This window comes from Nocardioides sp. (assembly GCF_030655615.1).
In the GTDB taxonomy this organism is placed as follows: domain Bacteria; phylum Actinomycetota; class Actinomycetes; order Propionibacteriales; family Nocardioidaceae; genus Nocardioides.
This window is the reverse complement of sequence record NZ_JAURVJ010000109.1, coordinates 1-49,025: the sequence shown is the minus strand read 5'-3', so window position 1 is coordinate 49,025 and position 49,025 is coordinate 1. Positions and strand designations below refer to the sequence as shown.

The 49,025-nt window shown below is 72.5% G+C and carries 53 protein-coding genes; 27 read left to right on the top strand and 26 right to left on the bottom strand.

What is annotated here, in order from left to right:
• The coding region (locus Q7T52_RS20635; RefSeq protein ID WP_370692312.1) for an AraC family transcriptional regulator at positions 1 to 246 on the top strand (246 nt) is incomplete at its 5' end.
• On the opposite strand, the gene Q7T52_RS09260 is transcribed toward Q7T52_RS20635, so the two are convergent.
• A complete protein-coding gene (locus tag Q7T52_RS09260) occupies positions 133 to 1,335 on the bottom strand; it encodes an MFS transporter (protein WP_304801704.1) in 1,203 nt (400 codons plus the stop codon). The genes Q7T52_RS20635 and Q7T52_RS09260 overlap by 114 nt on opposite strands.
• A 95-nt stretch (positions 1,336 to 1,430) precedes the next feature.
• On the opposite strand from Q7T52_RS09260, the gene Q7T52_RS09255 reads away from it, so the two are divergent.
• Complete coding sequence (locus tag Q7T52_RS09255) at positions 1,431 to 3,161, top strand: DUF429 domain-containing protein (protein WP_304801702.1); 1,731 nt, start codon at positions 1,431 to 1,433, stop codon at positions 3,159 to 3,161.
• Here Q7T52_RS09255 and Q7T52_RS09250 read toward each other — a convergent pair.
• The 3 genes from Q7T52_RS09250 to Q7T52_RS09240 all read right to left on the bottom strand — a co-directional run bounded on the left by Q7T52_RS09250 (position 3,113) and on the right by Q7T52_RS09240 (position 4,875).
• The gene (locus Q7T52_RS09250; RefSeq protein WP_304801700.1) at positions 3,113 to 3,574 is read right to left on the bottom strand and encodes a hypothetical protein; all 462 of its coding nucleotides are present in this window, start codon (positions 3,572 to 3,574) and stop codon (positions 3,113 to 3,115) included. The two genes, Q7T52_RS09255 and Q7T52_RS09250, sit on opposite strands and share 49 nt — an antisense overlap.
• A 178-nt stretch (positions 3,575 to 3,752) precedes the next feature.
• A complete protein-coding gene (locus Q7T52_RS09245) occupies positions 3,753 to 4,385 on the bottom strand; it encodes a hypothetical protein (RefSeq protein ID WP_304801698.1) in 633 nt (210 codons plus the stop codon).
• A 10-nt stretch (positions 4,386 to 4,395) separates the two neighbouring features.
• The gene (locus Q7T52_RS09240) at positions 4,396 to 4,875 is read right to left on the bottom strand and encodes a group II truncated hemoglobin (RefSeq protein WP_304801695.1); all 480 of its coding nucleotides are present in this window, start codon (positions 4,873 to 4,875) and stop codon (positions 4,396 to 4,398) included.
• A gap of 35 nt (positions 4,876 to 4,910) precedes the next feature.
• Between Q7T52_RS09240 and Q7T52_RS09235 the strand changes: the two genes are divergently transcribed.
• Positions 4,911 to 5,408: a DUF664 domain-containing protein gene (locus Q7T52_RS09235; RefSeq protein ID WP_304801693.1), complete on the top strand. Its 498-nt coding sequence runs from the start codon at positions 4,911 to 4,913 to the stop codon at positions 5,406 to 5,408.
• A gap of 255 nt (positions 5,409 to 5,663) precedes the next feature.
• On the opposite strand, the gene Q7T52_RS09230 is transcribed toward Q7T52_RS09235, so the two are convergent.
• From Q7T52_RS09230 to Q7T52_RS09215, 4 genes are all read right to left on the bottom strand, one after another.
• Positions 5,664 to 6,173, bottom strand: a complete 510-nt coding sequence (locus Q7T52_RS09230; protein WP_304801691.1) for a hypothetical protein — start codon at positions 6,171 to 6,173, stop codon at positions 5,664 to 5,666.
• 96 nt (positions 6,174 to 6,269) lie between these two features.
• Positions 6,270 to 7,760: an SDR family NAD(P)-dependent oxidoreductase gene (locus Q7T52_RS09225; RefSeq protein ID WP_304801689.1), complete on the bottom strand. Its 1,491-nt coding sequence runs from the start codon at positions 7,758 to 7,760 to the stop codon at positions 6,270 to 6,272.
• Between the two features lie 22 nt (positions 7,761 to 7,782).
• Positions 7,783 to 9,075 carry an MFS transporter gene (locus Q7T52_RS09220; RefSeq protein WP_304801687.1) on the bottom strand — a complete coding sequence of 431 codons (1,293 nt, stop codon included), beginning with the start codon at positions 9,073 to 9,075 and terminating at the stop codon, positions 7,783 to 7,785.
• Positions 9,072 to 9,632 carry a gamma carbonic anhydrase family protein gene (locus Q7T52_RS09215; protein WP_304801685.1) on the bottom strand — a complete coding sequence of 187 codons (561 nt, stop codon included), beginning with the start codon at positions 9,630 to 9,632 and terminating at the stop codon, positions 9,072 to 9,074. Before Q7T52_RS09215 ends, Q7T52_RS09220 begins: the two co-directional genes overlap by 4 nt.
• Positions 9,633 to 9,716: 84 nt before the next feature.
• Here Q7T52_RS09215 and Q7T52_RS09210 point away from each other — a divergent pair, with 84 nt between their 5' ends.
• From Q7T52_RS09210 to Q7T52_RS09195, 4 genes are read left to right on the top strand one after another with little or no spacing between them, the layout of a single operon-like run.
• Complete coding sequence (locus Q7T52_RS09210) at positions 9,717 to 11,372, top strand: peptidoglycan-binding protein (protein WP_304801683.1); 1,656 nt, start codon at positions 9,717 to 9,719, stop codon at positions 11,370 to 11,372.
• Entirely contained in the window at positions 11,351 to 12,079 is a 729-nt protein-coding gene (locus tag Q7T52_RS09205) for a hypothetical protein (protein WP_304801681.1), read from the top strand. Before Q7T52_RS09210 ends, Q7T52_RS09205 begins: the two co-directional genes overlap by 22 nt.
• Positions 12,066 to 13,631 (top strand): hypothetical protein, encoded by a 1,566-nt coding sequence (locus Q7T52_RS09200; protein WP_304801679.1) that lies wholly within the window; start codon positions 12,066 to 12,068, stop codon positions 13,629 to 13,631. The genes Q7T52_RS09205 and Q7T52_RS09200 overlap by 14 nt, the downstream gene beginning before the upstream one ends.
• On the top strand, positions 13,631 to 14,080 hold the full coding sequence (locus Q7T52_RS09195) for a YbjN domain-containing protein (protein WP_304801677.1): 450 nt from the start codon (positions 13,631 to 13,633) through the stop codon (positions 14,078 to 14,080). The genes Q7T52_RS09200 and Q7T52_RS09195 overlap by 1 nt, the downstream gene beginning before the upstream one ends.
• 10 nt (positions 14,081 to 14,090) lie before the next feature.
• On the opposite strand, the gene Q7T52_RS09190 is transcribed toward Q7T52_RS09195, so the two are convergent.
• A complete protein-coding gene (locus tag Q7T52_RS09190) occupies positions 14,091 to 14,603 on the bottom strand; it encodes a hypothetical protein (protein WP_304801675.1) in 513 nt (170 codons plus the stop codon).
• A gap of 71 nt (positions 14,604 to 14,674) precedes the next feature.
• Here Q7T52_RS09190 and Q7T52_RS09185 point away from each other — a divergent pair, with 71 nt between their 5' ends.
• The 4 genes from Q7T52_RS09185 to Q7T52_RS09170 all read left to right on the top strand — a co-directional run bounded on the left by Q7T52_RS09185 (position 14,675) and on the right by Q7T52_RS09170 (position 16,763).
• Complete coding sequence (locus Q7T52_RS09185; protein WP_304801673.1) at positions 14,675 to 15,022, top strand: DUF4287 domain-containing protein; 348 nt, start codon at positions 14,675 to 14,677, stop codon at positions 15,020 to 15,022.
• Positions 15,019 to 15,336, top strand: a complete 318-nt coding sequence (locus Q7T52_RS09180) for a DUF1905 domain-containing protein (RefSeq protein ID WP_304801671.1) — start codon at positions 15,019 to 15,021, stop codon at positions 15,334 to 15,336. Before Q7T52_RS09185 ends, Q7T52_RS09180 begins: the two co-directional genes overlap by 4 nt.
• Before the next feature lie 127 nt (positions 15,337 to 15,463).
• Entirely contained in the window at positions 15,464 to 15,979 is a 516-nt protein-coding gene (locus Q7T52_RS09175; RefSeq protein WP_304801670.1) for a DUF427 domain-containing protein, read from the top strand.
• 154 nt (positions 15,980 to 16,133) lie between these two features.
• Positions 16,134 to 16,763, top strand: a complete 630-nt coding sequence (locus Q7T52_RS09170; RefSeq protein WP_304801668.1) for a hypothetical protein — start codon at positions 16,134 to 16,136, stop codon at positions 16,761 to 16,763.
• Between the two features lie 18 nt (positions 16,764 to 16,781).
• Here Q7T52_RS09170 and Q7T52_RS09165 read toward each other — a convergent pair whose 3' ends face one another.
• Together Q7T52_RS09165 and Q7T52_RS09160 are read right to left on the bottom strand one after the other, a co-directional pair.
• On the bottom strand, positions 16,782 to 17,138 hold the full coding sequence (locus tag Q7T52_RS09165) for a hypothetical protein (protein ID WP_304801666.1): 357 nt from the start codon (positions 17,136 to 17,138) through the stop codon (positions 16,782 to 16,784).
• 10 nt (positions 17,139 to 17,148) lie between these two features.
• A complete protein-coding gene (locus Q7T52_RS09160) occupies positions 17,149 to 17,745 on the bottom strand; it encodes a maleylpyruvate isomerase N-terminal domain-containing protein (RefSeq protein ID WP_304801664.1) in 597 nt (198 codons plus the stop codon).
• Between the two features lie 147 nt (positions 17,746 to 17,892).
• Between Q7T52_RS09160 and Q7T52_RS09155 the strand changes: the two genes are divergently transcribed.
• A complete protein-coding gene (locus Q7T52_RS09155; RefSeq protein ID WP_304801662.1) occupies positions 17,893 to 18,261 on the top strand; it encodes a YciI family protein in 369 nt (122 codons plus the stop codon).
• A 23-nt stretch (positions 18,262 to 18,284) separates the two neighbouring features.
• Positions 18,285 to 19,499 carry an RNA polymerase sigma factor gene (locus Q7T52_RS09150; protein ID WP_304801660.1) on the top strand — a complete coding sequence of 405 codons (1,215 nt, stop codon included), beginning with the start codon at positions 18,285 to 18,287 and terminating at the stop codon, positions 19,497 to 19,499.
• 62 nt (positions 19,500 to 19,561) lie between these two features.
• Here Q7T52_RS09150 and Q7T52_RS09145 read toward each other — a convergent pair whose 3' ends face one another.
• On the bottom strand, positions 19,562 to 19,894 hold the full coding sequence (locus tag Q7T52_RS09145) for an antibiotic biosynthesis monooxygenase (RefSeq protein WP_304801658.1): 333 nt from the start codon (positions 19,892 to 19,894) through the stop codon (positions 19,562 to 19,564).
• A 33-nt stretch (positions 19,895 to 19,927) separates the two neighbouring features.
• On the opposite strand from Q7T52_RS09145, the gene Q7T52_RS09140 reads away from it, so the two are divergent.
• On the top strand, positions 19,928 to 21,868 hold the full coding sequence (locus tag Q7T52_RS09140; protein ID WP_304801655.1) for a M3 family metallopeptidase: 1,941 nt from the start codon (positions 19,928 to 19,930) through the stop codon (positions 21,866 to 21,868).
• 90 nt (positions 21,869 to 21,958) lie between these two features.
• Positions 21,959 to 22,963: a diguanylate cyclase gene (locus Q7T52_RS09135; protein WP_304801652.1), complete on the top strand. Its 1,005-nt coding sequence runs from the start codon at positions 21,959 to 21,961 to the stop codon at positions 22,961 to 22,963.
• 18 nt (positions 22,964 to 22,981) lie between these two features.
• Here the strand turns inward: Q7T52_RS09135 and Q7T52_RS09130 are convergent, their stop codons facing one another.
• Positions 22,982 to 23,938, bottom strand: coding sequence for a helix-turn-helix domain-containing protein (locus tag Q7T52_RS09130; RefSeq protein ID WP_304801650.1), 957 nt, complete (start codon positions 23,936 to 23,938; stop codon positions 22,982 to 22,984).
• 166 nt (positions 23,939 to 24,104) lie between these two features.
• Here Q7T52_RS09130 and Q7T52_RS09125 point away from each other — a divergent pair, with 166 nt between their 5' ends.
• Positions 24,105 to 24,965, top strand: a complete 861-nt coding sequence (locus Q7T52_RS09125; RefSeq protein WP_304801648.1) for an alpha/beta hydrolase — start codon at positions 24,105 to 24,107, stop codon at positions 24,963 to 24,965.
• Positions 24,966 to 25,279: 314 nt separating this feature from the next.
• On the top strand, positions 25,280 to 26,479 hold the full coding sequence (locus Q7T52_RS09120) for a PQQ-binding-like beta-propeller repeat protein (protein ID WP_304801646.1): 1,200 nt from the start codon (positions 25,280 to 25,282) through the stop codon (positions 26,477 to 26,479).
• 151 nt (positions 26,480 to 26,630) lie between these two features.
• Here the strand turns inward: Q7T52_RS09120 and Q7T52_RS09115 are convergent, their stop codons facing one another.
• Together Q7T52_RS09115 and Q7T52_RS09110 are read right to left on the bottom strand one after the other, a co-directional pair.
• Positions 26,631 to 27,866, bottom strand: coding sequence for an HNH endonuclease signature motif containing protein (locus Q7T52_RS09115; protein WP_304801644.1), 1,236 nt, complete (start codon positions 27,864 to 27,866; stop codon positions 26,631 to 26,633).
• Positions 27,867 to 27,941: 75 nt separating this feature from the next.
• Positions 27,942 to 28,634 (bottom strand): DUF6461 domain-containing protein, encoded by a 693-nt coding sequence (locus tag Q7T52_RS09110; RefSeq protein ID WP_304801642.1) that lies wholly within the window; start codon positions 28,632 to 28,634, stop codon positions 27,942 to 27,944.
• 302 nt (positions 28,635 to 28,936) lie between these two features.
• Here Q7T52_RS09110 and Q7T52_RS09105 point away from each other — a divergent pair, with 302 nt between their 5' ends.
• Entirely contained in the window at positions 28,937 to 29,560 is a 624-nt protein-coding gene (locus Q7T52_RS09105) for a PadR family transcriptional regulator (protein WP_304801641.1), read from the top strand.
• Positions 29,557 to 29,958: a DUF1707 domain-containing protein gene (locus Q7T52_RS09100; protein ID WP_304801639.1), complete on the top strand. Its 402-nt coding sequence runs from the start codon at positions 29,557 to 29,559 to the stop codon at positions 29,956 to 29,958. Before Q7T52_RS09105 ends, Q7T52_RS09100 begins: the two co-directional genes overlap by 4 nt.
• Here the strand turns inward: Q7T52_RS09100 and Q7T52_RS09095 are convergent.
• Entirely contained in the window at positions 29,900 to 30,877 is a 978-nt protein-coding gene (locus Q7T52_RS09095; RefSeq protein WP_304801637.1) for a superoxide dismutase, read from the bottom strand. The genes Q7T52_RS09100 and Q7T52_RS09095 overlap by 59 nt on opposite strands.
• Positions 30,878 to 30,965: 88 nt before the next feature.
• Between Q7T52_RS09095 and Q7T52_RS09090 the strand changes: the two genes are divergently transcribed.
• Together Q7T52_RS09090 and Q7T52_RS09085 are read left to right on the top strand one after the other, a co-directional pair.
• Entirely contained in the window at positions 30,966 to 32,180 is a 1,215-nt protein-coding gene (locus tag Q7T52_RS09090; RefSeq protein WP_304801635.1) for an acyl-CoA dehydrogenase family protein, read from the top strand.
• A 155-nt stretch (positions 32,181 to 32,335) separates the two neighbouring features.
• Positions 32,336 to 33,928 carry a hypothetical protein gene (locus tag Q7T52_RS09085; protein WP_304801632.1) on the top strand — a complete coding sequence of 531 codons (1,593 nt, stop codon included), beginning with the start codon at positions 32,336 to 32,338 and terminating at the stop codon, positions 33,926 to 33,928.
• Positions 33,929 to 34,027: 99 nt separating this feature from the next.
• Here the strand turns inward: Q7T52_RS09085 and Q7T52_RS09080 are convergent, their stop codons facing one another.
• The gene (locus Q7T52_RS09080) at positions 34,028 to 34,660 is read right to left on the bottom strand and encodes an alpha/beta family hydrolase (protein ID WP_304801630.1); all 633 of its coding nucleotides are present in this window, start codon (positions 34,658 to 34,660) and stop codon (positions 34,028 to 34,030) included.
• 94 nt (positions 34,661 to 34,754) lie between these two features.
• Between Q7T52_RS09080 and Q7T52_RS09075 the strand changes: the two genes are divergently transcribed.
• Entirely contained in the window at positions 34,755 to 35,411 is a 657-nt protein-coding gene (locus Q7T52_RS09075; protein ID WP_304801628.1) for a hypothetical protein, read from the top strand.
• Between the two features lie 56 nt (positions 35,412 to 35,467).
• On the opposite strand, the gene Q7T52_RS09070 is transcribed toward Q7T52_RS09075, so the two are convergent.
• Both Q7T52_RS09070 and Q7T52_RS09065 read right to left on the bottom strand, forming a co-directional pair.
• Positions 35,468 to 37,006, bottom strand: a complete 1,539-nt coding sequence (locus Q7T52_RS09070) for a lysyl oxidase family protein (protein ID WP_304801626.1) — start codon at positions 37,004 to 37,006, stop codon at positions 35,468 to 35,470.
• Between the two features lie 109 nt (positions 37,007 to 37,115).
• The gene (locus Q7T52_RS09065) at positions 37,116 to 38,117 is read right to left on the bottom strand and encodes an LLM class flavin-dependent oxidoreductase (RefSeq protein WP_304801624.1); all 1,002 of its coding nucleotides are present in this window, start codon (positions 38,115 to 38,117) and stop codon (positions 37,116 to 37,118) included.
• 65 nt (positions 38,118 to 38,182) lie between these two features.
• Here Q7T52_RS09065 and Q7T52_RS09060 point away from each other — a divergent pair, with 65 nt between their 5' ends.
• Positions 38,183 to 39,547, top strand: coding sequence for a hypothetical protein (locus Q7T52_RS09060; protein ID WP_304801622.1), 1,365 nt, complete (start codon positions 38,183 to 38,185; stop codon positions 39,545 to 39,547).
• On the opposite strand, the gene Q7T52_RS09055 is transcribed toward Q7T52_RS09060, so the two are convergent.
• The 4 genes from Q7T52_RS09055 to Q7T52_RS09040 form a co-directional block, all read right to left on the bottom strand.
• Positions 39,525 to 40,547 carry a serine/threonine-protein kinase gene (locus Q7T52_RS09055; protein WP_304801620.1) on the bottom strand — a complete coding sequence of 341 codons (1,023 nt, stop codon included), beginning with the start codon at positions 40,545 to 40,547 and terminating at the stop codon, positions 39,525 to 39,527. The genes Q7T52_RS09060 and Q7T52_RS09055 overlap by 23 nt on opposite strands.
• Before the next feature lie 9 nt (positions 40,548 to 40,556).
• The gene (locus tag Q7T52_RS09050; protein WP_304801618.1) at positions 40,557 to 41,513 is read right to left on the bottom strand and encodes a GNAT family N-acetyltransferase; all 957 of its coding nucleotides are present in this window, start codon (positions 41,511 to 41,513) and stop codon (positions 40,557 to 40,559) included.
• A gap of 93 nt (positions 41,514 to 41,606) precedes the next feature.
• Positions 41,607 to 42,173, bottom strand: a complete 567-nt coding sequence (locus tag Q7T52_RS09045) for a YceI family protein (protein WP_304801616.1) — start codon at positions 42,171 to 42,173, stop codon at positions 41,607 to 41,609.
• A gap of 149 nt (positions 42,174 to 42,322) precedes the next feature.
• Positions 42,323 to 42,454, bottom strand: a complete 132-nt coding sequence (locus Q7T52_RS09040) for a hypothetical protein (protein ID WP_304801614.1) — start codon at positions 42,452 to 42,454, stop codon at positions 42,323 to 42,325.
• A 282-nt stretch (positions 42,455 to 42,736) separates the two neighbouring features.
• Between Q7T52_RS09040 and Q7T52_RS09035 the strand changes: the two genes are divergently transcribed.
• The gene (locus Q7T52_RS09035; protein ID WP_304801612.1) at positions 42,737 to 43,000 is read left to right on the top strand and encodes a hypothetical protein; all 264 of its coding nucleotides are present in this window, start codon (positions 42,737 to 42,739) and stop codon (positions 42,998 to 43,000) included.
• Positions 43,001 to 43,031: 31 nt separating this feature from the next.
• Positions 43,032 to 44,849, top strand: coding sequence for a glutamine--fructose-6-phosphate transaminase (isomerizing) (gene glmS, locus Q7T52_RS09030; RefSeq protein WP_304801610.1), 1,818 nt, complete (start codon positions 43,032 to 43,034; stop codon positions 44,847 to 44,849).
• A gap of 12 nt (positions 44,850 to 44,861) precedes the next feature.
• On the opposite strand, the gene Q7T52_RS09025 is transcribed toward glmS, so the two are convergent.
• Positions 44,862 to 45,071: a hypothetical protein gene (locus Q7T52_RS09025; RefSeq protein ID WP_304801608.1), complete on the bottom strand. Its 210-nt coding sequence runs from the start codon at positions 45,069 to 45,071 to the stop codon at positions 44,862 to 44,864.
• A 95-nt stretch (positions 45,072 to 45,166) separates the two neighbouring features.
• Here Q7T52_RS09025 and Q7T52_RS09020 point away from each other — a divergent pair, with 95 nt between their 5' ends.
• Complete coding sequence (locus Q7T52_RS09020; RefSeq protein ID WP_304801606.1) at positions 45,167 to 45,625, top strand: hypothetical protein; 459 nt, start codon at positions 45,167 to 45,169, stop codon at positions 45,623 to 45,625.
• Between the two features lie 15 nt (positions 45,626 to 45,640).
• On the opposite strand, the gene Q7T52_RS09015 is transcribed toward Q7T52_RS09020, so the two are convergent.
• Positions 45,641 to 46,258 (bottom strand): histidine phosphatase family protein, encoded by a 618-nt coding sequence (locus Q7T52_RS09015; protein WP_304801604.1) that lies wholly within the window; start codon positions 46,256 to 46,258, stop codon positions 45,641 to 45,643.
• Positions 46,258 to 46,653, bottom strand: coding sequence for a YccF domain-containing protein (locus tag Q7T52_RS09010; RefSeq protein ID WP_304801602.1), 396 nt, complete (start codon positions 46,651 to 46,653; stop codon positions 46,258 to 46,260). Before Q7T52_RS09010 ends, Q7T52_RS09015 begins: the two co-directional genes overlap by 1 nt.
• A gap of 78 nt (positions 46,654 to 46,731) precedes the next feature.
• Between Q7T52_RS09010 and Q7T52_RS09005 the strand changes: the two genes are divergently transcribed.
• On the top strand, positions 46,732 to 48,531 hold the full coding sequence (locus Q7T52_RS09005) for a DEAD/DEAH box helicase (protein ID WP_304801600.1): 1,800 nt from the start codon (positions 46,732 to 46,734) through the stop codon (positions 48,529 to 48,531).
• The last annotated feature ends 494 nt before the right edge of the window (positions 48,532 to 49,025 follow it).

The following is a 49,025-nucleotide window of genomic DNA, read 5'->3' as shown; positions in this document are numbered from 1 at the left end:
CGCACCGGGTCCAGCGGCGTCGAGCAGGTCGCGCACGCCATCGGCTACGGCTCGTCGGCGGCCTTCAGCCGGGCGTTCACGTCGCAGCACGGCGTCTCACCCCAGGCCTGGCGCGCCGACCCGGGCTCGACGTCAGGCGCGCGCGTCACGCAGCGCCGCGAACACGACGCCGCCCCCGGCCGCGAGCCCGGCCCCCAGGGCGAGAGCCGTCACGACTCCGTGCGCGTCGACGAGCGCGCCTCCTGACGCCGCCCCCAGGGTGATGGCGACCTGGAACGCCGTCACCTGCAGTGCCACGGCCGACTCGGCGTGCTCCGGCTCGACCCGCGTCACCCAGAGCTGGGTCGCGACGGGCACGGCGTTGAACGCCAGACCCCAGACGAAGATGCCGAGCGCCAGCACCGGGACCGTGGTCGCCTGCGCGGTGACCAGCAGGCTCGCGGCGAGCAGGACCGGCGCGACGGCGGCGACGACCCGCAGGTGCGCGGCGAACCGCCCGGCGGTCAGGTTGCCGACGAGCCCGCCCGCGCCCCAGAGCAGCAGCAGCCAGGTGGTGGCGCCGGGGTCGACCTCGTCGATCGCGAGCCGGATGAACGGGTAGGCGGCGAAGTTGCCGAACGCCACGAGCATCACCGCGCCGATCCCGGCCATCAGGTGCCGGTTGGCGAGGGCGCGGCGCAGCATCGCGAACCCGGCGCCCGGGCTGGCCGGCACCGACGGCAGCATCCGGGCCAGGACGAGCGCGCTGACCAGCGACAGCCCGGCCGCGAGGGCGAAGACCGAGCGCCACCCGATGGCGTCACCCAGCAGCGAGCCGAGCGGTACGCCGACGATCGTGGCCCCGGTGACGCCGAGGGCGATCGAGGTGGCGACGACGTGGTCGCGGCCCGGCGAGGCGACGGTGCCGGCTCCGAACGCGAACGACCAGTAGCCGGCGATCGCGATGCCGAGCACCAGCCGTCCGAGGAGCAGGAGCAGGAAGCTCGGGGCCAGCGCGACGGCGAGGTTGGCGACCGCGGCGACGACGAGCAGGCCGACGAGGACGGTGCGGCGGTCGGTCCTCGGCAGCAGCACCGCGATGCTGGGCGCGGTGAACGCCCCGGCGATCGCGGTCGCGGCGACGGCCAGGCCCGCCGTGCCCTCGCTGACGCCGACGTCGGCCGCCAACGACGGCAGCACCCCGGCCGGCAGGAACTCGCTCGACACGAGCACCGCGATGCCGGCGGCGAGCGCGAGGATCGGGCCGAGACCGCCCTCACGGCGGCCGGTCGCGAGGTCCGTCGGGGTCGTCGGGGTCGTGCTCGAGGTGGGCGCGGGGTCGGAGGTCGTGGTCACCCCACCAGCCTGCGATCGGCCGGCGGCACCGGCTTGATCGGATGTCGCGCGCGCATGATCGTTCGGCCAGCGTCGCCGCCCTCTAGGTTGGCCACGTGCACTACGTCGGGATCGACCTCGCCTGGGGCGAGCGGAAGCCCACCGGGGTGGCCGTCATCGACGCCGACGCGCGTCTTCTCCACGTGGGCGCGGTGCTCACCGACGACGAGATCGAGGCCGCGCTGGCGGCGTACGACGGTCCCTGCCTGGTGGCGATGGACGCGCCGCTGGTGGTCAAGAACGCGACCGGGTCGCGGCCCGCCGAGCAGGCGCTCAGCAAGGACTTCCGGCGCTTCGACGCCGGCACCCACCCCTCCAACACGGGGAAACCGGAGTTCGCCAACGGCACTCGCGCGGCCCGCGTCGCCAAGCGGCTCGGCCTCGACATCGACCCGCGGTCCGGGCGCGCGCGACGGGCCATCGAGGTCTATCCCCACCCGGCGACGATCGTGCTGTTCGGGCTCGAGAAGGTCCTGCGCTACAAGGCCAAGCCGGGTCGCGACCTCGAGCTGCTCCGCGGCGAGCTGCTCGCGCTGATGGGCCACGTCGAGGGCCTGGTCGCGACCGACGAGACCTGGCAGGTCCTCCGCACGACGGTCGCCACCGCCACGCAGAAGGCTCAGCTGCGTCGCGTCGAGGACCAGGTCGACGCCGTGCTGTGCGCCTACCTCGCGCTCTTCGCCGACACCCGCCCCGACGAGGTGACCCGCTACGGCGACCTCGAGACCGGCTACATCGTCACGCCGTCGCTGGGGACCGAGCCGGTCGCGCGCCCGCACACCGAGGTCGTCGCCGAGGCCGTGCGCACCTACGGTGCCCGGCACGCCGACCTCACCCGGATCGGGCGCGAGGCCGTCGACCTGGTGCGCGGCATCCTCGACGAGGCCGGCATCAACTACCTCTCCGTCACCGGCCGCACCAAGACCGTCGCGTCGTTCGCCGAGAAGGCCGCGCGCACCGCCGCCGGCCAGCCGCTCTACGACGACCCGATCGCCCAGCTGACCGACCAGGTCGGCGTCCGCGTCATCACCTACGTCTCCGGCGATGTCACCGCCGTCGCCGACGTGCTCGCCGAGCAGGTGACCGTCACCGACGACCGCGACCTCGGCCAGGAGACGGCGATGGAGGGACGGTTCGGCTACGCCAGCCGGCACCTGCTGCTCGATCTCGACCAGGAGCACGGCGGCCAGCTGGTGCAGGTGCAGATCCGCACCGTGCTGCAGCACGCGTGGGCCGAGTTCGAGCACGACATCCGCTACAAGGGCACGGTCCCCGACGAGCACGCGCGCGAGTTCGACCGCCGCTTCACCCTCGCCGCCGGGCTGCTCGAGCTGGCCGACCGCGAGTTCGGCGAGATCCGCGACCGGCTGCGCGGCGTGGCGCCCGAGGTCACCTCCGAGGCCCCCGCCGACGACGACCCGCGCCTCGACCCCCGTGAGCTCGCGGCCTTCCTCGCCGGCCAGTACTCCGACGCCGAGTGGTCACGCGCCGAGCACTACGGCTGGATCGCCGGCCTCCTGCTCGAGCTCGGCGTCACGTCGCTCGAGGAGCTCGGTGGGGTCCTGCGCGACGCCGACGAGCCGCTGATCGCCGAGCGGATGGACTACCGACACCCGCCCGGCGCCGTACGCCGCCTCGACGACGCGCTGCTCCAGGTCTTCGGCGAGCGCTACGTCGCCCTGCACTCCAACGGCCACCGGCGGCCGCTGCTCGAGCAGCGGCTCGGGCGGCTGCGCGGTCAGGCGGGGATGGCGGGGTCGGTCGCGCCCGCGGGCGGACCCTCGTAGGCGCACGCGGTGAGCGTGAACGCCTTGAAGCGCTGGAAGTCCGGTGCCGACTGGTTGGCCTCGACGTAGTCCTCGGCCGGGAGCTCGGCGTAGTAGCGGATCGCGTCGAGCAGCACCCGGGTCTCGTCGGACGGCTTGTCGTCGGCGAGGTCCTCGGCCAGCGGGAGGGCCTCCTCGAACTTGGCGATCGTGCCCTCCAGGTCGCCGACGTTGAACGCGTCGACGCCCTCGCGCACCAGGCCGCAGACGTCGGTGCCGGCGAGGTCGACCGCGTCGGTCTCGCCCCCCTTGTCGGTCGGAGCCGGCGAGAAGGGCCGGGCATCGCTGGCGGTGTCGTCACCGGGTCCGTCGGAGTCGGACCCCGAGCACGCCGCGAGCCCGAGCAGGAGGACGAGCGCCACGAGACCCTTCATCCCGCCGACTGTACGTCGACGCCCACGGCATCCACCCCGAAGCCGAGTCGGCGCAGAGTTCAAGTGAGAAGAGCGCGAGTCGGCGCAGGGACTGAGCAGCAACGCCGACTCGCGTGAATCTGACTTCAACTCTGCGCCGACTCGGCGGGTCGTCTGCTCCCCGGGTCGTCGACTCGCGTCAGGCGACGGCGTCGGCTGCGGTGGCGGCGAGGGCCTCGACCGCGGTGGTGTCGAGGTCGGGGGTGGTGATGATGGTCAGCAGGTGGCCGCCGGAGGCGACGACGGCGAGGGTCAGCGTCTCGCCGGTGAGCCGCGCCGCCCGGTCGCCGGCGGCGACGTCGGCCTCCTCGACCTCGGTGTCGACGGCGAGGCCGCGGTTGACCTCGAGCACGTAGTCGAAGGCGTCGGCCAGCCCGCGGTCGCCGATGTCCTCGGGCCGCTGGGCCGCGACGGTGAACGTCGAGAGCGTCGCCGAGTCGCCGCCGTAGGTGTAGGTGCACTGCGGCGTCTCGGAGTCGGACGCCTCGGCCTGCGAGACCTCGGTGCCGAGGGCGAGGGTGGCGGCGGCCGGGGTCAGGGCGGCGCAGACCTCGTCGCCGGTCAGGGTCACCAGGGGGTCGTCGCCGAGGTCGACCGGCTCGGGCGTGGGGGTGTCGGTGGTGGGCTCGGTGGTGGGCTGGCTGGTGGGCTGGCTGGTGGGCTCGGTCGACACGGTGTCGGCGACGTCGACCTGGTCGGCGGCGACGGGCTCGTCGTCCGAGCCGCAGGCGGTGAGCGCGGCGAGCAGGACCAGGACGACGAGGGACCTCACGCCTCGCACGCTAGCCCTGCCAGGGCGGGGCGACGCCCCAGCCCCACCGCGGGACCGGCGCGTGCTCGGTGAGGTCGTCGGCCCCGGGACGGCTGTTGTGCATGGCGATCCTCGTGCCCCACTCGAGGTAGCCGATGATCGCGGCGCGGAACTCCGGGTCGTCGGGCAGCCGCGCGTCGTCGGCGGCGAGGCTCATCGTCGAGGCGAAGCGGTGGCGCTGCTCCGGGGAGATGTCGAGACCGCGGTGGTGGTCGAGCATCGACTCGTAGCCGCCGAGCTCGTCGGCGTAGCGGGTCGGCCCGCCGAGCACTTCCGCCCACCACGCGGCCACGTGGTCGCGGTGGTGCTCCGAGACCCCGCCCGGGAAGAACCCGGAGAGCAGCCCGTCGGCCTCGACCCGGTCGTAGAACGCGTCGATGAGGCGTCGTAGGGCATCGCTGCCGCCGGCCCATTCGAAGAGCGTGGGCAGGCCGGGTTCGTCGACTCCCATGAGCGGCAGCGTACGCCGCGACGTAGGTTGGCGGGGTGACTCCGACCGACCTGCTGACCGACGCCTTCGGGCGCGTCCACGAGAGCACGCAGGCCGTGCTCGACGGCCTCACCGACGACCAGCTGCGCCACCGCCCCGGACCCGAGGCCAACCCGATCGGCTGGCTGGTCTGGCACCTCGCCCGCGTCCAGGACGACCACGTCGCCGACGTCGGCGGGCACGACCAGGTCTACGACGGCTACGTGGCGCGCTTCGACCTGCCCTACGACGCCGCGGCGATCGGCTACGGCCAGAGCAGCGACGACGTGGCGGCGTTCGCGGCATCGGCCGAGCTGCTGGCGGACTACGCCGCGGCCGTCCACGACCGCACGGTCGCCTACCTCGGCACCCTCGGCGCCGACGACCTCGACCGGGTCGTCGACGACCGCTGGGACCCGCCGGTCACCCTGGGCGCGCGGCTGGTCAGCGTCGTCAACGACGACACGCAGCACGTCGGCCAGGCGGCCTACGTCCGCGGGCTGCTGGGCCTCTAGACCGTCCGTCGGCCGGGTGACCTGGCCGGCGGTCGGGGTGGGCGGTGTGTGAGCCACCGTTCGGCGTGGGTTGGTCGGTGTGTTCGGTGGCTGACTCACCGCCCGTCGGGGTCGGTCGGTGTGGGCGGTTTGTGAGCCACCGTTCGGGGCGACGTCGGCACCGTCTTCGGTGGCTGACTCACCGCTCATCGGGGTCGGTCGGTGTGGGCGGTGTGTGAGCCACCTTTTCGCCAGCCAGCAGCCGCGCGCGGCAGGTCAGTCGAGGCAGTACGTCCTGACCTCGGCCACGCCCTCGACGGTGCCGCCGACCTCGGCGTAGGAGTCGGTGAACTGGCCGGCCGTGGTCGCGTCGCGGAAGAGCAGCGAGGCGACCAGGTCACCGTCGGCGACGTCGACCGAGTCGGTCACGCCGTCGAGGCAGCCCGTGTCGGAGATGCCGGCGGTGAAGGCGAACTTCTGCGCGAGCTCGACCTGGTCCGCGAGCTCGGCCTGGCTGCCGGTGGCCAGCACCACGGCCGTGTAGGTGCCGCCCTGCTGCGGGGCCTGGACGTCGACCGGGAAGATCGGTCCGACCTGGTCCTCGTCGATGCCGGCGTGGAGGTCCTCGTCGTACGCGTCCGCCGGTGCCGACGTGGTGGCGTCGGCGGAGACGGGCTTCGCGTCGGCGGCGTCGTCGCCGTCCGTGTCGCTGCAGCCCGTGAGGGCGAGGACGCCGAGCAGGGCGGGAGTGGCGACGAGCAGGGCGGCGGTGCGCTTCGTACGCATGGGAGGACCTCCGGAGCAGGGGGCGCGCCCTCGTGGCGCGCTCACCAGGGAGATGCGGGGCGGTTGCCGAAAGTTGCGCCGTCGTCGGGCAGGGCCCTACCAGGGGCTGGGTTCGAAGTCCTTGAGGAAGTGGCCGTGCAGGTCCTCGCCGGCCTCGCCGCGGACGACGGGGTCGTAGACGCGGGCGGCCCCGTCGACCAGGTCGAGCGGCGCGTGCCAGCCCTCGGCGGCGATCCGCAGCTTCTCGTGGTGGGGGCGCTCGTCGGTGATCCAGCCGGTGTCGACGGCGTTCATCAGGATCCGGTCGGTCTCGAACATCTCGCCCGCCGAGGTGCGCGTCATCATGTTGAGCGCGGCCTTGGCCATGTTGGTGTGCGGGTGCCCAGGACCCTTGTAGCGCCGGGAGAACTGGCCCTCCATCGCCGACACGTTGACCACGTGCGAGCGCCCCGACGGCGCCGCGAGGGCGGCCGCGGCCAGGGCCGGCCGGAGCCGGGAGACCAGCAGGAACGGGGCGACCGAGTTGCAGAGCTGCACCTCCAGCAGCTCGAGCGGATCGACCTCGTCGACGGTCTGGGTCCAGGAGTTGCTGGTGACGACGTCGGGCAGCAGCCCGCCCGCGTCGACCGCGGAGCCGTCGAGGTGGGCCTCGAGCGAGGCGTGCCCGGCCCGCAGGGCCAGTGCGGTCAGGGACGCCGCGGTGTGGGCGGCGCGCGCCTGCTCGAGCGACTCGCCCTCGTGGTGGGCGACCGGCGCGGCGGCCAGGGCCCCGGAGATGGAGGCCGGGTGCAGCTCGGAGATGCGGTCGAACATGACCATCTCGGGCAGCGGTACGCCGTCGGGCAGCGGCTCGCGCTCGGCCTCGACGAGCGGCGCGTAGGAGCCGGGCTGGCGGCGTACGGTCTGGCAGGCGTTGTTGACCAGCACGTCGAGCGGCCCGGCCGCGGCCACGTCGTCGGCGAGCGCGACGACCTGGGTCGGGTCGCGCAGGTCGATGCCGACGATCTTGAGCCGGTGGATCCAGTCGGCGCTGTCGGCCAGACCCGAGTAGCGGCGCGCGGCGTCGTGGGGGAAGCGCGTGGTGAGGGTGAGGTGGGCGCCGTCGCGGAGGAGCCGGAGCGCGATGTACATGCCGATCTTCGCGCGGCCGCCGGTCAGCAGCGCACGGCGTCCGGTGAGGTCGGTGCCCTGGTCGCGCTTGGCGTGCGACAGGGCGGCGCACGACGGGCACAGCCAGTGGTAGAAGGCGTCGACGAGCGTGTAGTCGTCCTTGCAGATGTAGCAGCCGCGCGGGTTGACCAGCTCGCCGGCGAACTGCCGGCCGCCGTCGGCCGCACTCGACGTCAGCAGCAGCCCCTCGGTCTCGTCGTCGATCCGCAGCGGGCTCCCGGTCGCGGTCGCCTCGGTGACCGAGCGGTCGTGCGCGAGCTCGGCGGCCCGCTTGGAGAGCTTGCGGTCGCGCTTGATCGCCTTGTACATGTGCGACGCCGCCCGCTTGACCGCCACGTGGTCGGGGTCGTCCTCGGGCACCGTGTGCAGCATCCCGAGGACGCGCAGCGTCGTCTCGAGGTCGTCGGGGTGGATCACCGGCCAAGCCTAGGTGGTGGGGCTACAGCTGGGCGGAGGGCCGGGTGACCCGGTAGCGCACGAACGACGGTACGACGAGCGCGGCGACGACCACGCCCACCACGACCAGCACGCCACCCCCCGCTGCCGCGGCCGCGGTGCCCACCGAGGCGGCCGCCGCGCCGTGCGCGACGTCGGCGACGCGCGGGCCGCCCGCGACGACCACGATGAAGATGCCCTGGAGCCGCCCGCGGACCTCGTCGGAGGCGGCAGCCTGGAGCATCGAGGAGCGGAAGGCGGCCGAGGCCATGTCGGCCGCGCCGCCGACCACGAGCATCAGCACGGCGACGATAAGCATGGCGTGCCGCAGCGAGTCGTACTCGCCGCCGAGGCCGACCGCGACGCCGAAGCCGATCATCGACAGGCCCCACAGCACGATGCAGAGGACGACGGCGCGGCCCTGGGCCGAGACCCGCGAGACCCAGCCGGAGAACACGCCGCCGATGACCGAGCCCGCGGGGATGGCCGCGAAGAGGAGGGCGAACGCGAGGCCGCCCTCGGGGTTGCCGGCGAAGCTCTTGTCGGCGATCTCGGGGAACAGGGCGCGCGGCATGCCGAAGACCATCGCGATGATGTCGACGACGAACGACATCATCAGCACCGGCTGGGTCCTGAGGTAGGTGAAGCCCTCGACCACCGAGCGCAGGCCCGGCGCCTTGGCGATGGCGCCCTCGATCTTGAGCGGGGGCAGCCTGATGACCGCCGACAGCGTGGCGACCAGGGTGATCGTGTCGATGAGGTAGAGCCACTCGAGCCCGAACACCGGGATCAGCGCGCCGGCCACGAGCGGCCCGGCGATGCCGCCGGCCATGAAGACCGTCATGTTGAGCGAGTTGGCGGCGGGCAGCAGCTCGGGCTCGAGCAGGCGCGGCAGCACCGCCGAGCGGGTCGGCTGGTTGACGCCGAAGAACGCCTGCTGCACCGAGAACAGGCAGAGCAGCACCCACACGTTGGTGTTGCCGGTCGCGGCCTGCACCCAGAACAGCGCGCTCGTGACGATGAGCCCGGCCGTCGTGCAGACGAGGATGGTGCGCCGGTCGAAGACGTCGGCGAGCGCGCCACCCCACAGACCGAAGACCACGAGCGGCACGAGACCGAAGACGCCGGTGAGCCCGACGTAGGCCGACGACCCGGTGTCGCTGTAGATCTGCGCCGGTACGGCGACGACCGTCAGCTGGGCGCCGATGACGGTGATGATGTTGGCGACCCAGAGCCGCCGGAAGTGGTCGTTCTGGAGCGGGCGCGTGTCCGCGACGAGACCCCGCAGGCGGCTCACTCGGGCTGCGAGGTCGGGTCGGGCACGCCGGGCTCGACGGGCACGATCCCGGCCCGGTGTCTCTGGGCGAGCTCGCGGTAGTAGACCGGGTTGGTCTCGACCCAGAACTCCGACGACGTGCCGCCGATCGGCTTGGTCGGCTTGCACGGGATGCCGGCCGCGACCATGCCGCCGGGCAGCACGGTGCCGGGCGTGACGACCGACCCGGCCGCGACGAGGGTGCCGGGGCCGACGACGGAGCCGTCGAGCAGGGTGCTGCCGTTGCCGACGAGCGCCTTCTCCTCGACGGCCTTGCCGTGGACGACGCAGCCGTGGCCGACGGTGGCGTCGGGCCCGACCTCGAGGGTCTCGCCCGGTGCGGCGTGCAGCACGGAGTTGTCCTGGATGTTGGAGCCGGCCCGGACGACGATCGTGCAGATGTCGCCGCGGAGGACCGCGCCGTACCAGATGCTCGCGCCGGCCTCGACGGTCACGTCGCCGATGAGGGTGGCGGTCGCGGCGACGAACGCCTCAGGGTGCACGACGGGGCGCTTGCCCTCGAACTCGAACAGGTTCACCGGCTCATTGTGGTCCGTGCCCTTTCGGGCACGGTTGACGGGCTGCCGATGCGCGTGTGGCGGCCGCGGTCCTACCGTGAGCAGATGGCCGACCGGGCCCGGCGCAAGCCGCCCTCCCGCGTGCCCGACCAGGAGGAGACGGCCGGGCCCCCCCGGCGCGCGCCGATCGACCCGATCGCGATGATGCAGCGCCAGGTCGGCAACCGGGTGGTGGGCCAGCTCGTCCAGGCCATGACGGTGCAGCGGGTCAAGGAGGGCGACGGCCCCACCCCCGAGGTCGGCCACGTCCAGCAGCAGCTCAACGTGGTCGGGGCCGTCCCTCGCCTCGCGATCACCGGACGGTTCGACGACGCGACGACGGCCGCCGCGAAGTCGTTCCAGAGGAAGCTGATCGCCGAGGGCGTCAAGGGCGTGACGGAGAACGGCGTCGTCGACGGCGTCACCCACGACCAGCTCGGGACGCGGGCGCCGGTGGTGGAGATCAGCAAGCGCAAGGTGGTCGTCGCCGGGCCCGGGCAGAGCCAGGCCGACCTCGACAACCCGGCCCTGGGTACCCACGCGGCGCTCAAGGTGAAGGACCGCGGCGTTGCCGTCAAGGAGCTGCAGGAGCGGCTCAACAACAGCGGCAAGGCCGGCAAGGCGCTGACGGTCGACGGCCGGTTCGGTCCCCTGACCGACGGCGCGCTCAAGCTCTTCCAGACCTCGGTCCCGCTCCCGGCCACCGGGATCGCCGACCCCACCACCTGGGCCAAGCTCGAGACCGCCGGTGCCGCGACGCAGGGCCACGTCGAGTTCGACTGGCACGAGGAGGTCGAGGGGGTCAAGAACGTCGGGACCACGGCGTCGTACGACTGGAAGCTGTCCAAGACCGCGCTGACCATCTCCCTCGGGATCGCCTTCCACAAGAAGTCGGCAGGGGTCGACGGCCGGATCAGCCAGTGGCTGGCCGACATCAAGGAGATCTGGAGCACCTTCAAGGCGGTCAACCAGGACGACCCCAAGAAGCTGAGCATGGACATCGACTTCGAGGCCAAGCGCGGCGCCGGCCACGACGTCGACGTCCACCACCACGACCCCAAGGCCAAGACCAAGGCCCAGAAGGCGGCGAGCCGCTCCAACTCGGGCACCTGGTACACCGTCGACGAGCGCCGCTCGATGGCTCCGCACGAGTTCGGCCACCTGATCGGCCTGGCCGACGAGTACAACCGCACCGAGGAGCACTACCGCCAGGTGACCGGTGAGGAGCCCAACGTCGGCGCGTTCGCCGGCTCGGAGGCGGACGCCACCAAGATGGCCGCCGACATCAAGGCCCGGCTCCCGCTCGACGACGTGGTCGCCGCGCCGGTCAAGGCGTCCAACGACGAGCGCTGGGGCGCCAAGCTCGCTGCGGTCGTCGCGCCGCTCAGCCAGGGCGCGTTCTCCCGGTTCGTCGCCCAGCAGTACGCCAAGGCCAACGGCGGCGCCTCGGTCTACGCCGACATCCAGGCCGCGTTCGCCGCCGTCAGCGTCCCGGGGTTCCAGGGCAACCTGTCGGCGAGCGTGACGCCGTTCCTCTACTCCAACAACGGCCTGATGGGCAACATGGTCACGACGCCCGAGAAGGGTGGCGGTGGTGCGGCCGCCGGCGCGCACGAGCACCCGATCGAGCCGCGCCACGTCCAGCCGTTCGTCAACATCCTGGCCCGCGAGTGGGCCCTGCAGAACGGCAAGGCCGACAAGTGGACCCCGGAGCGACGATGATCCGGTTCACCCGCACCGAGCCCGGACGCCCGCCGCGCACGGCCGGCCTCGAGGTCGACGACGCCGGCGAGGTCGTCGGCTGGGAGACGGCGGGCGACCGGGTCGGCCGCTTCGGCCGGACGCTGCTCGCCGACGAGCTCGAGGCGCTCCGTGGGGCGGTCGAGACCGCGGCCGCCGCGGCGCCGGGCGACCTGGAGGTCGCGGCGCCCGGTGGGGCCGGCGCCTCCGAGCAGGTCAACGCGGACGGCGTCGGGGTCTTCCTGGACGCCGGGGCCGAGCCGCCGGCGCTCGCGGCCGACCTCGTCGCGCTGCTGCGCGAGCTGCACGTCGACCTGCTCGGCCACCCCGTCGCCGCGCTCGAGCTCCACGTGTCTGGCTCCCCGACGGACCCGGGCACCGCGGCGCTGCGGCACCTGGGCGAAGAGGCCCTCGTCGTACGGACGGGCGGCGCGAGCGCCCGGGCGAGCGTCTTCGACGCCGGGAGCGCCGTCGTCGACCAGTCGGCGACGACGGTCGAGGTCGACGTCGACGGCCCGGTCGACCCCGGCTGGACCCACCCCCTCTCCGGACTCGAGGTCGGCGCACCCGTGGCCGGCGGCTTCCGGACGGTCAAGGTCGACGGCGTGGCCGTCGACGTCGACGGCAGCGGCGTGCCGCGGCCGGTCGAGCTGGTGTGGATGGACGGTGACGACGGTGACGACGACTGAGACGACTGAGACGACGACTGAGACGGCTCGCCGCGGCAAGACCATCGGGTCGGTGCTCGGCACGGGCGGCACCGTCGCGCCGGCCGAGCGGCTCTCGCGGTCGAGCCTCTGGCAGCGGCAGCGGGACTTCTACGACCAGGACGCCGAGGGGCTCTGGGGCTCGGGCGCGGTCCCGCACCACATCACCGGCAACCCGGCGATCGCCCACACCTACGCCCGCCTGGCGCTGGAGTTCCTGCGGTCGGTGCCGTCGTCGTACGACGACCGGCCCCACGTCGTCGAGATCGGTGGCGGGTCGGGCCGGTTCGCCTACCTCTTCGTGCGCCACCTCCGCGCCCTCGCCCCGACGCGCCCGTTCACCTACGTGCTCACCGACTTCGCGCCGGAGCGCGTCGCCGCCTGGGCCGCGTGCCCGGCGTACCGGCCGATGGTGGAGGACGGGTTCCTCGACTTCGCCGTCCTGGACGCCGACGACCTGCGGGCCACCGAGCTCGTGGTCTCGGGCCGCCCGCTCGGCCCCGGCTCGCTGGGTGGGCCGGTGGTCGGGATCGCCAACTACGTGTTCGACAGCCTGCGGGCCGACGCCTACCTGGTGCGCTCGGGCGAGCTGCTGGAGGTGCGCGCCGAGGTGCCGACCGATCTGCGGGTCGACGGCATCGGCTGGGAGTCGGCCCCGTGCGGGGCGCTCCCCGACGACCTCGGCCCGATCCTGGAGCACTACCGCGACACGCTCGACGACACGGCCGTCCTCGTCCCCACCGGCGCCCTGGCCTGCCTCGACCTGCTCGACGCGCTCAGCAACGCGCCGAGCTGCGCCCTGGTCGCCGACAAGGGCCACGCGACCGCGCTCGAGCTGTGCTCCCAGCCCGAGCCGGCCGTGGTGCTGCACGGCAGCGGCTTCTCGTTGATGGTCAACTTCGACCTCGTCGCCGAGCACACGCGCCGTCTCGGCGGCGTCGCCGTGCTGCCCCGCGACCCGGCGCACAGCCTCGTCGTCGCGGCCTTCGTGCGCGGCGCGGTCGACGACCCTGCGGGTCTCGCCGCGGCGCTGCAGGACCACCTGGTCGACACCGGGCCCGACAACGCCTTCCTGGTCCGCCCGCTGCTGGGCGCCGCCCGGTCGGTCGAGACGGCGCTGGCCTGCCTGCGGCTGGCCCACTTCGACCCCGTCCTGCTCGTCGAGCTGCTGCCGCTGCTCCTCGAGACGCTGCCGGACCTGCCCGACCAGCGCCGCAGCGAGGTGGAGCGGGTGCTGCTGCGGGTCTGGGACAACTGGTTCCCCATCGGGGAGCCGACCGACCTGGCGCTCTGCGTCGGGCTGGCCCTCTCGGCGATGGACCGGTTCGCCCGGGCCGTCGACTTCCTCGAGATCTCCGTCAAGGAGCACCCCGACAGCGCGCCCGCGGCCTTCGCGATGGGCGTCGCCCGGCGCGGCCTGCGCGACCTGCACGCCGCCCACCAGTGGGCCGAGCGGGCGCTCGAGCTCGAGCCGGGCTTCGCCCAGGCCCGTGCCCTGCGGGCGGTCGTCGCCGACGAGATGGTCGCGCCCTGATGTTCGAGCAGACCCTGCGCTTCCTCACCGACGACGGCTGGCCCGTCGCCCCCGGCGAGCACGACGGCCTGCCGTGCATCGACACCCACTTCCTCGGCACCGACGCCGAGTGGGACTGCCGGGCCCGGCCCTACGACCCGTTCGGGCAGCTCGCGTTCGAGTCGGTGCTGCCGTTCGTCGTGGCGCCCGAGCACCGCCCGGCCGTCACCGAGCTCGTCGTACGCACCAACTGGCGGCTGCTCACCGGCGCCTTCCAGCTCGACCTCGACACCGGCGACGCGGTCTTCCGCACGATGCTCTTCCTCTCCCACGGCGCCGAGCCCACCGACGGGCTGCTGCGCGGGCTGGTCTACGGCAACGTCCTCACCGTCGACCGGTGCCTGGCCGAGCTGGCCGGCGTCGCCGCCGGCGGTGAGCCGGCCGGCGCCCTCGCCCGGCTGGCGCTCTGACCGCTCCGGGCTACCAGGACGACGTACGGGCACGTGCGACCAGGAACCAGACCGGTACGACGAACACCAGCCACAGCTGCATCGTCGGGTCGATCTCCTCGGTGCCGAGGCGGCCGCCCTCGTCGTTCTGGTTGGTCAGCACCCAGAGGACGAACGCCGCGACCAGGGTCGCGCCGGCCGCGCCCAGCATCAGCCCGCCCGGCCAGGCGTCCCGCGTCGCGACCCACCACCGCACCGAGGCGGCGCTCACCACGAGCCCGACGACCACCACCAGCGCGGCGACCGTGATCGCCGTCGTCGGGCCGGTCTCGCCGGGGTCGAGGACCACCCCGAGGAGCGTGGCCTGCTCGGCCGCGCCGTCGATCTCGTCGAGGGCCTCCCCGGCCCCCGTGCCGTAGCGGAACATCGGCAGCACCAGCGCCACCACCGCCAGCGCGGTCGGCACCGCCAGCGAGGCCAGCGCGCCGAGCCGACCGACCTCCTCCTCCAGCCAGAGCTGTCGCCTCTCCACCGTCTCGGCCATGTCGGTCCCCGTTCGTGTGTCGTGCCGTGGTCGTGCCCGTGGTCGTGGTCGTCCGACGGCAGGCTTCCCCGATGAGTTCCCTGGTCACACCCGGTCTGTGCTCCTACCCTCGTCCCACCGCCCCCCAGGAGACCGACATGTCGTTCCAGGCCTACCTCGACAACGCCGAGAAGAAGTCCGGCAGGACCCCGCAGGAGATCGTCGACCTCGCCCACGCGCAGGGCTTCGGGGCCGACACCTTGGCCGGCCCGATCCTCGCCTGGCTGGCCGACGAGCTCGAGATCGGCCGCGGCCACGGCATGGCGCTGGTCCACGTGATCAAGAACGGTCCCGAGATCAGCGCCAAGCACGTCGGTACGACGGGCTCGCACCGCGACGAGTCCGCCCTGCTCCGCCTCGACGGGCTCGCGAACCGATGAGCGAGACCGCGCTCGACCTGACCTTCACCGAGGTCCTGCGGCGCAGCGACGCCAAGGGCGGCTGGACCTACGTCGTCTGGCCCGAGTCGGTCGCCACCTTCGGCACCAAGGGCCGGGTCAAGGTCCGCGGCACCGTCGACGGCGTGGCGTTCGAGTCGTCGTTCATGGCGCTGGGCGACGGCACCCACAAGCTCCCTGTCGCCGGTGCCCTGCGCGTCGACTCCGGCAAGGAGGCCGGTGACGAGGTCCTCATCCACCTGACGGCACGACTCGCCATCCATGGCGGCGCCGGCGCCGCCCAGGCCGCACCCTGACGGCACCGCAGGTGCTTGAGATGCGCCGAGCATGCCGACGCACCCGCGGGCACCGCCAGGGCACGACCTGGACGACGCCTGCATCCGCCAGCGATGGCGAGTCGTGCCGTCGTGCCAGGCTGGGGTAGTGGCCGCCCTTCCCCATCCCCGCCCCAGCCAGCGCACCAAGCCCGGCCCCGGCCAGGAGTCCTGCTGGGACTACCCCCGACCGCCCGCGCTCGAGGTGTCCTCCGAGACGGTCGAGATCGTCGTCGGCGGCGAGGTCGTCGCCTCCACCACGCACTCGTGGCGGGTGCTCGAGACGAGCCACCCCCCGACCTACTACCTCCCGCGCGACGCCTTCGTCGCCGGCGCCCTGCGCGAGGCCGCGGGCTCCTCGCACTGCGAGTGGAAGGGCGCGGCGTCCTACTACGACGTCGTCGGCGGCGGCCAGGTCGCCCCGCGCGCCGGCTGGACCTACCTGGCACCCACCCCCCGCTTCGCCGACCTCGCGGGCGCGGTCTCGGTGATGCCCGGCCAGGTCGACCGCTGCCTCGTCGACGGCGAGGTCGTGCAGGCGCAGGCCGGCGGCTTCTACGGCGGCTGGATCACGTCGCGCGTCGTCGGACCGTTCAAGGGGGAGCCCGGCACCTGGGGCTGGTGACGGTCCGCGGACGAAGTCCGTGGGCCGTCGAGGGTCGTCGAGCATCCGGGTCGCCGACCGAGCTTGCTCGGGCGCGAACCGGTGTCGAGACCTGGTGAGGTCAAGCCACCCGATCACGGTGTGGGCCTCGTGACCCAGGTGGCACCCTGGACCCATGGCTCACCTGTACCAAGCGACGATCACTCCGACCAAGCTCGAGATGCTGGCGGCGTGGGCGCCGCACCGCCCGTGGTACGCCGGCTCGGGCACGCCGACCGTGCTCGGCGCCTACCGCTTCGACGACCCCGCCGGCGAGGTCGGCATCGAGACGTTCCTGGTCCAGGCCGGTGACGGGCCGGTGCTGCACGTGCCGGTCACCTACCGCGGCGCGCCGCTGGCCGGCGCCGAGGATGCGCTGGTGACCGAGATGCAGCACAGCGTGCTGGGGCCGCGGTGGGTCTACGACGGCTGCGCAGACCCGGCGTACGCCGCCGCGCTGGCCACCACGATCCTGAGGGGCGGGCGCGAGGCGACCATGCAGGTCGAGGTCGACGGCGAGCTCACGACCCGCGAGACGACCACGTTCGTCAACGGCAGCGGGCTGGCTGGGGCGCCCGTCCCGGAGATCACCACGGTCGAGCGCCACGAGGTCCCCGGCTGCACGGTCATCGAGGCCGGCGGCCTCGAGCTCACCGTCTGCCGCGTGGTCTCGCCGCCGTCGACGCTCGACACCACGGGCACCCGCACGCTCGTCGGCCGGTGGCCCAACAACAGCACGCCGACGCTGCTCGCGCTGGCTCGCTGAGGGCTGACGGCGGGCGGGTCACTCGATCCCGGCGGCCTCGTCGAGCTCCTGGAGCAGGGAGTGCGCGGCGAGCTCGACCTTCTTGTGCCGCCACTCCGAGGCGCGATAGACGCACGCGATCAAACCGGAGCGGTGCACGCGCCGGAAGTCACCGTAGACGAACGCGAAGCGCGCCTTGGTCTCGTCGTTGGCGCCCTCGGTGAGCCCGAGGTGCCAGGCGCCGTAGTCGTCCCAGCTGTGCCGCTCGAGGTAGCCGTTCTGCACGTCGGCCGACGGCTGGACGTCGCCCCAGTCGCTGTCGAGCACGTACTGGCGCTTGGCGATCAGGTCGCGGGCCCGCTCGACGGCGGGGTCGTTGACGGCGTACCGAGCCATGGCCGGCCCCCTAGCCCCGGCCGGCTGGCGGCACGGGCTGGTCGTCGTCGCGCGGTCCGAAGATGCAGACCGACTCGATGCCGTCGTCGTCGATGCCCCAGGCCTGCATCTGGGCGCGGGAGCGACGCGAGAAGATCCCGCGGAACAGCTCGTAGGGCTCGACCGTGCCGACCAGGTCGGGGGCCTTCATCGGCGCCACCATGTCGAGGACCGGTGTCCACAGGTGGTCGGGCAGCCGGCCGTGCCCGAGTGCCTCGTGGAGGTCGGCGTGGTGGACGGCGATGTCCCAGACGATGGCCGGGCGCGGGTTGTCGACGGTCGAGTGCGCCACCGCGTCGGCGTTGGTCTCGAGCTCCTCGACCAGCGCGCCGACCGGGAGGTGGGCGCGCTCGCCGACGTGGCGGGCGGTCCACTCGGGTGACGGGGCGTCGTCCATCCGGCCGGTCACGGAGTCGGCGGCGCCGCCCGCGAGGTGGGCGAGGAGGTCGCGCACGGTCCAGGCGGGCGTGCCCGGCACGGTGCTCGCGAGCTGCTCGTCGGAGAGGTCGCCGGCGAGGGCACCCACCGCCGCCACGTGGTCGCGGTAGAGCACGGCCCAGTCGGTCATGGGCCGACGCTACTCAGCCACCGGGTCCGATCGCGATAGAAAGATCCGAGAAGTTTTCCCGGAGCTGTCGTAGGGCCGTCGCCTCGTTCGTGGAAGGGGTGTGAGGCAGCCACCCGGGCCGCCGACCCAGATCACGAGGAGCACGTCATGCCGCAGTACTTCCTGGCCGTCAACCACGACGAGGCAAGCGACGCCGAAATGGCCACCAAGACCATGGAGGACTTCCAGCCCATCATCGAGGCCGTCGACGCCTTCAACACCGCGCTGCGGGAGTCCGGCGCGTGGGTCTTCGCCGGCGGGCTGCAGGACCGCGAGTCCAGCACCGTCGTCGACGCCACCGGCGACTCGCCGATCGTCACCGACGGCCCGTTCTCGGAGTCGAAGGAGTACCTCGGCGGCTTCTGGATCATCGAGGCCGCCGACCTCGACGCCGCGCTCGACTGGGCCACGAAGGGCTCGCAGGCCTGCGCCGGCAAGGTCGAGGTCCGTCCCTTCCAGCTCGAGCCCGAGGCCTGAGGCGCCTGGCGTCGGGGGACCGCGTGGACGTGGTCGAGCGGGTCTACCGCGAGGAGTTCGGCCGGGTGGTCGCCTCACTGACCCGGCGCTTCGGCAGCATCGACGTCGCCGAGGACGCCGCGGGCGAGGCGCTCCTGGTCGCGCTCGAGAAGTGGCCGGTGGACGGCGTGCCCCCCAACCCGGGGGCGTGGCTCACCACCACCGCCGCGCGCAAGGCCATCGACAAGATCCGCCGCGAGTCCCACCGCGACGCCAAGCACCAGGCGGCGCTCATGATCGAGGACGACACACCCCACGAGCCCACCGGACCGGTCGAGGACGACCGGCTGCGGATGGTCTTCACCTGCTGCCACCCCGCCCTCGCCCCCGAGGCGCGCGTGGCGCTCACGCTGCGGCTGCTCGGCGGCCTGACCGTCGCCGAGATCGCCCAGGCGTTCCTCGTGCCCGAGACGACGATGGCCCAGCGCATCACCCGCGCCAAGAAGAAGATCGCCGGCGCCGGCATCCCCTACCGCGTGCCGTCGCTCGAGGACCTGCCCGAGCGGGTCGCGGGCGTGCTGGCCGTCGTCTACCTGGTCTTCAACGAGGGCTACCTGTCGTCGGCGGAGGGTACGTCGGTCCGCGACGACCTGACGACCGAGGCGATCCGGCTCGGCCGCATCCTGCGGGCGTTGCTGCCCCAGGTCCCCGAGGTCACCGGGCTGCTCGCGCTGATGCTGCTCACCGAGGCCCGCCGCCCCGCGCGGATCTCGGCCGATGGCACGCTCGTGCCGCTGCCCGAGCAGGACCGGGGCGCGTGGTCGCGTCCTCTCATCCAGGAGGGCCACGCGCTGGTCCGGGAGTGCCTGGCGACGAACCGGCCCGGCCGCTACCAGCTGATGGCCGCGATCAACGCCGTCCACACCGACGCCCGCGCCGCCGCCGACACCGACTGGTCGCAGATCGCGGCGCTCTACGGCCAGCTGGCCGCGATCGACCCCAGCCCGATCGTCGAGCTCAACCGTGCGGTCGCCGTCGCAGAGCTCGACGGCCCCGAGGTCGGGCTGGCCCTCGTCGACCGGCTCAACGGGTCGCTGTCGGGCTACCACCCCTTCCACGCCACCCGCGCCGACCTGCTGCGCCGCCTCGGCCGCTCGGCGGAGTCGCGCTCGGCGTACGACGCCGCGCTGGCGCTCATCGACAATCCCGCCGAGACCGCCTACCTCACCCGCCGTCGCGACCAGCTCGCCCTCGGGTGACGCCGCGATAGTCCCCGACAAACGGGATTCTGGACTGACTCAAGAATCCCGTCGGTGGGGGACTATCGCGCGAAGTGGCTGGCGTAGGAGGTCGTGCCGACGGCGATCGAGTAGGTCTCGTAGTAGTCGGTGACGCCGCGACGCTGGGCCTCGCGGTGGCGGGGGTGGTCGCGCCAGCGGCGGTGGGACGCCTCGTCGACGAACGTCACGATGGTCGCGCGCTCCCCGTCGTCGGCGACGAACGTCTTGGTCTCGACGAACCCGGGCATCTCGCGGGCGAGCGCGGCGACGACGGCGAGCTCGTCGGCGTACGCCGTCCGGGCGGCTGGGTCGTCCCGCAGCCGGTTGCGGAAGACGGTGACCACCTGGCCGATCGAGGGAGGGATGCGCTCCATGGGGCCATTCTCCCCGTCTTCTAGGCTGGAGCGGTGACCCCCGAGACCCTCGAGCCGCTGACCCTGCCCGCCGACCCGGACGCCTGGGACGAGTGGGTGCGGACCCGCGCCGAGACCGGCCTGGCCCGCGCCGCCGAGATCGTGACCGGCCTGCGCGAGGACCCGCCGACGGGGGACTCGGCGGCGATCGAGGTGCTGCGCCGCTGGGACGAGATGTCGCTCCAGCTCGGCAACGTGGCGTCGATGGGGTCGCTGTTCGGCAACGTGCACCCCGACGAGGCCGTCCGCACCACGGCCGAGAAGGCCGAGCAGGACGTGAGCCGCGTGAGCACCGAGCTGTCGCTCGACCGCGGTCTGTTCGAGCTGTTCGCCGGGCTGTCCGAGGAGGGCCTCGACGACCACGCGAGCCGCCTGCTGACCAAGGTGCGCCGCGACTTCACCCGGGCCGGCGTGGACCGCGACGACGAGACCCGCGCCCGGATCACCGCGATCCAGGAGCGGATGACCGAGATCGACCAGGAGTTCAGCAAGGCCGTCCGTGACGACGTGCGCACGATCCGGGTCGCGCCCGAGCGCCTCGACGGGCTGCCGGGCGACTGGCTCGAGGCCCACCCGGCCGACGACGACGGCCTCGTCACCGTCACGACCGACTACCCCGACGCCGTGCCGGTGCGGCAGTTCTGCCACGACGCCGACGTACGTCGCGACATGCTCGACGCCTTCCTCAACCGCGGCTACCCGGCCACCGAGCCGCTCCTCAAGGAGCTCTTCGACCTGCGCCACGAGCTGGCGACCCTGGTCGGCTTCGACGACTGGGCGGCCTACGACGCGCAGGTCAAGATGATCGGCGAGGGCCCGGCGATCCCGGAGTTCATCGACCGGATCGCGGCCGCCGCCGAGGAGCCGATGGCGCGCGACCTCGCGACGCTGCTCGCGCGCTACCGCCAGGACCAGCCCGACGCAGAGCGCGTCACCGGCGCCGACGCGCCCTACTACGAGGAGCTCGTGCGCAAGGAGCAGATGCGCGTCGACTCCCAGCAGGTGCGCACCTACTTCGCCTTCGACAAGGTCCGCACCGGGCTGCTCGCGGTCACCGGCAAGCTGTTCGGGCTGCGCTACGACGAGGTCCCCGACGCCCCGGTCTGGCACGCCGACGTGACGGCCTACGACGTCGTCGACGCCGACTCGGGCGACGGCCTCGGCCGGATCTACCTCGACCTCCACCCCCGTGACGGCAAGTTCAAGCACGCCGCGCAGTTCACCCTCACCGACGGCGTCGCCGGCGCGCAGCTGCCCGAGGGCGTGCTGGTCTGCAACTTCAGCCGCGGGCTGATGGAGCACGACCACGTGGTGACGCTGTTCCACGAGTTCGGCCACCTGGTGCACCACACGCTCGGCGGGCACGTGCCGTGGGCGCGGTTCGCCGGCGTCGCGACCGAGTGGGACTTCGTCGAGGCGCCCAGCCAGATGCTCGAGGAGTGGGCCTGGGACCCGTCAGTCCTCGGCTCGTTCGCCACCGACGAGAGCGGTGCGCCGATCCCGGCCGACCTGGTCGAGGCGATGCGCGCCAGCGACGACTTCGGCAAGGGCGCCGGTGCGCGCACCCAGATGTTCTACGCCTCGATGTCGTACTGGTTCCACGTCGAGCGCCCCGCCGACCTCACGACCCGGATGATCGAGCTGCAGGAGAAGTACTCCGCCTGGCCCTACCTCGAGGGCTCCCACATGTACGCCTCGTTCGGCCACCTCGGCGGCTACTCCTCGGCCTACTACACCTACATGTGGTCGCTGGTCATCGCCAAGGACCTGTTCTCGGCCTTCGACACCGACGACCTCTTCGCACCTGAGGTCGCGCGGCGCTACCGCGACCGGGTGCTGGCGCCCGGTGGGACCAAGGACGCTGCCGACCTGGTCGCCGACTTCCTGGGTCGGCCGTACACGTTCGACGCCTACGCCGCGTGGCTGGCCGGCTGAGCCCGCGCGGCGCCGGGCTCAAGTCGGCCCCGTGAGATGCCGACGAACTAGATGGACGCGACCCCCGTACGATCCGCCTAGGTAGGCTCCATGACGCAGGATGTGGCCCCGTGCCCACCCCCGGCGATGCCGGTGCTGACGCCCGACATGGACTTCGACGCTGCCTCGCACCTGGTGCTCCAGTACCTCGAGGCCCACGTGCCCATGGCGCTGTGGGCGGTGACCCGCGTCGAGAACGAGCGCCAGACCTTCATCCAGCTGAACGCCACCGACGCGTACGCCGTGCAGCGCGGTGGCTCCGTCACGTGGCAGGACAGCTACTGCTACCAGATGGTGTCCGGGCTCGGACCCACCGTGGCGCCCGACGCGCAGTCGGTGCCCGCCTATGCCGCATCCACGTTCAACGACACCTTCACCGTCGGTGCCTACGCCGGCTCGCCCATCCACGAGCCCTCGGGATCCGTCTTCGGCGTCCTCTGCGGCGTCGACCCCACACGCAAGAGCCTCGACGGCGAGCTGTCCCAGGCCGCACCGCTGCTGGCGCTGCTCGGCCAGCTCCTCAGCATGGTGCTCGCCGCCGACCGCACGCGCGACGAGTCGGCGTACGCGGTGTTCGAGGCGACCCTGGCCGCCGAGACCGACGCGCTGACCGGGCTGTTCAACCTGCGCGCCTGGCAGCGGATCCTCGCTGAGGAGCAGGAGCGCTTCGACCGCTTCGCCGACCCCACGGTGGCCGTGGTGCTCGACCTCGACCTGCTCAAGACGGTCAACGACACCCAGGGCCACGAAGCCGGAGACCGCTACATCCAGCTCGCTGCTTCTGCGTTGTCCGGGTCGGTCAAGGACCGCGACGTCGTCGCGCGCCTGGGCGGGGACGAGTTCGCGGTGCTGCTGCGCGGCTGCACCGAGGCGGAGGCCGTCCACGTGGTCGACCGCATCTATGCCGCTCTTGCTGACGTCGGAGTCGCTGGGTCGATCGGCTGGGCGCCGATCTCGGTGCTCCGGGGGTTCCCGGACGCGTTGGCGCAGGCTGATGCGGCCATGTACGCGGCCAAAGCTGTGCGTCGGGAGGCTCGGCTGGCTGGGTCCGTGTAGGACGTGTCCGGTCACGGGTCAGCTGGTACCTGTGCGCCACTCGTGCGGCGTCATGCCGTACTCGGTCCTGAAGACCCGGCTGAAGTGCGAGGGATCGGCAAATCCCCACCGCGCGCTGACCGTCGCGATCGCGACGTGTCGCCGTCGGCCGTCACGCAGCTCGCGACGGCAGGCCTCGAGTCTCTGTCGACGGATGGTGTCAGCCAGCCGGATGTCGGCCTGCGCCATGACCTTGTAGAGCTGGCGCACGGAGACGTGGTGCGCGGCGGCGATGGTCTCCGCGCTCAGGTCGCGATCGCCCAGGTGGTCGGCGACGTAGCGCTGGATACGGAACGCGAGTGACTGGTCCAGGGGCTCACGCGCGAGGTCCTCGTCCTCCACGTGTGCGGCCACCAGCGCGCGAACCAGCTCGAGTGCGGGAGCGACCACCAGCTCCGCCGCCCGCGGCCGGTCGAGGACGTCGCCGCGGCCGAGGGATGCCAGGAAGGGCGTGACCACCGAGGCCAGCGGGTTGTTGTCGGGACCGATGCGAGCGCCGAGGACCTGGTCCAGGGTCCCCTGCGGGAGGGCCAGAGCGGAGCGGGCGACCTGGAAGTAGTGCAGCTCGGTGAGTCCCGGGTTGGTGATCGAGTAGGGGCTGGTCGTCTCGTAGATCGTCACGTCGCCGGGGCGGAGCGTCGTCTGCCGGTCGCCCTGCGAGATGCGCGAGCTCCCCACACCTTGCACTGCGACGAACACGGACGGCTCGTGGTCCGATCTCGCCTGACGCGCCGTGCGCCACAACGCGTTGTCGGAGGATCGCGCCGAGTTGAAGTTGAGCGGACCCGCGGTGGCCAGCCTGCAGTGGAGGTCGATCCGGTCGGCGGGACGGTCCCACCGGATCTCCACCGGGAGGACGCCGGAGCAGATGGCCTCGTGGATCATGGCCTCGCGATCGATGACGGGCATGTCGTCGGAGTTCAACACGACGCTCATGACCGACCTCCGATGCTGGAGCTGTTGCTGGGCAGGAGCCTAGAGCGACGGCGGCCCGGTGTCCCGACCTCCGTGCACAGCCAGCACAGGACCATGCACGCGCAGACCGTCTGGGTCCCGGCCCGGCTCCTACGTTGGCCAGCATTCCCGACGAGAGGCGCACCCGATGTCCGACAGCACCACGACCCCCAAACCGGCCGAGCTCGCCGAGGTGGAGCGCGCCAACGCCTCCGGGAAGCAGCCGGTGGTGCTCGTCCACGGACTCTGGCTCCTCGACTCGAGCTGGGACAGGTGGGCGGCGTTCTTCGAGGACGCCGGCTACACGGCCGTGACCCCCGGCTGGCCCGACGACCCGGAGAGCATCGAGGACGCCCGCTCCCACCCCGACGTCTTCGCCGGCAAGAGCGTCGGTGACGTCGCGGCCTACCAGCAGGCGATCATCGAGCGGCTCGACCGGAAGCCGGCGATCATCGGCCACTCCTTCGGAGGCGTCCTGGTGCAGATCCTCGCCGGACGAGGGCTGTCGGCCGCGACCTGCGCCATCTCGCCGGCGCCCTCACGGGGAGTCCTTCCGCTGCCTGTCAACGCGCTGAAGGCAGCCGCACCGGTCTTGGCGAACCCGGCCAACCGCGCCCGGGCCATCACCCTGACCTGCGACCAGTTCCGGTTCGGCTTCGCGAGCTCGGTCGACGAGCAGGAGGCCAAGGAGCTCTACGAGCAGTTCCACGTCGCCGGCTCGGGTATCCCGCTGTTCCAGGCCGCCTTCGCCAACGTCAACCCCGGCAGCGAGGTGAAGGCCAGGAAGAAGGGCGAGGACCGCGGACCGATGCTGGTCCTGGTGGGGGAGGAGGACCACCAGGCGCCGCCGGCGATCGCCCGCGCGACCTACAAGAAGCAGGCCAAGAACCAACACTCGGTGACCGAGTTCGCCGAGGTCCCGGGGCGAGGACACTCGATCACGATCGACTCAGGCTGGCAGGAGGTCGCCCAGACCTGTCTGGACTTCTTCCGCAAGGTCGGGGTCTGAGCGGGGTAGCTTCCCGAGGCGCGGCCAGCGTGGACCTGCCCTCTGCGTGAGGTGTCCCGGTCGGTGAACCGCCCCTTGCTCGCCCTTGGTGCTGCACCGCTCTGCAGGGCAACGGTGGGAGTGTCCGTGTGCCACACGGCGCCAGGGTCGGGCTCTCACGACTGACTGGCCCGGCACACCGACACCCGCGGCGGTTCTCGGCTGCCCGAGGGCGCCTCGAGCTGCCCACTGCCGGCGGACAGACGCGGGTCGTGCGACTCGCAGAATGGAGACGTCCCCGGTTTGCACCCTGACCCGGTCGGGAAGTGATGGGCATGCAACCCGCGTCCCGGTCCCGCCGTGCCGTCGGCCTGGCCATGGCGATCGGTCTGGTCGTCTCGACGGCGGCGTGCAGCGACGACGAGCCGCCCACGACACCGACGACGCCGACGCCCTCGACTGCGGCGACCGTCATCGAGCCGGCCCCGGCGTTCGAGCCCGGGGCGGCGCAGTGGACCGCCGTGCCCGGGCGGAGGACCGACGTGACCACGGTGAGCGCGACCTCGATCCTGACCTACGAGCTGCGCGGCGGCCCTCGCGCGACGCAGCGCACCACGGCGGTCTACTCCCGCACGACGGGCAAGGAGCTCTGGACCCTCACCGGGTCGCCGTCGCGTCAGATCCCAGGCGGGTACATCTCCTACAGCCTGACTCAGGCCTCCATGGGCACCGGCGGCCGTGACCCGGTGCTGGTGCCCTTCTCCGAGTACACCTGCGACTCCGGGGCGCCCGGGCGTCGGTGCACGGGGGCACGTGAGGAGCACGGCCTAGAGGCCTTCGACCAGTCCACCGGCCGGCCGCTGTGGCGGTGGAGCACCGGCGCCGGCAACCCGATCGTCGTCGTCGCGGCGACCGACGCCGACGCCACCGTCGTGAGCTACGTCGACGACCTCGGCAGGAACCCCCCAGCGCTCGTCGGTCTCGACACGGGCACCGGCGCCGAGCGGTGGCGCACCACCGACGACGAGCCGTACGCAGTGGGACACGGGCGGGTCGTCGTGACCCGGGGGGCGAGCACCGTCGTGCTCGATGAGACCACCGGCGAGGAGACGTGGGTGGGGGCCGATGGACAGGTCCTCCAGGCGATGCTCGACGACGTCCTGCTGGTCTCCGACGAGTCCGGCGACGGCACCGACGTCGTCGACCTGGCGTCGGGAGCCACCGAGCCGTTCGCGACGACGGTGCCGAGCCAGTCTCTCGAGGCAGACCTTCTCGTCTGGTACGACGCTGAAGGTCAGCACACGCTCGCTGACGGTGACCGCGAGCCGGCCACGGTGCCGACGTCGGCGTTCGAGGCCGAGATGGCGGAGTACACCCGGATCGCTACGAGTGACGACTACGTCTTCCACCTCGTCGGTGGGGAGGTCCTTGCGGTCGGTCGGAACGGGAAGGTCGCCGGCACCCACGACGTCGACGTCCCGATCGTGGTCGGGGACGACTACGTGCTCGCGAACGACACCGTCCTCCCCTACTGAAGAGCCCGAGGACCCGCTCGGGGCTCGGGGTCTTCGGCGCCGGCCTGGCGGAGACGGGCACGTGCGAACCCAGCTGCGCGCAGGATGACTGGATCGGGCGACTGCCGATCGGCTCTGGGCTACCGAGTGAGATGAGGCGAGCGCATCAGCCTCACGTCCGCATCGGATCCTCGCCGTCCTCGTGCGCTTTCGCGTGGTGGAACGGGCAGAGCAGCTGCGTCGTACGCAGGTCGGTGCCGCCACCCCTGCTCCACGGAACCCGGTGGTGGGCGTGGCAGAGGTAGCCGGGGACGTCGCAGTCGGGGTGCTGGCAGACGAGCTGCTCGATGATCGCGGCGAGGCGTTGTGCGGGGGTGTGGAAGCGGTGCTTGCGGCCGAGGGCGAGGCACTCGCCGTTGGCGTTCATCCAGGCGGGGATGACGCCGGCGTCGCAGGCCATGCGGAGGAACTCGGTGTGGCTGATCCGCTCGCCGGTCTCGAGGGTGGCGGCCTTGACCTTGCCGTTGAGGATCTCCCAGTCGCCGATGACGACCACGGTCGCTGACAGGCCCCCGATCTTGGGCAGCTGCTTCGGGTCGTAGGTCTCGATCCACTCGACGAACGCCGGCCCCAGGCGCTCGGCGCTGGGAGTCTTCCAGTCGTAGGACCCGGCGCCCTGCTCGGCGCGGACGTGCTTGGGGGCGGCGAGGGCGTGCAGCTGCTTGCGGAACGCGGCGGCCACCGCGGTGGGGAGGGTGAAGCGGCCGTGGGTCAGGCCCTCGCCGTCGTCGCCCATCGACAGCCGCGTCTTCCCGCGGGCCCGGGCCTCCTGGTCCTCGAGCGCCTTGGCCTCGCGCTCCTCGGCGCCCTCGGGGTCGAGGCGCTCCCAGATCGCCTGGCCCAGCTGGGCCAGCGCGTCGGCGTCGTGGCCGCCGGTGGTGGCCTGGTCGAGGAGGAACGCCTCGGCGCGCGCCTGGTCGGGGGCGGGGACGCGCTCGTCATCGAGCTTGGCGACCTGGTGGGCGATGGTCTGGGCCTGCTCGGCGTGGATCTCGCCGCGGGCGGTGGCAGCCCGCGTCGGCTCGAGGTCGCGGAGCGACGTGGCGAGGCGGACCTTGGCCGACGCTGTACGACGGGTGACCCCGGTGGTCTGCTGCACCCACCGCGGCAGGTTGCGGCACTGGGTCGCGCCGGTGAGGTCGAGGGTGTCGGCCTGGCCGATGGAGCGCGCCTCGACCTCGGCGACGCCGGCGGCCACCTGGGCGGCGAGGCGGACGACGCGGGTGGTGGTGGCGCCGTCCATCGACCAGGTCGGGACGTCGGCGAGGCCCTTGAGGTCGTCGAGGACCGAGCACAGGAACGCCTCGATCGGGTGTCCCGATCGGGGGGTGTCGGTGTGCTCGGCCATGGGTCTAGTCCAGCACTGACCACCGACAGTTCTGGGTGAGAATCAGGCTCAACCACAGGGGTTGTGGATAACTTTTCAGCGGAGCAGGTAGAGCGGTCCGGGAGCCTCGACCGCCTCGCGCGGTACGACGATCCCGGTCGTCTTCTCCACCATCGCCAGCCCGGCCGCCCACGGCTCGACCTCGGCCGAGCCGGCCTCCTGCCACAGCGCCTGCAGCCCCTTCGGAAGCCCGACCTCGGTCACGTCGGGCGTGCCCATCTCGGGGAAGGCGTCGTAGAGGTCGACGCTGACCGGGGGCCGGCCAGGGCGGACCAGGGTGAAGGCGTTGTCGCTCTCCACGTTCCAGAAGACGCTCGCCGCCGGGTGTCCGTCGGCCACCCTCTGCAGCTTCTTGGGCCGCGAGCACTGGAAGCCGTTGGGCTCGACGGTGACGACCCCGCCGTCCACGGCGACGGCGGCGATCGAGAAGCCGTACGCCGCGTCGGACTCGGGGTCGAGCTCGCGGCCCGTGTCGGCGCCGTACCGCTCCAGGACCTCCTCGATCGACACTCCCTCCACGACGCCGATGCAGTTGGCGACATCGGCGCCGCTCTCGAAGACCAAGTCGTAGGAGCCCGCGGCTCCGGCCCCCGCCCCCGAGGTCGGCACGTGCTCGCTGACCCGGGGCTCCGGGTCGATCCGGGTCCCGTCCCCCGGGTCGCGATCGTCGCCGCAGGCGCTGAGCAGCAGGCCGATCGCGAGGGTCCCGGCGGCCACGAGGAGTCGCATGGCCGGACCCTACGTCGGCCACGCCGGCAACCGGCCGGGACGTCCAACCTTGCGCGGGCCGCACAGTTGGCGTACGGTTGCGATATATCGCGAACTACTCAAGAAGGTTCGCGATAACCTCAAACAGAAAGAGAGGTCCCACCATGGGACACCAAGGACGCAACAAGGAATGGGCCTCCGGGCCCGACAGCGAGGGTCGCCCCTGGCGCCAGCACGGCGGAGGCCGCCGCGGTGGCTGGGGCGGCCCCGGATGGGCCGATGGTCCCTTCGAGGGCCGTGGCCGCGGAGGACGCGGCGGCCCGATGGGCGGACCCGGCGGCTCTGCCGGCGGACCGCCCCCGTGGGTGGCCGGCCTGTTCGGCATGGGCCAGCCCGAGCGCGGTCGTGGACCGCGGGTCCGCCGCGGCGACGTCCGCGTCGCCATCCTCGACGTGCTGGCCACCGCGGCCCGCTCGGAGGAGCCGGTCAACGGCTACCAGGTGATCCAGCAGATCGCCGAGCGCAGCGAGGGCGGCTGGCGCCCGAGCCCCGGGTCGGTCTACCCGACGATCCAGCAGCTCCAGGACGAGGGCCTCGTCGAGGCCGACGACGAGCGCGGCCGCCGCAGCCTGCGCTTGACCGAGGCCGGCCAGACGTACGTCGACGAGCACGCCGACGAGGTCGCCGCGGTCTGGGCGCCGTTCGAGTCCGGCGCGGACGCCGACGCCACCAAGGACGGTGCCAAGCCCGGCAAGGCCGAGCACGCCGACCTCAAGACCGAGATCGGCCAGGTGATGCCGGCGGTGTGGCAGATCGTCACGCAGGGCTCCGAGCTCCAGCGCCGGGCCGCGATCGAGATCCTCGCCGACACCCGGCGGCGCCTCTACGGCGTGCTGGCCGACGGTCCCGAGGGGACCGACGGCACGGACCGGGGAGACGAGCAGTGAGCGACCTGCGGGTCGGCGACGTCGAGCGCGAGCGGGCAGCGGCCTCCCTGGCCGAGCACGCCGCGGTCGGCCGGCTCGACCCGGAGGAGCACGCCGAGCGGCTCGACGCCGTCTGGACCGCACGCACCCAGGGCGACCTGGCCGTGCTGTTCGACGACCTGCCGGGCCAGGGTGCTCAGCTCACCCAGCACCACCCGCACCAGGCGGGGCCGGGACGTCGTCCCGGCCCCGGCTGGCGCCCGGTCCCGTTCGTGCCGCTGGCGATCCTGCTGGTGGTGCTGTCGGTGGTCACCCACCTGCCGTTCTGGGTCGGCATCTTCTTCCTGGGCTGTGGCCTGTTCAGCCGCGCCCGACGCGCGTCACGTCGTACGTCGTCTCCGGCGTCGGCATCGTGGTGAAGCGGGCGTTGGGCAGGTAGAGCCCGCCCCGCCCGCGGGCGATCGTCGTCGGCACGTCGAAGTTGTCCGAGGTGAAGGACCGCAGCTTGGTGCCGCGGCCACCGTCCGCGCGCAGCCGGATGACGGCCACGCGGTTGAGCTGGTTGCGCACGACGAACAGCTTGGTGCCCTCGAGCAGCATCCCGTCACCGTCGGTGAGCGAGGCGCCGCCGAGGAGGACGCGGTCGGCGATGCCGGCCTGCCGGCCGCTGCGCGGCACCCGGAAGAGCGTGCCGTCGGTCGAGTTGACCACGAGGAGCGCCTTGGGGCTCCGCCCGTTGCTGGGCGACTCCGTGATGCCGTTGGCCCCGAACTCGCCCGCGGCCGGCTGCTCCCAGTCGCCGCGGAGCCGGATCGTGCGCACGTCGCGCTTGCGCGGCAGCCGACCGTCGGCGTAGATCGGCACGCGGTAGAGCTTCGGCGCCGCCGAGTCGGTGAACCACGCCGCGTTCCTAGTCAGCACCACGTCGTTGACGAACGACGTCGCCGTGCTCACCTCGAGCGAGCGCAGGATCCGTCCGGTCCGCGCGCTGACGATGCGCACCGTTCCGGCGTCACCACCGGAGACGTAGAGCCGGTCGCGGGGGCCGACCTTGAGGCCGACGGACGCCGTACCGGGACCCTCGCTGATGCGCTTGCCCTTGCCGTTGGTGAGGTTGGCGCGGTAGATGTCGCCGTCGTCGCGCGAGCCGAAGTAGCCGAAGCGCCCCTGGATGGCGATGCCCTCGGGCTGGAAGCCGTCGGGCAGCGCGATCGAGTCGGGCAGGGGCGGCTGCGTCTCCGCGCCGGCCGGCGCGGCGGGCAGGACGGGCGAGGCGAGGGCGGCGGCCGTGACGGCCGTCGTGAGCAGGGTGAGGATCGAGCGGTGTCCGAGAGTCATGTGCCGACGCTAGGGCCCGACCATGAGAGGACTTCTCATCCTTCTGGTTGGCCGCGCGCAACACCGTGTCGCGTATAACCTCGACGACGTGTCCACTCCGTCGTTCGAACTGTCCGCCGACCACGTCGAGCTGAAGAACTGGCTCCACGGCTTCTCCGCCGACGTCATCCGCCCCGCCGCGTCGGAGTGGGACGAGAAGGAGGAGTTCCCCTGGCCCGTCGTCGAGGAGGCGGCCAAGGCCGGCATCTACTCGATGGACTTCTTCGCGACCCAGGGCTTCGACCCCACCGGCCTCGGCATCCCGGTCTCGATGGAGGAGCTCTGCTGGGGTGACGCGGGCATCGGGCTGGCCATCGTCGGTACGGCGCTGGCCGCGGCCGGCGTGAGCAGCAACGGAACCCAGGAGCAGGTGCTCGAGTGGGTCCCCGAGATGTTCGGCTCCCCGGGCGACCTCAAGCTCGGCGCGTTCTGCTCCTCCGAGCCCGACGCCGGCAGCGACGTCGGTGCGATGCGCACCCGCGCCCGCTACGACGAGGCCACCGACGAGTGGATCATCAACGGCACCAAGACCTGGGCGACCAACGGCGGCATCGCCGACGTCCACGTCGTGACCGCCGTCGTCGACCCCGACCTCAAGACCCGCGGCCAGGCGAGCTTCGTCGTGCCGCCCGGCACCAAGGGCCTGAGCCAGGGCCAGAAGTTCCACAAGCACGGCATCCGGGCCAGCCACACCGCCGAGGTCGTCCTCGACAACGTGCGCGTGCCCGGTCGCTGCCTGCTCGGCGGCAAGGACAAGCTCGACGCCCGCCTGGCCCGCGTACGCGAGGGCTCCGGTGCCCGCGGCAACGCGAGCATGGCGACCTTCGAGCGTACCCGTCCCGCCGTCGGCGCGATGGCGGTCGGCATCGCGCGGGCGGCCTACGAGGTCGCCCTCGACTACGCCAAGACCCGCGAGCAGTTCGGCAAGGCGATCATCGAGAACCAGGCGATCGCGTTCATGCTCGCCGACATGGCGGTCTCGATCGACGCCAGCCGCCTGCTCGTGCACCGTGCGGCGTGGATGGCCAGCCAGGGCCGGTCGTTCGACGCGGCCGAGGGCTCGATGTCGAAGCTGATGGCCGCCGAGACCGCGGTCAAGGTCACCGGCCAGGCCATGCAGATCCTCGGCGGCAACGGCTTCACGCGCGAGTACCCCGTCGAGCGCTGGGCCCGCGACGCCAAGATCTACACGATCTTCGAGGGCACCTCCGAGATCCAGCGGCTCGTCATCGCGCGCACGATCTCGGGTGCGCCGATCCGCTAGGCCGCCGGCCGGCCGCTCGTCGCTCGCCGCTCGTACACGGTCGTGCAGATTTTGCCTGGATCTGACGACCGATCCATCGACGCCGCCCGGTGGGGCCCGCTACGTTCCGAGGACTCACCAGCACCGGCTCGGGCTGCGACGGAAGGCCCGCGCCCATGGACTTCGACGCCGACGAGTTCGTCGAGAAGCTGCTCAAGAAGGCGTTGGACGCCGCGCTCGGCAAGGTCACCGGGATGGCCGGGTCCAAGGCGGAGTCGTTCGTCCTCGACCTGTTCGGGCTCAGCGACAGCGACGCAGCCCAGACCGCAGCGGTCCTGCAGTCGATCTCCGACACCGTCACCCAGATCGACGGCAAGGTCACCGCCCTGCTCAACGAGGTCACGTGGTCGAACGCGTCGCAGGGCTTCGACACCGTCTGGTCGGAGGTGAAGACCCACCAGCACCACGTCCAGGTGAAGCTGCAGGCGAGCGACCAGGCGACGCGCGACGCCGGCGTCAAGAAGTACCTGCTCGAGGCCGACCCCCGCATCGACGCGCTGGCGCCCAACCTGGTGCTCATCCACGACCGGATGATGGGGACCGGTGGGGCGGCCGGCCTGGAGCAGCCGACGTTGATGGAGACCCTGCTCGCCACCAACTGGGAGCTGCTGCGTGACGACGACCCGGTGCGGACCTGTCGCAACGTCTTCCAGGTCTTCGCCCGGATCGCCGAGATGCAGCGGCTGGCGACCTCGTTGCTGGTGGCCTACTACGTCGCCACCGACGACCTGGACCTCGCTCGCGACGCGGGCTCCGGCCTGGCCGCCGACCTCGCGAAGCAGTACGGGACGGTGCTCGACGCCCTGCCCGACTTCGTCGCGGTGGCCGCGCTGCCCCACCCACGGGTGCGTGCCGAGTTCACGACCTTCACCCTGGTGCCGTCGGTGGTCGACGTCGACCAGAACCTGCTGCGGGTCGGGACCGTCCATCCCTCCATGTCCTGGGCGCTCACCCGGGTGGCGTCGTCGCCGTCGGCGTACCGGCTCGAGCTGCACTTCGACCTTCCCGGCGGGCAGAAGGACGTGTTCTGGGGCGTGGAGCTCCCTCACCGGGTGCAGATGGCCGACAACTGGGTCGGGGCGCCGGGGCACGAGAGGGAGAAGCTCGAGACGGCCGACATCCGCGAGGTGCGGCTGGACCCGGCCGGAGGGAGCAGCACCGCCTACGAGGTCCGTCCGACGGGGACCCTCGGTGACTACCGGATGGTCTCGCCGAGCGGAGGGACGTTCACGTTCGAGGACCGCCGCGACTACGGCATGACGATCGAGATGACCAACACCTTCCCGGACGAGCCCACCGGCCTGGCGCGGCTCGGCGCGATCGTCAAGTCACCCCCGAAGGAGGAGGCGTCGGTGACGGCGTGGTCGCGGGCGTTCGCCAGCAAGCCGGGCGGCGAGGGCCGGTGGAAGCCGGGGTTCCGGGTGCGCTACCGGATCGTGGCGTTCAACCGCTACGGCCAGTCGCCGTTCAGCGGGTTCGTCGCGGCCCGGCCCGAGTTCAACCCCGACTCGGACGGGTTCTTCGACAGCGGCGGCGGCTACTACTGCCCGCAGCTCCTGCTCTCCAACGCGAGCGGCCGGGCCGAGGCCTACCAGGTCTGGCGTCAGTTCGAGAACGACGTGGAGGAGGACGTGACCTCGCTCGGCACGTTCAACATCGACGACCTGCAGTCCGGCGCCGACATCATCTTCGACGACTTCGCCTTCTGACGGAGTCGCGCTGCCGCCTCTCGTAGACGGACATGCAGATCGGCCCGCGTCCCGCGTCCGATGCCGCCCCTGCGCGGGGCAGCGAGGGGCAGGCGTCGACTAGGCACGTCCCTCTACGAGCCGGTCGACGAAGCCCGCCGCCACCTCTGTCGCCTCGGCCAGCACCTCGGCCGCCGTGCGGCCCGAGCGGGCGAGTGGCCGGAGCCCGTGGTCCGCGCCGTCGAGCCAGTGCACGGTGACGAGGTCGGGCAGCCCGTAGCCGGCGATGTCGTCGGGGGTGCCGAACTCGTCGCGGGTCCCCTGGCAGACGAGGACCGGCACCTCGGTCGTGAGCAGGTGGGCGGTGCGGACCTTGTCGGGCGCCGACGGCGGGTGGAACGGGTAGCCGAGGGCGACCGCACCGAGGGCGCCGGCCCGGGCCGCGGCCATGGTGGCGACCCGCCCGCCGAACGAGAGCCCGCCCAGCACCACCGGACCAGTCGGGCCGGTCAGGCCGGCCACCGCGGCGGCGTACTCCTCGACGACCTGCTCTGCGCTCGGCTGGCGGCCGCGCTGCCCGGTGACCCGTCGCTGGTGCTGGTAGTCGAACTCGCAGCGCACTACCCGCAGCCCGTGCGCGGCCAGCGCCCGCGCCGCGAGGACCAGGGGCCGGGCCTCGAGGTTCGAGCTCGCCCCCGGCGCGAGCAGCAGGGTGGCGCGGGCGCCGTCGGGTCCGTCGTCGATCAGGTGCACGCCCCGATCATCCTGCGTCGGAGCCGTCGGGAGGGTTAATACGGGCATCCGACACGATGTGACCGCCTCGCGCCCCCTGTGCTAGGTCTAGAGAATGCCCATCGCGCCTGGCCGTCACCGGATCCGCTTCCGCGGCCAGATCGCCGGGGTCGGCACGACGAGCGGCACCCGCATCGTCATCGGGCGCTGGGACGAGACCCCGCTCGGGGCGTTCGCCGACGCGATGGTCGAGCGATCCGACGGCCACCGCCTCCTCCTCGCGCCCAGCCCCGACGTGGCGCGCTTCATCGCCGCGACCTACGAGTTCGACGAGATCCGGATCGAGCGGTTCGGCGTCCGGGTCGACCCGCACGGCTGGCGGGTGCGGTCGGAGTCGCTCGACCTCGACGTGCGGATCGGCGGCGTCACCGGCCTCGGCCGGCTGCTCACGGCGGTGCCCGACGCGGTCGCCACGGCGCCGTGGTGGTGCACGCTGACTGACGTCGTCGCCCGCCACGTGCTCGACGGCGTCCGCACGAGGGGCGAGACCCGCGACCGGCTGGAGTGGTACGGCGCCACCGCCAACCGCACCGTCGACGCCGTCTCCGGCACCTTCGACGGCGCCGACCTCGGCGGGCTCGCGCCGGTCGACCCGCCGCCCCGCTTCGGCTTCTCCTCCACGCCGGCCCGCCCGTCGGTCACCGACGTCGTCACCACGATCGAGCTCGACCGCTCCGTGGTGCTCGTCGGGCCCGGCGTACGCAGCGCCTGAGTGAAAAACCACGCTGACCCGTCGTAGATCTACGACGGGTCAGCGTGGGGGAGGGGCTAGAGGCCGCCCTCGACGTCGTTGTTCTCGACGACGAGGCCGACCTGGGGGACGCGGACCTTGCGGGCACCGGGCTTGCCGCTGATGATCACCTTGCGCAGGGCGACGTTGTCGTCGGTGGACGACTCGATGAGGCGCCTGCGCGGGTTGGCGATGGTGGCGATGTAGTAGGTGCCGTTGGGCAGGTTGCGCAGGTCGAAGGACTGGCCGGCGCGGAACTGTGCGTAGGTGTCACCCCACCCGGCGGCGAGGACCTGGCGCAGCGAGAGCGAGTCCTCGGAGCCGCAGTCGGTGGAGAGGTCGGTGTTCTCCGGGTTCCAGTCGGCGTCGGGGACCGTGAGGTCGACGGCGTCGGTGTTGGCCAGGCAGAACGCCTCCTTGCGGGAGACGACCGCGGTCGACTTGTCGGCGCGCAGCAGCGTGTAGGTCGCGAAGTCGCGGAAGTGCCAGTGCTGGTGGGTCGCCTTGTGGTCGAACTCGAACGAGCCGACCGGCTGGTAGCCGGTCTGGTTGCCCTCGCCGTCGAAGAAGTACTGGAAGGCGCTCATCCGGTCCTGCTGCTCGTTGACGAAGCCGTCGACGACGAGCGGGCTGTTGCCGGCGTTCCACACGGTGGCGGAGAACCGCAGGTAGTTGCCGTTCTCGGCGACGGTGATGCCCCAGGCCGGCAGCGACCTGAGGTTGGGCACGGGACCCTCGACGTCGCTCGCCGCGAGGCGGCGTCCGGTCGGACCGGTGGTGCCGGAGGGCTTGAGACCGCCACCGTCGTCGCCGTGGTCGTGGTCATCGTGGTCGTGGGGCTCCTTGGCGACCTTGAGCTTGATGGTGCGGGTCGCTTCGACGGCGGTGAGGCCGAGCGCGGCGGCGTACTTCGGCGCGACGACGACCGTGGCGACGTAGCGGCCCTTGGGCAGGCGCAGCGAGCCGTCGTAGTCGACGAGCGGCACCGACCAGCCGGCCTGGACGCCCTGCACCGAGCCGGTGCTGTAGGGGTTGGCGTAGCAGCCGTGGGGGTACGGCGACCGCGCCGGCGCCTCGGGGCGGACCCGCTGGCCGTAGCCGTTGAGGCAGGCGTCGCGCGACGCGGTGCGCACGAGCTTGCCGGTCCTGGCGTCGGTGACCTTGACCGAGACGAACCGCGACAGCCCGCCGAAGCTCTTGAGCGTGCCGGCCGGCAGCGCGACGTCGCCCGACGCGGTGCGCACGACGCTGCGGATGGGCTCGGTGTAGGACGAGCGGTTGGACCAGATCTCGACGGGCGAGTCGCCGGCGACGAACCGGAGGTCGAGCGGCACCGAGGCCATCTTGCGCTTGCCGTAGAGGTAGCCGGTGGCCGCCGCGGGCGACCAGAGGTGGTTGCCGGTCGGCTCGGCGGCCGCGCGGGACGGGGTGGCGGCGGTCGCGGGAGCGGCGGCCTGGCTGGGGACGGCGAGACCCGAGAAAGCGGTCAGCGGCGCCAGCGTGGCGGCGGCCGCGACGATCGCGAACCGGCGGGCACGAGGGGCACGGGGAGAACGGGAGGACGTGCGACGGTGCATGGGGGTGCTTCTCTCTGTCGACGGAGCTGGAGCTTCCAGGCTGAGGACGCGGCCGGAGACGAATTGGTTGCCTCCTGACGCGTGTCAGTTCGAGGACCCCCGTGGATGGTCAGCCGCGTACGGCGGGCATCACGCGCTCGCTCACGAGGCGGAGGTGCTCCCACGACGGCTCCGCGGGCAGCCCGCCGCAGGCCGGGTGGCTGGTGACGAGCTGGATCTCGCCCGACCGGCAGCGCTCGACCAGGTCAGCAGGCGTCAGCACCACGTAGACGCCGGCGGCCCGCATCTCCGCGACGGTGCGCGAGGTGTCGACGACGTAGGACGCCGCCGTGCCGTGCCACTGCTGGTAGGCCACCGCGTCGGCGAGCAGGTGCTCGCCGTGGAGCGCCCAGAACCGGTCGGGGTCCTCGGCGCAGAAGACGTTGGCCGGCCCCGGCGGCGCCAGCATCGTGAAGCCAGGCTCGCGCCCGGCCGCGCGGCAGGCCACGTCGTAGGTCTCCTTGAGCACGGGGTCGCCGTGCTGCGGCTGGAAGTGCAGGCCCAGGCGGGCCGCGCGCTCGGCCGCCGCGACCGTGCCGCCGCCGTAGAAGAGGAACGGGTGCGGCTGCGAGTACGGCGTCGGCGTCACCCGCACCCGGCGCCCCTCGTGCTCGAACTCCTCGCCGGTCCACGCCCGCAGCAGCACCTTGATCCGCGCCTCGAGGTCGCGGCCGCGGGTCGCCATCGGGCGTCCGAACAGCGCGTACTCCTCCGGTCGGTAGCCGAGCCCGATCGTGTGGCTGACCCGTCCCTGGCTGAGGTGGTCGAGCACCGCGAGGTCCTCGGCCAGCCGCAGCGGCTCGTAGAAGTTGACCAGCAGGGCGCTGATCGTGAGGGGGATCCGCCTCGTCACCGCGGCCATCGCCGCCGCGACCGGGATCGGCGAGGGCAGGTAGCCGTCGTCGGACGTGTGGTGCTCGCTCAGCATGAGCGCGTCCTGGCCCGGTCGCCCGTCGGCCCCGTCGACGTACGCCGCCTGCTCGAGGGCCCGGCGGTAGAGCTCCTGGCGCTGCGCGGGGTCGGCGCCGGGCGCCCGGAAGTCGTAGCGGACGACGAACTGGGTGCGCGGCATGGCCGCACGCTAGTGCCGGGCCACGCCGGGAGCCCGGACCCACCTCACGGGGGTATCGTCCGGCCGTGGGCAGACGGGTGGCGAGAGGCGTGCTACCGGTCGTCGTGCTCCTCGCCTCGGCCTCCGCGGCGGTGGGGGCGACCACCCCGGCGCCCGACCTCCCCGACCCCGTCGACCTCGGTGGGACCCGGGTCGAGGTGAGCACCAACCCCCAGGAGCCGACCCCGCTGACGGCCGGGCTCTGGGCCGACACGCTGAGCGGACCCGGGGCCCCGCCGGCCAACGCCCACTGGTTCAGCTATCGCCGCACCATGCAGTACAGCTCCGTGCTGGTCGGGGTCACCGCGACGTCGTCGGCCGACTCCGACAGCCTCGACGTCACGGTCTTCGACCCCCAGGGCACCGTCTGCACGCAGGACTCCACCTCGTCCAACAGCAGCATCCCCGCGTCGGCGTTCGGGGTGCTCGCCTCGGTGCCGCCCGACGACCTCGGCGCCACGGAGGACCCCTGCGTCTCGGCCGACCACCTCGACGTCCGGGTCACGCGGGGGTCCTCGACCGCCGAGGGGGACCTGCCGATCGCGCTCCGGGTCGTCGAGGAGGCGCCGGTGCGGGGGACCGAGGAGGACCTGCCGCCGATCATCGAGGCGCCGACCGTGTCGGCGCCCGACCCCACCGCGCCGAGCCCGGTGGACGGGGCGACCTCGTCGTTCGACGATGCGCCCGACCTCGAGCCCGGTGCGACCGTCTCCGACGCGGTCCCCGAAGGTGGTGAGCACCTCTACCGCGTGCGGCTCGACTGGGGCCAGGCGCTCGCGGTCCAGGTCGACCTCCCGGCGCAGGACGAGGCCACGGTCGAGGCGCTGGTGGGCGACACCCCCGACGTCGACCTGACCCTCTTCGACCCGCTGCGCAACTCCTTCGACACCGGCCACGACCTCGCGGTCACCGACGAGTCCTTCGGCGAGGAGGCCGTCAGCCTCTTCGACGGCACCCGTCCGGTCACCTACCTCAACCGCTTCGACGACGGCCTGGTGTCGGTGCCGGGCGACTACTGGGTCTCGGTCTCCGTCGCGCCGCCGTACGACCCCGCCCGCGAGCCCGTCGAGGTGCCGATCGAGGTCACGGTCGACGTCACGGGTGAGGTCGGGGAGGCGCCGAGCTTCCCCGAGGCCGTCCTCTCCGGCAACGGCGAGCGCGGGCCCGACGGCTACGCCAGGACGACGCCCTACCTCGTCGACGTCGGCGACTTCCGGGCCGAGGTCTCGGGCACGCCCGACGTCGCCGACGAGCGCGCGACGGGCTCGGAGGGCGACGAGACCGACGTACGCCGGACCGCCGGGCTGGCCCTGGGAGCGGCCAGCCTGCTGTCGATCCTGGCCGGCGCGCTCCTGCTGCGCCGCCGGGTCAGCCGACCAGCAGCCAGGTAGCGACCGCCAGCCCGACGATCCCGGCCAGGAGCAGCAGCAGCCCGGGCAGGGCCGACGGGCGACGGCCGGCCGGGGCGAGTCCGGTCCCGAAGGCGACGGTGCTGCTGCGGGCCAGGGGCGCGGTCGCGTGGGTCGGACCGGTCGTCGGCGGCAGGTCGCCCATCGTGACGGCCTCGGCGGTGCCGAACCGGTCGGGGACCACGACCGCCTCGCCCGGGGTGGGGGGCAGGGTCAGCAGGCCGGTGGCCGCGAGCTGGGCGCGCATGGCGCTCGCGTCGGCGGGCCGGTCGGCGGGGTCGTTGCGCGTCGCGTGCTCGACGACGGTGAGCAGGAGGTCGCGGGCGTGCTCGCCGGTGCGGTGCGCCTTGAGGTCCTCGTCGGCCGGTCGCTGCCCGATCAGCATCTCGAGCGCGACCCGGCCGACGGCGAACACGTCGGCCGTCGGGTCGGGGTCGGCGCCGACCCACTGCTCGGGCGGCATGTAGCCCGGGGTGCCGATCGCGTGGGAGCCACGGGTCATCCGTGGCTCGTCGACGGGGGCGGCGATGCCGAAGTCGGTGAGCCGCAGGTGCGGGCGACCGGCGCCGGTCGGCTCGAGCAGCAGGTTGCCGGGCTTGACGTCGCGGTGGACGATGCCGGCCGCGTGCACCGCCTCGAGCGCCTGCAGCACCTGGTCGGTGAGCAGCGCGACCCAGCGCACCGGGAGCGGCCCGCGCTCCCGGAGCAGGTCGGCCACGGACCCGCCGCGCACCAGCGGCATCGTGAAGAGCACGCGGTCGTCGACCCCGGCCCACGACAGCGGGGTGACGACGTGGGTGTGGTCGATGCGCATCGACTGCTCGCGCACGAAACGCAGCAGCGACCCGGCGTCGGACTGCCGCAGGATCTTGGCCGCCTTGACCTGGCCGTCGCTGCGGTCGAGGACCCGCCAGATCGTGCCCATCCCGCCGGTGGCGACGGGGTCGAGCAGCTCGTAGCGCCCCGCGAACACCTCGCCCATGCGGTGAGGCTAGGCCATGTCTCCCGGGGTGCTGGTCGAGGGCGTCAGGTCCACGGCCCGGTTGACCCAGGTGGAGGTGACGCGCATCCCGACCTTCTCGTAGAGGCCGAGCGCGCCGGTGCGGCTGTCGGTGGACAGCCCGCACACCTCGGCACCGTGCTCGCGGGCCACCGCGAAGGTGTCGACCATCAGGGCCTGGGCCAGGCCCCGGCCACGCTGGTCGCGCCGGGTGGCGAGCCGGCTGATGAACGCCTCCCGACCCTCGTCCCCGTCATGGACGACGACGACGGCCGCCGCGACGACGGTGCCGGCACCGTCGGTGACGACCCGCAGGTGCCACGGCGCGAAGCCCGGCCGCTCCGTCGTCGTCGCGGCGAAGTCCTCGTAGGTCTCGCGGTCGCGGACCGACCACTCGAGGAACGCGTCCTCGACGACGGTGTGGACGTCGGGGTAGTCGGCCGGCTCGGCCGCGCGGACGGCGTAGCCCTCCGGGAGCGGGCGCTCGGTGATCGTCGCGCCCCGCGGCAGCTTGAGCACCCAGCTCTCCCAACGGACGTGGTAGCCGAGCGCGGCCAGCAGCCGGTCGCCCGGCGAGCCCTCGGGCACCGGCATCCCGACCACCGTCGTGCCGCGCGAACGGGCCAGGTCCCGCATGCGGGCAGCCAGCCAGGTGCCGACGCCGCGGCCTCGGTGGCTCGGCAAGACCGCCGCGTCGCCCCGGTCGGGAGCCGCGAACTCGGCGTACCCGACCATCGTGTCGCCGTCGAAGACGCCGACCGTGCTGGCGGCGACGTCGAAGCTCGGCCGCTGCCAGTCGCCGACGATGTCGGCCTCCTCGATCTCGACGACGCCGAGGTCGTGGAGCTCCTGCGCGGCCATCGTCTCGAAGACCGCGGTGGCGTCGGCGGGGGTGAGCGGCCGGGAGGTCAGGTCGGCGGGCGGGTCGCCCGGTCGTACGTCGTCCATGGCCCGGATGCTGGCAGGAGACGCGACGAGGCCGCGACCTATTTGGTCGCGGCCTCGTGCCGGGTGACGCGGTTGCTGCGGGTGGGGCTGGGGTCAGGCGTTCTTGATGGCGGAGATGTCGAACTCGAGGGTGACCTTCTCGGAGACGAGGACGCCGCCGGTCTCGAGGGCGGCGTTGAAGGTGAGGCCCCAGTCGCTGCGCTTGACGGTGACCGAGCCCTCGAAGCCCACGCGGGTGTTGCCGAACGGGTCCTGGGCCGAGCCGACCTCGTCGAAGTCGATCGCGACGGAGTTGGTGGTGCCCTTGATGGTGAGGTCTCCGGTGATGGTCCAGGTCGCACCGTCGCGCTCGACGTTGGTCGAGGAGAACGTGATCTGGGGGTTCTCGGCGGAGCCGAAGAAGTCGGCGCTCTGCTGGTGGCCGTCGCGGTCGGCGTTGCCGGTGCTCACGGACGCGGCGGCGATGGTCAGGTCGACCTTGGAGGCGGCCGGGTTGGCGGTGTCGACGTGGGCGGTGCCGGTGAACTCGTGGAACTGGCCGCGGACCTTGGTGACCATCGCGTGGCGCGCGACGAAGCCGAGGCGCGTGTGGGCGGGGTCGATGGTGTAGTCGCCGGTGATGTCGGAGATGGCGGTGGTGGCGGCGTCGAACTCGGTCATGGTGTGCTCCAGAAGAGGTGGGGTGGTTGAACAGTCAATCACCAGTAACGGACCGCAGTCCGTTTGCATTCCCATCGCCCTGGAAAAAGATCGGCAGCACCACACCCCGAGGGGGTGCGGCGCTGCCGGATGATCCGAGAGAGACGAGGTCAGGCGGCCTGGGTGATGCCCGCGGACTCGGTCGGGACGATCCAGACCGCTTCCATCCGCGTGCGTCCGGCCTCGTCGGTCACCGGGAGCCAGCGCATCTCGAGCTGGGCCCGACGTTTGTGGTCGGTCATGGGACACCTCCTGTTCACCTTCTGTTCACTCAAGGTACCTCATCCCCACCTGGGCGGACAAGTGACCCCTAGGGGTGGACTTCTTGCTCCACCTGGACGGACCTGAGCCGGTCGGGAGGGGTCGACTGCTCCACCGCTCGGAATCGGCGGGTGTGGAGACCGTGGGACGGTCGGGCCTGCCCGGCCACGGACGGGGCCTGCGGCGCGCCCGATCGGCAGGGAACTGCCCGATTTCGGGCAGGAAGTTGCACACGAGGCCGCGTCGGGCGCACGATCCTCCCCGTGCGCACCGACCAGAGCCTCGTCACGCACCTCGTGGCGTCGACGGGCCTGACCGAGGCGGAGGCGGCCCGGGTCGTCGAGGACGTGGTCTCGTTCCACGCCGAGACGGTCGGGGCCTACGTGAGGCGGCGCCACGGCGAGCTCAAGACCTACGGCCACAAGAACCCCGAGATCTTCGCCCGGATCGCCGACGAGCTCACCTCGCGCGTCGTCGCGGCACCACCCCTCACCGAGCGGCAGCTCCGCCGCCTCGTCTACGGCTGACCTGCTCGAACCACGGAAGAGGACCCACCACATGTGCGGCATCGTCGGCTACATCGGCACCCAGCAGGCAGCCCCGCTGCTCCTCGAGGGGCTCTCGCGCCTGGAGCACCGCGGCTACGACTCGGCCGGGGTCGCGGTCGTCGGGCCGACCGGGGTCCGGGTCGCCAAGCGGGCCGGGCGGGTGCGTGACCTCCAGGAGGAGCTGCCCAAGCGGTTCGCGGGCAAGGCCGGCATCGGCCACACCCGCTGGGCGACCCACGGTCCGGCGACCGACGCCAACGCCCACCCCCACACCGACGGCAAGGGCGACGTCGCGGTCGTCCACAACGGGATCATCGACAACGCCAACGCGCTGCGTGCCGACCTCGCCGACGCCGGGGTCGACCTGGTCTCCGACACCGACACCGAGGTGCTGGCCCACCTGATCGCGCTCTCGGACGCCGACACCCTCGAGGGCAAGGTCTCCGAGACGCTCCAGCGCATCGACGGCACCTACGGCCTCGCGGTGCTGCACGCCGACTTCCCCGACCGGATCGTGGTGGCGCGCAACGGCAGCCCGCTGATCATCGGTGTCGGCGAGAAGGAGATGCACGTGGCCTCCGACCTGGCCGCGCTGGTGCGCTACACGACGACGGTCGCCCACCTCGAGGACGGCGAGATCGCCACGATCACCGCGACCGGGTTCACCACCTACCGCGCCGACCTCACCCACGCCCCGCGGACCGCGACCGAGGTCGACGTCGACCCCGCGTCCTACGACGTCCACGGCAGCGACTTCATGCTGCGCGAGATGCTCGACCAGCCGGCCGCGGCCGAGCGGGTCCTGCGCGGACGCCTCGACGAGCGGTTCGGCACCGCCCACCTCGGCGGCCTCAACATGGACGCCCGCGAGACCCGCGCGATCCGCCGCGTCAAGATCCTCGGCTGCGGCTCGGCCTACTACGTCGGGCAGATGGGGGCCTCGCTGATCGAGGAGCTGGCCCGCATCCCCGCCGACGCCGAGGCCGCCAGCGAGTTCCGCTACCGCGACCCGGTCATCGAGCCCGACACCCTCTACGTCGCGGTCAGCCAGTCCGGCGAGACCATCGACACCCTCCTCGCCGTCCAGGAAGTACGCCGCAAGGGCGGCCGGGTCGTCGGCCTCGTCAACGTCGTCGGATCAGCCATCGCCCGCGAGGTCGACGGCGGGATCTACCTGCACGCCGGCCCCGAGGTCGCCGTCGCCTCGACCAAGGCCCTCACCACGATGTTCCTCGGCTTCGCGCTGCTCGCGCTCCAGCTCGGCCGGGTCCGCGACCTGTCCATCGCCGACGGCAAGCGCATGGTCGCCGGCCTGCAGGCGCTGCCGGGCCAGGTCGCCGACGTGCTCGCCCTGTCCGAGGAGCTCGTCGAGGTCGCCGAGCAGCTCGCCGCGGCCGAGAGCCTGTTCTTCGTCGGCCGGGTCCGCGGCTTCCCCGTGGCCCGCGAGGGCGCGCAGAAGTTTAAGGAGATCACCTACCGCCACGCCGAGGCCTACCAGACCTCCGAGCTCAAGCACGGCCCGCTCGCGCTGATCTCCCCGAAGGTGCCGACGGTCGCGGTGGTGCCCCACGACGAGCTCACCGACCGCAACGTCGCAGCCCTGCACGAGATCTCCGCGCGCGGCGGCCCGCTGGTCGTGGTCACCCACCCCGACGTCGACCTCGGCGGGATCACCTGCCGCCGCGTCGACGTACCGCGATCCGAGCGCGAGCTCGACCCGATCCTGCTCACGCTGCCGCTGCAGCTGCTGGCCTTCCACGCCGCGACCCACCTCGGCCTCGACGTCGACAAGCCCCGCAACCTCGCCAAGTCGGTCACCGTCGAGTGACCTGACCGCCGCTCAGGTCGGGTCGTCGCGGCCCGACCAGAGCAGCGCGCCGAGCGCGGCGCCCATCACGAGGATGAAGGCGATCAGGCCGGCCGAGTCGGGCGACAGGCCGGCCACCCTCAGCACGACCCAGACGACGAGGCCGAGGGCCACGCCTCCCAGGAAGCCGAGGGTGAGAGTGCGCCACGGATGGGGCGCAGGGCGGTGCAGAGCGTCGTTCATGGGGGGCCTCCGAGAGCAATGAGGGACCTCCACGCTAGGTCGGTCGCCGGTCGGACGCGTCCCCCGGGCGGATGAGTCCGGGGCAGGATGGCCCGGTGACCGACACGGCAACGGAGCCGACCGGGCGGCCGCCCGAGCCGCGCCCGCACCACTACGCCTTCGCCCACCGGGTCCTGCCGGCTCTTGCCGGGCACGAGCCGGGCCGGGCGGCGCAGGCGTTGACGGCCGATCCGCTGCTCGTGCTGCGGTGGTGGCGCCGCGCCGGCGAGGACCTGCTGCCCGACCTGCGGCTCCCGGAGGCCGGCCTCGTGGCCGAGGTGCGCAGGCCCTGGGTGCTCGTGCGGCTGCCCGAGCCGGTCGGGGCCACCGAGTGCCGCGCGGTCGCGCTCGGCCCGACCGCGACGGTGCTCACCCTCGAGCTCTCCTGGGACGTCGTCGCGCGCCGCCGCGACTGGGCGCTCGGCGCGTGGGCGGACCAGCGGCACTCGCTGCTGGGCTTCGGCGCGTCCGAGGAGCTGCTGGTCGCCCGGGCGGACGAGACGTGGCCGGCCTGACCCTCCTCCAGCCCCTCAGGCGAGGTGGGCGACGCCGTCGAGCGACTCGACGCGTCGCTCGCCGGGCCGCGGCTCCGTCAGCCGGCTGATGCTTCCCGGCGTGAGGCTGAACCGGACCGCCCCGACCGACGTCAGCGGCATCCCGATCCAGGCCGCGACGACGTAGGTCGCCGCGCCGCCGTGGGTGATCACGACGGTGGTCTCGTCACCGGCGGTCAGGACGCGCTCGACCGCGGCGTAGACCCGGGTCGCGACCTCGAGCCGCGTCTCAGAGCCCTCGACGCCGTCGTGGTGGGTGAGCGGGTCGTCGCCCGCGCCGGGCGGCGTCCAGGCGAAGGTGCCGGGCGGGTGGCCCTCCGCCGCACCGTAGGACTGCTCGCGGAGGTCGGGGTCGAGCCGGACCTCGAGGCCGAGACGGGCGCCGACCGTGTCCGCCGTACGACGACAGCGGCGCAGGTCGGAGGAGACGACGGCGTCGACGCTCCCGAGGCCGGGGCTGGTGGCGAGCGCATCGGCGATCCGGGTCGCCTGGCGGGCGCCCCGCTCGGTGAGGTCGGCGTCGTACCAACCACCCACGAGCCCGTCGACCACGTGCGTGGCCTCGGGATGGGTGACGACGACGAGCCCGGCCATCAGCGGGCGGCGTGGAACACTTGGTAGGACGGCACGATCTCGCGGCCCAGCGGCAGCAGCGAGACCGGGATCATCTTGAAGCTGGCGATGCCGAGCGGGATGCCGATGACCGTCAGGCAGAGGGCGACGCCGCTGACCGCGTGGCCGATGGCGAGCCAGATCCCGGCGACCACGAACCAGATGACGTTGCCGATCGCCGAGGCCGCACCGGCGTCGCCGCGCTGGACGACCTCGCGGCCGAACGGCCACAGCGCATAGCTGGCGATCCGGAACGACGCGAGGCCGAACGGGATGGTGATGATGAAGACGAAGCAGACGACACCGGCGACGGCGTACCCGATGGCCATCCAGAAGCCGCAGAGCACCAGCCAGAGGACGTTGAGGAGGGTTCGCACCCCTTCAGCCTGACAGGTGACCCACCACACCGCGGCGGCGAAATGGGTGGTACAAGCCCCAGCCACTACCGTTGTCGGGTGAACGACCAAGCCGCCCCCGTCGAGACAGCCGACGCGCCCCCCACCTTCGCCGACCTCGGTCTCGGTGATGCCGTCCTCAAGGCCCTCAAGGATGTCGGCTACGAGAGCCCCTCCACGATCCAGGCCGAGACCATCCCGCCGCTGCTCGCCGGCCGCGACCTGGTCGGCCTCGCGCAGACCGGTACGGGCAAGACGGCGGCCTTCGCGCTGCCGATCCTCGACCGCCTCGACGTGCGCCAGAAGTCGGTGCAGGCCCTCGTCCTGGCCCCGACCCGCGAGCTCGCGCTCCAGGTCTGCGAGGCCTTCCAGAAGTACGCCGCGCAGACCAAGGGCGTGCACGTGCTGCCGGTCTACGGCGGCCAGGCTTACGGCGTGCAGCTGAGCGCGCTGCGTCGCGGCGTCCACATCGTCGTCGGCACCCCGGGCCGGATCATGGACCACCTCGAGAAGGGCACCCTCGACCTCACCGAGCTCAAGTTCCTCGTGCTCGACGAGGCCGACGAGATGCTCAACATGGGCTTCGCCGAGGACGTCGAGACGATCCTCGCCGACACCCCCGACGACAAGCAGGTCGCGCTGTTCAGCGCCACCATGCCGACCCAGATCCGCCGGCTGTCCAAGCAGTACCTCAAGGACCCGGTGCAGATCGACGTCAAGGGCAAGACCCAGACGGCCAACAACATCACCCAGCGCTACATGATCGTCAGCTATCCCCAGAAGGCCGACGCCCTCACGCGCATCCTCGAGACCGAGAACTTCGAGGGGATGATCGTCTTCGTCCGCACCAAGAACGAGACCGAGCTGCTCGCCGAGAAGCTCCGCGCCCGCGGCTTCTCCGCGCAGGCGATCAACGGTGACGTGGCCCAGGTGCAGCGCGAGCGCACGGTCAACCAGCTCAAGGCCGGCAAGCTCGACATCCTCGTCGCCACCGACGTCGCCGCCCGCGGCCTCGACGTCGAGCGGATCAGCCACGTCGTCAACTTCGACATCCCCACCGACACCGAGTCCTACGTGCACCGCATCGGCCGCACGGGTCGCGCCGGCCGCTCGGGCGACGCGATCTCGTTCGTCACCCCGCGCGAGCGCTACCTGCTCAAGCACATCGAGAAGGCGACGCGTCAGTCGCTGACCGAGATGCGACTCCCGTCGGTCGAGGACGTCAACACCACGCGCCTCGCCCGCTTCGACGACGCCATCACCGAGGCCCTCTCGCGCGGCAGCGAGGTCGAGACCTTCCGCGACGTCGTCGCCCACTACGTCCGCAACCACGACGTGCCCGAGGTCGACGTGGCCGCCGCGCTGGCGATCGTCGCCCAGGGCGACACCCCGCTGCTCCTCGACCCGGCCGCCGAGCGCGCGCGACCGACGTTCGACGACCGCGGCGCCAAGGGCAAGGGCGGGAAGTCCGACGACGACCGCTTTGACCGCGGCCAGCGCCGCCCGCGCCACGACACCGGCAAGCCGATGAAGGCCTACAAGATCCAGGTCGGCAAGCGCCACAAGGTCGAGCCCCGCCAGATCGTCGGCGCCATCGCCAACGAGGGTGGCCTGTCGCGCGGCGACTTCGGCTCGATCAAGATCCAGCCCGACTTCTCCGTCGTCGAGCTGCCCGCCGACCTGTCCCCCGAGGTCTGGAAGAAGCTCGAGAACACCCGCATCAGCGGCAAGCTCATCGAGCTCTCCGAGGACCGCGGCCCGCGCGGCTCGCGTCCGCCGTCGCACTCGTCCTCGTCCTCGTCCCCCGAGGAGGGTGGGTCGTTCAAGAAGCCGCGGCACAAGAGGCCCTCCGACGACTGACCGAACTCGTGCGATCGCACGAGTTGAGGCGGTGAAGGGGCTGATTTGCCGCTCAACTCGTGCGATCGAACGAGTTGAGCCGGTGGTGGGGCTGAGATCCCGCCCAACTCGCGCGATCGCTCGTGTTGAGCCGGTGGTGGGGCTGAGGTCCCGCCCAACTCGAGCGATCGAACGAGTTGGTACGACGGTCGGGCCGAGCTCCCCGCCCAACTCGTGCGAGCGCTCGAGTTGAGCCGGTGGTGGGGCTGATCTGCCGCTCAACTCGTGCGATCGCTCGAGTTGAGCCGGTGGTGGGGCTGAAATCTCGCCCAACTCGTGCGATCGCTCGAGTTGAGCCGGTGGTGGGGCAGGGATCTCGCCCAACTCGTGCGATCGAACGAGTTGGAACGCCGCCCGGGCTGAGCTCCCCGCCCAACTCGTGCGATCGAACGAGTTCGCGGCGCCCTCACACCGGCGCCCTCACACCGGCGCCCTCACACCGGCGCCCTCACACC

What these genes read in the sequence shown, in the direction of transcription:
- Q7T52_RS09250 (WP_304801700.1), bottom strand. Translation starts at nt 3,574, where the DNA reads ATGAAGGGTCTCGTGGCGCTCGTCCTCCTGCTCGGGCTCGCGGCGTGC.
- Q7T52_RS09240 (WP_304801695.1), bottom strand. Translation starts at nt 4,875, where the DNA reads ATGGGAGTCGACGAACCCGGCCTGCCCACGCTCTTCGAATGGGCCGGC.
- Q7T52_RS09230 (WP_304801691.1), bottom strand. Translation starts at nt 6,173, where the DNA reads ATGCGTACGAAGCGCACCGCCGCCCTGCTCGTCGCCACTCCCGCCCTG.
- Q7T52_RS09210 (WP_304801683.1), top strand. Translation starts at nt 9,717, where the DNA reads ATGGCCGACCGGGCCCGGCGCAAGCCGCCCTCCCGCGTGCCCGACCAG.
- Q7T52_RS09195 (WP_304801677.1), top strand. Translation starts at nt 13,631, where the DNA reads ATGTTCGAGCAGACCCTGCGCTTCCTCACCGACGACGGCTGGCCCGTC.
- Q7T52_RS09190 (WP_304801675.1), bottom strand. Translation starts at nt 14,603, where the DNA reads ATGGCCGAGACGGTGGAGAGGCGACAGCTCTGGCTGGAGGAGGAGGTC.
- Q7T52_RS09185 (WP_304801673.1), top strand. Translation starts at nt 14,675, where the DNA reads ATGAGTTCCCTGGTCACACCCGGTCTGTGCTCCTACCCTCGTCCCACC.
- Q7T52_RS09180 (WP_304801671.1), top strand. Translation starts at nt 15,019, where the DNA reads ATGAGCGAGACCGCGCTCGACCTGACCTTCACCGAGGTCCTGCGGCGC.
- Q7T52_RS09170 (WP_304801668.1), top strand. Translation starts at nt 16,134, where the DNA reads ATGGCTCACCTGTACCAAGCGACGATCACTCCGACCAAGCTCGAGATG.
- Q7T52_RS09165 (WP_304801666.1), bottom strand. Translation starts at nt 17,138, where the DNA reads ATGGCTCGGTACGCCGTCAACGACCCCGCCGTCGAGCGGGCCCGCGAC.
- Q7T52_RS09160 (WP_304801664.1), bottom strand. Translation starts at nt 17,745, where the DNA reads ATGACCGACTGGGCCGTGCTCTACCGCGACCACGTGGCGGCGGTGGGT.
- Q7T52_RS09155 (WP_304801662.1), top strand. Translation starts at nt 17,893, where the DNA reads ATGCCGCAGTACTTCCTGGCCGTCAACCACGACGAGGCAAGCGACGCC.
- Q7T52_RS09145 (WP_304801658.1), bottom strand. Translation starts at nt 19,894, where the DNA reads ATGGAGCGCATCCCTCCCTCGATCGGCCAGGTGGTCACCGTCTTCCGC.
- Q7T52_RS09135 (WP_304801652.1), top strand. Translation starts at nt 21,959, where the DNA reads ATGACGCAGGATGTGGCCCCGTGCCCACCCCCGGCGATGCCGGTGCTG.
- Q7T52_RS09130 (WP_304801650.1), bottom strand. Translation starts at nt 23,938, where the DNA reads ATGAGCGTCGTGTTGAACTCCGACGACATGCCCGTCATCGATCGCGAG.
- Q7T52_RS09125 (WP_304801648.1), top strand. Translation starts at nt 24,105, where the DNA reads ATGTCCGACAGCACCACGACCCCCAAACCGGCCGAGCTCGCCGAGGTG.
- Q7T52_RS09120 (WP_304801646.1), top strand. Translation starts at nt 25,280, where the DNA reads ATGCAACCCGCGTCCCGGTCCCGCCGTGCCGTCGGCCTGGCCATGGCG.
- Q7T52_RS09115 (WP_304801644.1), bottom strand. Translation starts at nt 27,866, where the DNA reads ATGGCCGAGCACACCGACACCCCCCGATCGGGACACCCGATCGAGGCG.
- Q7T52_RS09110 (WP_304801642.1), bottom strand. Translation starts at nt 28,634, where the DNA reads ATGCGACTCCTCGTGGCCGCCGGGACCCTCGCGATCGGCCTGCTGCTC.
- Q7T52_RS09105 (WP_304801641.1), top strand. Translation starts at nt 28,937, where the DNA reads ATGGGCGGACCCGGCGGCTCTGCCGGCGGACCGCCCCCGTGGGTGGCC.
- Q7T52_RS09095 (WP_304801637.1), bottom strand. Translation starts at nt 30,877, where the DNA reads ATGACTCTCGGACACCGCTCGATCCTCACCCTGCTCACGACGGCCGTC.
- Q7T52_RS09085 (WP_304801632.1), top strand. Translation starts at nt 32,336, where the DNA reads ATGGACTTCGACGCCGACGAGTTCGTCGAGAAGCTGCTCAAGAAGGCG.
- Q7T52_RS09075 (WP_304801628.1), top strand. Translation starts at nt 34,755, where the DNA reads ATGCCCATCGCGCCTGGCCGTCACCGGATCCGCTTCCGCGGCCAGATC.
- Q7T52_RS09070 (WP_304801626.1), bottom strand. Translation starts at nt 37,006, where the DNA reads ATGCACCGTCGCACGTCCTCCCGTTCTCCCCGTGCCCCTCGTGCCCGC.
- Q7T52_RS09065 (WP_304801624.1), bottom strand. Translation starts at nt 38,117, where the DNA reads ATGCCGCGCACCCAGTTCGTCGTCCGCTACGACTTCCGGGCGCCCGGC.
- Q7T52_RS09055 (WP_304801620.1), bottom strand. Translation starts at nt 40,547, where the DNA reads ATGGGCGAGGTGTTCGCGGGGCGCTACGAGCTGCTCGACCCCGTCGCC.
- Q7T52_RS09050 (WP_304801618.1), bottom strand. Translation starts at nt 41,513, where the DNA reads ATGGACGACGTACGACCGGGCGACCCGCCCGCCGACCTGACCTCCCGG.
- Q7T52_RS09045 (WP_304801616.1), bottom strand. Translation starts at nt 42,173, where the DNA reads ATGACCGAGTTCGACGCCGCCACCACCGCCATCTCCGACATCACCGGC.
- Q7T52_RS09040 (WP_304801614.1), bottom strand. Translation starts at nt 42,454, where the DNA reads ATGACCGACCACAAACGTCGGGCCCAGCTCGAGATGCGCTGGCTCCCG.
- glmS (WP_304801610.1), top strand. Translation starts at nt 43,032, where the DNA reads ATGTGCGGCATCGTCGGCTACATCGGCACCCAGCAGGCAGCCCCGCTG.
- Q7T52_RS09025 (WP_304801608.1), bottom strand. Translation starts at nt 45,071, where the DNA reads ATGAACGACGCTCTGCACCGCCCTGCGCCCCATCCGTGGCGCACTCTC.
- Q7T52_RS09015 (WP_304801604.1), bottom strand. Translation starts at nt 46,258, where the DNA reads ATGGCCGGGCTCGTCGTCGTCACCCATCCCGAGGCCACGCACGTGGTC.